The sequence below is a fragment of the Saccharothrix luteola genome, from assembly GCF_020859565.1.
Classification (GTDB): Bacteria; Actinomycetota; Actinomycetes; order Mycobacteriales; family Pseudonocardiaceae; genus Actinosynnema; species Actinosynnema luteola.
Genome location: NZ_JAJHUO010000031.1, coordinates 57,308 through 114,978, shown reverse-complemented (window position 1 = coordinate 114,978; position 57,671 = coordinate 57,308). Strand labels below are relative to the sequence as shown.

At 70.9% G+C, this 57,671-nt stretch carries 53 protein-coding genes, 2 pseudogenes and 1 other annotated feature (1 of these 56 cut by a window edge); of the genes and pseudogenes, 32 read left to right on the top strand and 23 right to left on the bottom strand.

All coding sequences use genetic code 11. From position 1 onward, the window contains the following. Positions 1-28 precede the first annotated feature (28 nt). Positions 29-673, top strand: coding sequence for an integrase core domain-containing protein (locus tag LNK82_RS36620; protein ID WP_230571521.1), 645 nt, complete (start codon positions 29-31; stop codon positions 671-673). A gap of 180 nt (positions 674-853) precedes the next feature. Here the strand turns inward: LNK82_RS36620 and LNK82_RS36615 are convergent, their stop codons facing one another. Both LNK82_RS36615 and LNK82_RS36610 read right to left on the bottom strand, forming a co-directional pair. Continuing rightward, the gene (locus LNK82_RS36615; protein ID WP_230571520.1) at positions 854-1,399 is read right to left on the bottom strand and encodes a DUF3558 domain-containing protein; all 546 of its coding nucleotides are present in this window, start codon (positions 1,397-1,399) and stop codon (positions 854-856) included. A 268-nt stretch (positions 1,400-1,667) separates the two neighbouring features. Next, the gene (locus LNK82_RS36610) at positions 1,668-2,579 is read right to left on the bottom strand and encodes a LysR family transcriptional regulator (protein ID WP_230571519.1); all 912 of its coding nucleotides are present in this window, start codon (positions 2,577-2,579) and stop codon (positions 1,668-1,670) included. 101 nt (positions 2,580-2,680) lie between these two features. Here LNK82_RS36610 and LNK82_RS36605 point away from each other — a divergent pair, with 101 nt between their 5' ends. The 6 genes from LNK82_RS36605 (at position 2,681) to LNK82_RS36580 (ending at position 9,587) form a co-directional block, all read left to right on the top strand. After that, complete coding sequence (locus LNK82_RS36605) at positions 2,681-3,442, top strand: SDR family NAD(P)-dependent oxidoreductase (RefSeq protein WP_230571518.1); 762 nt, start codon at positions 2,681-2,683, stop codon at positions 3,440-3,442. An 8-nt stretch (positions 3,443-3,450) separates the two neighbouring features. Then, positions 3,451-4,620, top strand: a complete 1,170-nt coding sequence (locus tag LNK82_RS36600) for an MFS transporter (RefSeq protein WP_230571517.1) — start codon at positions 3,451-3,453, stop codon at positions 4,618-4,620. Between the two features lie 61 nt (positions 4,621-4,681). Then, positions 4,682-6,352 carry an FAD-binding oxidoreductase gene (locus LNK82_RS36595; protein ID WP_230571516.1) on the top strand — a complete coding sequence of 557 codons (1,671 nt, stop codon included), beginning with the start codon at positions 4,682-4,684 and terminating at the stop codon, positions 6,350-6,352. A 99-nt stretch (positions 6,353-6,451) separates the two neighbouring features. After that, entirely contained in the window at positions 6,452-7,621 is a 1,170-nt protein-coding gene (gene wecB, locus LNK82_RS36590) for a non-hydrolyzing UDP-N-acetylglucosamine 2-epimerase (RefSeq protein ID WP_230571515.1), read from the top strand. Further along, complete coding sequence (locus LNK82_RS36585; RefSeq protein ID WP_230571514.1) at positions 7,618-8,337, top strand: hypothetical protein; 720 nt, start codon at positions 7,618-7,620, stop codon at positions 8,335-8,337. The genes wecB and LNK82_RS36585 overlap by 4 nt, the downstream gene beginning before the upstream one ends. 29 nt (positions 8,338-8,366) lie before the next feature. After that, entirely contained in the window at positions 8,367-9,587 is a 1,221-nt protein-coding gene (locus LNK82_RS36580; RefSeq protein WP_230571513.1) for an FG-GAP repeat domain-containing protein, read from the top strand. 820 nt (positions 9,588-10,407) lie between these two features. On the opposite strand, the gene LNK82_RS36575 is transcribed toward LNK82_RS36580, so the two are convergent. Beyond that, entirely contained in the window at positions 10,408-10,797 is a 390-nt protein-coding gene (locus LNK82_RS36575; RefSeq protein ID WP_230571512.1) for an HPF/RaiA family ribosome-associated protein, read from the bottom strand. A gap of 433 nt (positions 10,798-11,230) precedes the next feature. Between LNK82_RS36575 and LNK82_RS36570 the strand changes: the two genes are divergently transcribed. The 3 genes from LNK82_RS36570 (at position 11,231) to LNK82_RS47190 (ending at position 12,475) form a co-directional block, all read left to right on the top strand. Continuing rightward, positions 11,231-11,503 (top strand): GlsB/YeaQ/YmgE family stress response membrane protein, encoded by a 273-nt coding sequence (locus LNK82_RS36570; RefSeq protein ID WP_230571511.1) that lies wholly within the window; start codon positions 11,231-11,233, stop codon positions 11,501-11,503. Between the two features lie 245 nt (positions 11,504-11,748). Beyond that, a complete protein-coding gene (locus LNK82_RS36565; RefSeq protein WP_230571510.1) occupies positions 11,749-12,276 on the top strand; it encodes an ATP-binding protein in 528 nt (175 codons plus the stop codon). Between the two features lie 73 nt (positions 12,277-12,349). After that, positions 12,350-12,475: a hypothetical protein gene (locus tag LNK82_RS47190; RefSeq protein ID WP_268997677.1), complete on the top strand. Its 126-nt coding sequence runs from the start codon at positions 12,350-12,352 to the stop codon at positions 12,473-12,475. 272 nt (positions 12,476-12,747) lie between these two features. On the opposite strand, the gene LNK82_RS36560 is transcribed toward LNK82_RS47190, so the two are convergent. Further along, the gene (locus LNK82_RS36560; protein ID WP_230571509.1) at positions 12,748-13,482 is read right to left on the bottom strand and encodes an SDR family NAD(P)-dependent oxidoreductase; all 735 of its coding nucleotides are present in this window, start codon (positions 13,480-13,482) and stop codon (positions 12,748-12,750) included. Between LNK82_RS36560 and LNK82_RS36555 the strand changes: the two genes are divergently transcribed. The 9 genes from LNK82_RS36555 to LNK82_RS36515 all read left to right on the top strand — a co-directional run bounded on the left by LNK82_RS36555 (position 13,451) and on the right by LNK82_RS36515 (position 19,135). Further along, positions 13,451-13,768 carry a hypothetical protein gene (locus LNK82_RS36555; protein WP_230571508.1) on the top strand — a complete coding sequence of 106 codons (318 nt, stop codon included), beginning with the start codon at positions 13,451-13,453 and terminating at the stop codon, positions 13,766-13,768. The two genes, LNK82_RS36560 and LNK82_RS36555, sit on opposite strands and share 32 nt — an antisense overlap. 735 nt (positions 13,769-14,503) lie before the next feature. Further along, complete coding sequence (locus LNK82_RS36550) at positions 14,504-14,827, top strand: hypothetical protein (RefSeq protein WP_230571507.1); 324 nt, start codon at positions 14,504-14,506, stop codon at positions 14,825-14,827. A gap of 180 nt (positions 14,828-15,007) precedes the next feature. Next, positions 15,008-15,232, top strand: coding sequence for a hypothetical protein (locus LNK82_RS36545; protein WP_230571506.1), 225 nt, complete (start codon positions 15,008-15,010; stop codon positions 15,230-15,232). A gap of 143 nt (positions 15,233-15,375) precedes the next feature. Continuing rightward, entirely contained in the window at positions 15,376-15,762 is a 387-nt protein-coding gene (locus LNK82_RS36540; protein WP_230571505.1) for a cellulose binding domain-containing protein, read from the top strand. A 393-nt stretch (positions 15,763-16,155) separates the two neighbouring features. Next, a complete protein-coding gene (locus LNK82_RS36535) occupies positions 16,156-16,296 on the top strand; it encodes a hypothetical protein (protein ID WP_230571504.1) in 141 nt (46 codons plus the stop codon). A 33-nt stretch (positions 16,297-16,329) separates the two neighbouring features. Then, positions 16,330-17,322: a diacylglycerol/lipid kinase family protein gene (locus tag LNK82_RS36530; RefSeq protein ID WP_308257421.1), complete on the top strand. Its 993-nt coding sequence runs from the start codon at positions 16,330-16,332 to the stop codon at positions 17,320-17,322. A gap of 88 nt (positions 17,323-17,410) precedes the next feature. After that, on the top strand, positions 17,411-17,959 hold the full coding sequence (locus LNK82_RS36525) for a hypothetical protein (RefSeq protein ID WP_230571502.1): 549 nt from the start codon (positions 17,411-17,413) through the stop codon (positions 17,957-17,959). A 202-nt stretch (positions 17,960-18,161) separates the two neighbouring features. After that, positions 18,162-18,626, top strand: a complete 465-nt coding sequence (locus LNK82_RS36520) for an NUDIX hydrolase (RefSeq protein WP_230571501.1) — start codon at positions 18,162-18,164, stop codon at positions 18,624-18,626. A gap of 353 nt (positions 18,627-18,979) precedes the next feature. Then, positions 18,980-19,135, top strand: coding sequence for a hypothetical protein (locus LNK82_RS36515; RefSeq protein ID WP_230571500.1), 156 nt, complete (start codon positions 18,980-18,982; stop codon positions 19,133-19,135). 469 nt (positions 19,136-19,604) lie between these two features. Here LNK82_RS36515 and LNK82_RS36510 read toward each other — a convergent pair whose 3' ends face one another. Next, entirely contained in the window at positions 19,605-20,240 is a 636-nt protein-coding gene (locus LNK82_RS36510; RefSeq protein WP_230571499.1) for a TetR/AcrR family transcriptional regulator, read from the bottom strand. Between the two features lie 111 nt (positions 20,241-20,351). On the opposite strand from LNK82_RS36510, the gene LNK82_RS36505 reads away from it, so the two are divergent. The 7 genes from LNK82_RS36505 (at position 20,352) to LNK82_RS36475 (ending at position 27,116) form a co-directional block, all read left to right on the top strand. Continuing rightward, positions 20,352-21,134, top strand: a complete 783-nt coding sequence (locus LNK82_RS36505) for an SDR family NAD(P)-dependent oxidoreductase (protein ID WP_230571498.1) — start codon at positions 20,352-20,354, stop codon at positions 21,132-21,134. A 335-nt stretch (positions 21,135-21,469) separates the two neighbouring features. Continuing rightward, positions 21,470-23,029, top strand: a complete 1,560-nt coding sequence (locus LNK82_RS36500) for an ABC transporter substrate-binding protein (protein ID WP_230571497.1) — start codon at positions 21,470-21,472, stop codon at positions 23,027-23,029. 55 nt (positions 23,030-23,084) lie between these two features. Further along, positions 23,085-23,981, top strand: a complete 897-nt coding sequence (locus LNK82_RS36495) for an ABC transporter permease (protein WP_230571496.1) — start codon at positions 23,085-23,087, stop codon at positions 23,979-23,981. Beyond that, complete coding sequence (locus tag LNK82_RS36490; RefSeq protein WP_230571495.1) at positions 23,978-24,841, top strand: ABC transporter permease; 864 nt, start codon at positions 23,978-23,980, stop codon at positions 24,839-24,841. The genes LNK82_RS36495 and LNK82_RS36490 overlap by 4 nt, the downstream gene beginning before the upstream one ends. Continuing rightward, complete coding sequence (locus LNK82_RS36485; RefSeq protein WP_230571494.1) at positions 24,838-25,791, top strand: ABC transporter ATP-binding protein; 954 nt, start codon at positions 24,838-24,840, stop codon at positions 25,789-25,791. Before LNK82_RS36490 ends, LNK82_RS36485 begins: the two co-directional genes overlap by 4 nt. After that, positions 25,788-26,582 carry an ATP-binding cassette domain-containing protein gene (locus tag LNK82_RS36480; RefSeq protein ID WP_230571493.1) on the top strand — a complete coding sequence of 265 codons (795 nt, stop codon included), beginning with the start codon at positions 25,788-25,790 and terminating at the stop codon, positions 26,580-26,582. Before LNK82_RS36485 ends, LNK82_RS36480 begins: the two co-directional genes overlap by 4 nt. Before the next feature lie 111 nt (positions 26,583-26,693). Then, positions 26,694-27,116 carry a hypothetical protein gene (locus tag LNK82_RS36475; RefSeq protein WP_230571492.1) on the top strand — a complete coding sequence of 141 codons (423 nt, stop codon included), beginning with the start codon at positions 26,694-26,696 and terminating at the stop codon, positions 27,114-27,116. 77 nt (positions 27,117-27,193) lie between these two features. Here LNK82_RS36475 and LNK82_RS36470 read toward each other — a convergent pair whose 3' ends face one another. After that, positions 27,194-28,510, bottom strand: coding sequence for a sialidase/neuraminidase family protein (locus LNK82_RS36470; RefSeq protein ID WP_230571491.1), 1,317 nt, complete (start codon positions 28,508-28,510; stop codon positions 27,194-27,196). Between the two features lie 149 nt (positions 28,511-28,659). Between LNK82_RS36470 and LNK82_RS36465 the strand changes: the two genes are divergently transcribed. Together LNK82_RS36465 and LNK82_RS36460 are read left to right on the top strand one after the other, a co-directional pair. Next, positions 28,660-31,104, top strand: a complete 2,445-nt coding sequence (locus LNK82_RS36465; RefSeq protein ID WP_230571490.1) for a tetratricopeptide repeat protein — start codon at positions 28,660-28,662, stop codon at positions 31,102-31,104. 237 nt (positions 31,105-31,341) lie between these two features. Further along, the gene (locus LNK82_RS36460) at positions 31,342-31,479 is read left to right on the top strand and encodes a hypothetical protein (protein ID WP_230571489.1); all 138 of its coding nucleotides are present in this window, start codon (positions 31,342-31,344) and stop codon (positions 31,477-31,479) included. Between the two features lie 113 nt (positions 31,480-31,592). On the opposite strand, the gene LNK82_RS36455 is transcribed toward LNK82_RS36460, so the two are convergent. After that, on the bottom strand, positions 31,593-32,360 hold the full coding sequence (locus LNK82_RS36455; protein WP_230571488.1) for an alpha/beta fold hydrolase: 768 nt from the start codon (positions 32,358-32,360) through the stop codon (positions 31,593-31,595). Positions 32,361-32,561: 201 nt separating this feature from the next. Between LNK82_RS36455 and LNK82_RS36450 the strand changes: the two genes are divergently transcribed. Continuing rightward, positions 32,562-33,386: a GAF domain-containing protein gene (locus LNK82_RS36450; protein WP_230571487.1), complete on the top strand. Its 825-nt coding sequence runs from the start codon at positions 32,562-32,564 to the stop codon at positions 33,384-33,386. 35 nt (positions 33,387-33,421) lie between these two features. Here LNK82_RS36450 and LNK82_RS36445 read toward each other — a convergent pair whose 3' ends face one another. From LNK82_RS36445 to LNK82_RS36410, 8 genes are all read right to left on the bottom strand, one after another. Beyond that, positions 33,422-35,122, bottom strand: coding sequence for an IS1182 family transposase (locus LNK82_RS36445; RefSeq protein ID WP_230571486.1), 1,701 nt, complete (start codon positions 35,120-35,122; stop codon positions 33,422-33,424). A 131-nt stretch (positions 35,123-35,253) separates the two neighbouring features. Beyond that, positions 35,254-35,760, bottom strand: coding sequence for a transposase (locus LNK82_RS36440; RefSeq protein ID WP_230571485.1), 507 nt, complete (start codon positions 35,758-35,760; stop codon positions 35,254-35,256). A 632-nt stretch (positions 35,761-36,392) separates the two neighbouring features. After that, positions 36,393-38,180 (bottom strand): condensation domain-containing protein, encoded by a 1,788-nt coding sequence (locus LNK82_RS36435; RefSeq protein ID WP_230571484.1) that lies wholly within the window; start codon positions 38,178-38,180, stop codon positions 36,393-36,395. Between the two features lie 5 nt (positions 38,181-38,185). Beyond that, positions 38,186-38,332, bottom strand: a complete 147-nt coding sequence (locus LNK82_RS36430; protein WP_230571483.1) for a hypothetical protein — start codon at positions 38,330-38,332, stop codon at positions 38,186-38,188. A gap of 344 nt (positions 38,333-38,676) precedes the next feature. Next, positions 38,677-41,073: a VIT domain-containing protein gene (locus LNK82_RS36425; RefSeq protein ID WP_230571482.1), complete on the bottom strand. Its 2,397-nt coding sequence runs from the start codon at positions 41,071-41,073 to the stop codon at positions 38,677-38,679. Then, entirely contained in the window at positions 41,070-41,741 is a 672-nt protein-coding gene (locus LNK82_RS36420; protein WP_230571481.1) for a MerR family transcriptional regulator, read from the bottom strand. The genes LNK82_RS36425 and LNK82_RS36420 overlap by 4 nt, the downstream gene beginning before the upstream one ends. Before the next feature lie 22 nt (positions 41,742-41,763). Then, entirely contained in the window at positions 41,764-42,381 is a 618-nt protein-coding gene (locus tag LNK82_RS36415; protein WP_230571480.1) for an IS3 family transposase, read from the bottom strand. After that, positions 42,367-42,495: a sequence feature (AL1L pseudoknot), on the bottom strand. Its footprint overlaps the gene before it by 15 nt. Positions 42,496-43,853: 1,358 nt before the next feature. Continuing rightward, positions 43,854-44,858, bottom strand: a complete 1,005-nt coding sequence (locus tag LNK82_RS36410; RefSeq protein WP_230571479.1) for a TIGR02679 domain-containing protein — start codon at positions 44,856-44,858, stop codon at positions 43,854-43,856. Between the two features lie 212 nt (positions 44,859-45,070). Here LNK82_RS36410 and LNK82_RS36405 point away from each other — a divergent pair. Then, positions 45,071-45,586: pseudogene (locus LNK82_RS36405) on the top strand (non-reducing end alpha-L-arabinofuranosidase family hydrolase); the annotation flags it as partial. A 277-nt stretch (positions 45,587-45,863) separates the two neighbouring features. On the opposite strand, the gene LNK82_RS36400 reads toward LNK82_RS36405, so the two are convergent. After that, positions 45,864-46,610, bottom strand: coding sequence for a hypothetical protein (locus tag LNK82_RS36400; protein WP_230571478.1), 747 nt, complete (start codon positions 46,608-46,610; stop codon positions 45,864-45,866). Between the two features lie 232 nt (positions 46,611-46,842). On the opposite strand from LNK82_RS36400, the gene LNK82_RS36395 reads away from it, so the two are divergent. Next, positions 46,843-49,665: an AfsR/SARP family transcriptional regulator gene (locus LNK82_RS36395; protein ID WP_230571477.1), complete on the top strand. Its 2,823-nt coding sequence runs from the start codon at positions 46,843-46,845 to the stop codon at positions 49,663-49,665. Positions 49,666-49,829: 164 nt separating this feature from the next. On the opposite strand, the gene LNK82_RS36390 is transcribed toward LNK82_RS36395, so the two are convergent. The 7 genes from LNK82_RS36390 to LNK82_RS36360 all read right to left on the bottom strand — a co-directional run bounded on the left by LNK82_RS36390 (position 49,830) and on the right by LNK82_RS36360 (position 57,469). Next, complete coding sequence (locus tag LNK82_RS36390) at positions 49,830-50,129, bottom strand: PLD nuclease N-terminal domain-containing protein (protein WP_230571476.1); 300 nt, start codon at positions 50,127-50,129, stop codon at positions 49,830-49,832. 464 nt (positions 50,130-50,593) lie between these two features. After that, positions 50,594-51,601, bottom strand: coding sequence for a CU044_5270 family protein (locus LNK82_RS36385; protein WP_230571475.1), 1,008 nt, complete (start codon positions 51,599-51,601; stop codon positions 50,594-50,596). Next, positions 51,594-52,115 carry an RNA polymerase sigma factor gene (locus LNK82_RS36380; protein ID WP_230571474.1) on the bottom strand — a complete coding sequence of 174 codons (522 nt, stop codon included), beginning with the start codon at positions 52,113-52,115 and terminating at the stop codon, positions 51,594-51,596. Before LNK82_RS36380 ends, LNK82_RS36385 begins: the two co-directional genes overlap by 8 nt. A gap of 841 nt (positions 52,116-52,956) precedes the next feature. Continuing rightward, complete coding sequence (locus LNK82_RS36375) at positions 52,957-54,138, bottom strand: acyl-CoA dehydrogenase family protein (RefSeq protein WP_230571473.1); 1,182 nt, start codon at positions 54,136-54,138, stop codon at positions 52,957-52,959. Positions 54,139-54,492: 354 nt separating this feature from the next. Then, positions 54,493-55,035, bottom strand: a complete 543-nt coding sequence (locus LNK82_RS36370) for an EF-hand domain-containing protein (RefSeq protein WP_230571472.1) — start codon at positions 55,033-55,035, stop codon at positions 54,493-54,495. 627 nt (positions 55,036-55,662) lie between these two features. Continuing rightward, positions 55,663-56,337 carry a dienelactone hydrolase family protein gene (locus LNK82_RS36365; protein WP_230571471.1) on the bottom strand — a complete coding sequence of 225 codons (675 nt, stop codon included), beginning with the start codon at positions 56,335-56,337 and terminating at the stop codon, positions 55,663-55,665. 313 nt (positions 56,338-56,650) lie between these two features. After that, entirely contained in the window at positions 56,651-57,469 is an 819-nt protein-coding gene (locus tag LNK82_RS36360) for a hypothetical protein (protein ID WP_230571470.1), read from the bottom strand. Between the two features lie 81 nt (positions 57,470-57,550). On the opposite strand from LNK82_RS36360, the pseudogene LNK82_RS36355 reads away from it, so the two are divergent. Further along, a pseudogene (locus LNK82_RS36355) lies at positions 57,551-57,671 on the top strand (response regulator transcription factor); its annotated part runs 62 nt beyond the window's last position; the annotation flags it as partial.

The following is a 57,671-nucleotide window of genomic DNA, read 5'->3' as shown; positions in this document are numbered from 1 at the left end:
GGCGCCGGGTGCGACGACAGCGGTTCTGTTGCCGTTCGGGCTGAACGTCAACTGGTCGGCGTTGCCGGAGTCCCGGTCCGGCAACGGGAGCTCAGCGACGTTCTCGGCCCGGATCTCCCCCGGGTTGCGGCAGCACGACTGGATTGCCTCCATCCACATCGGACACGTGGAGTTCGCCCTCCGCTCTCGTGATCACCTTGTCGCCGTCGGGAGAGATGTCGAAGCTCTGGACGCCACCGAATTCGGCACCCACCTGACGAGGCGACCGCCGATCGGAGACGTCGGCACCGTCGGACGCGAAGTCACCGACCGACTGCTCATCATCAACGAACACCACCTGGAGGCGGTACTGAACCGCTACGCGATTCACTACGACCACCGCCGACCACACCGAGCACTCAATTCTCGCCACGACGACCAGACCGAACGATCGCAGAGCCGGACCGCATGTCGGTACGCCGCCGACCAGTTCTCGGCGGACTGCTTAACGAGTACGAACACTCAGCCACCTGACCGCGGGTCGGACCATGTGGCCGACTCCGGGCTCGGCCTGGCCATCGTGGCCGGCATCGCCGAAGCCCACGGCGGAACCACCTTCGCCGGGAACCGGGCCGGAGGCGGAGCGACACTCGGCTTCACCACCGCCACCAGCCGCCTCCTGCCCGTTCACTGACATCACCGGAACAACACCGATCACATCGGCCCATGATTCCCGGCGGACGCTTCACGCAGGCAGGCACCACCATTCGCTGAAGTTCGCCCTCTCCGAACGAGTCTGCGCCCTCCGCGCGTGTTCACCAACTGCGTCGAGGCAGCAGCGGCCAGGACGCGTCCTCGCGCGGACTGGCTCTGTTCAAGCGTTGGGGACCCGGCTCAAGGCGGTTTCCGCGAGCGTCTGCGTGGCGGGGCACGGGTCGACGGACTTGTCGGTGAGGTGCAGGCCCACCGTGAGTACCACCTTGTCGGTCGGGGCGTCCGGACGGCGCAATCCGACCTTGAGGGTGCAGAGTCCGTCCCCGACCTGCCTGCGGGTCGGGTACCCGCCGACGACGCCTTGTTCCTCGCCGAGCCACCCTCCCGGCAGCGCGGAGGTCAGCGTCAGCGTCTCGGTGGGAGTTCCGCGGTCGTCCACCGCGTCGCCGAGCTGCCACAGGCACAACGTGCCCGGCAGTGGCCGGCCCGTTCTCGCGAAGGGCGCGCCCGTGGCGGCCGTGATCTCCTGCTCGGTGAGCAACGCGCACACGTCGGCGTCCGCCGCGATCCGATTCGGCCGGTCGGTGGCCAACTCGTCGGGACGGACCGTCTCCGCCTGCTGGGTGACCGACACCCACGGGGCCGGACCCGAGGAGGACGACAGCGTGGCGGGCGACGCGGGCGGCGACGTCGTGCACGCCGACACCCACAGCAGCGGCAGGCAAAGCAGAGCGGCCGGCAGAAAGGAGCACGACGCGGAATCCTAAGCCGGCCGCCACCACGACCCGATCGAGTTGTGCCCGCCGCGCTGGTTCGCCGACTTCCCCGTCGGCTGCGCGAGCACCGGTTGGTGACACCGGGCTGGGGCTACCGCCGGATCCAAGGCGAGCTGCTCAAGCTCGGCCACCGGGTAGCCGACTCGACCGTACGGCGTGTGCTCAATCGCCTGCGACTTCTTCCACGCCCTCAATAGCTCAAAACCTCAGGGCCGCACGCAGGTGGTTGGGAATCAAGTCCACGGTACGGACCAGTGTCGAGATGAACGCGCCGACCACCGGCTCGTCGCCGTGCCGCGTGTACACCGACATCGTCCGGCGCACCGGCGGGTCCGGGCGGAGCAGGCGGCCGTCGAAGTTCAGCGGGATGATGTTGAGCGGGATGAGGGTCGGGCCCAGGCCGGCCGCGGCCAGGATCGGCGCGGCGGCCGTCTGCTCGGCCCGCACGGCCACCCTGGGCTGGAACCCCGCCCTCGCGCACACCTCGTCCAGCAGGGCGGCCAGGCCGTTGTCCGGGGCGAAGTGCACCCAGTTGCGATGCGCCAGCAGGGCCATGTCGACGGTGGTGTCGTCCGGCCCCACGTCCGGGTCGTCGAACGGCAGCACGATCACGAACTCCTCGTCACCCAGCGGCACCACCTGACCCGGCCAGTCCACCGGGACGGGGCCGATCGCCAGGTCGGCCTGGCCCGCCAGCATGGCGTTGCGCAGGTTGTCCGCGTGCCGGTGCTCGAACAGCCGGACCTGCGTGCTGCCGTGCTGCTGCCGCCACGCGCGCAGCACGGGTGGCAGCACGCCCAGGCTGATCGAGTAGACCGTCGCCACGCCCAATTCGGCGGCCTCCAGCTCGACCGCCTGCCGCGCCGCGCGGGAACCCCTGTCGACCGCCGCCAGCGCGGCACGGGCGTGGGGCAGGAACGCTCGGCCCGCCGTGGTCAGGCGGACCGAGCGGGGTAAGCGCTCCAACACCTGGATGCCGATAGCCCGTTCGAGTGAACGGATCTGGTGGGAAAGAGCGGGCTGCGTCACGCCGAGCGTGTCCGCCGCGGCCGTGAACGAGCCTTCGTCGACGATTGCGGTGAGGCTTTCCAGCTGACGGAGAGTAAACATAAGCGCATTTTATCCCAGCGAACAGCAACTCTACTTCGAATTCCGCGCGCCGATTCGCAATAGTGGGTGGCACACCGACTACTTGGGAGGAGGGGCTTGCCGTGGACCTGGAACTGACCGGCAAGGTCTTCGTGGTGACCGGCGCCTCCGCCGGTATCGGCGAGGCCGTGGTCCGACTGCTCACCGACGAGGGCGCGACCGCCGTCGGCGTGGCCCGCAAGCCGCTGGACAGCGGCGTCGCCGCCGACCTCACCGATCCCGACGCCGCGCGATCGGTCGTGGACACCGTGCTCGAACGACACGGCCGGCTCGACGGCCTGGTGAACAACGTGGGCGGTCTCGAGTCCCGCGACGGTTTCCTCGACTTCACCGACGAGCAGTGGCTGAGGACCTTCGAGCTCAACCTGTTCTCCGCCGTGCGGATGAGCCGCGTGGCCATTCCGGCGATGCTGGACGCGGGCGGCGGCAGCATCGTGCACGTCGCCAGCGAGGCGGCCCGCTTCCCGGACAAGTCGATCGTCGACTACGCCGCGTCGAAGACCGCGATGCTGACCGTGTCCAAGGTGATCGCCGGCGAATTCGGCGACCGGGGCGTGCGCTCCAACGTGGTGTCGCCCGGCCCCACCCGCACCCGGCTGTGGGACGAGCCGGGCGGGTTCGCCGAGCAGCTGTCGACGCAGTTCGACCTGCCCGTCGAGGAGGCGGTCGAGCACTTCGTGCGCGAGGTCCGCAACCTCCCCACCGGTCGGCTCGGCAAGCCCGACGACGTCGCCCGCGTCATCGCCTTCCTGCTCTCGCCCCTGGCGGGCCAGATCACCGGCGCCGAGTGGGCCGTCGACGGCGGCGCCCTGCGCCAGGTGTGAGGTCCACCATGCCGCTCGCACTGATCGCCCTCGCCGTCGGCGCGTTCGGGATCGGCACCACCGAGTTCGTCATCGTCGGGTTGCTCCCCGAGGTGGCCACCGACCTGGGTGTGTCGATCCCCTCCGCCGGGCTGCTCGTGTCCGGGTACGCGCTGAGCGTCGTGGTGGGCGCGCCGCTGGTCACCATGGCCGGCGCGCGACTGCCCCGCAAGGCCGTGCTGATGATCCTGATGGCGGTGTTCATCGCGGGCAACGCGCTGTGCGCGGTCGCGGACGACTACGCGCTGCTGATGGTCGGCCGGGCGGTCGCGGCGCTGTGCCACGGCGCGTTCTTCGGCATCGGGTCGGTGGTGGCCGCCGAACTCGTGGCGCCGCACCGCAAGGCCAGCGCCATCGCGATGATGTTCACCGGGTTGACCGTGTCCAACGTGCTGGGGGTCCCGCTGGGCACCGCGCTGGGCCAGGAGTGGGGTTGGCGCTCGACGTTCTGGGCGGTGACCGCGCTCGGCGTGCTGGGCCTGATCGGCATCGCCGCGCTGGTGCCCGCCACCCCTCGACCGGACACCGGCCTGCGCCGCGAGCTGGCGGCGTTCGCCCGGCCCCAGGTGTGGCTGGCGCTGGCGATGACCACGTTGGGCTTCGCGGGCGTGTTCGCGTCGTTCACCTACATAGCGCCGATGATGACGGAGGTCGCCGGGTTCTCCGCCGGCGCGGTGACCTGGTTGCTGATCCTGTTCGGCGCGGGGTTGTGCGTGGGCAACGTGGTGGGCGGACGGGCAGCCGACCGGAGCGTGATGCGCAGCCTGTTCGTGATCCTCTCGCTGCTCGCGGCGGTGCTGTTCGCGTTCGTGTTCACCGCGCACAGCCAGTGGCAGGCGGCCGTCACCATCCTGCTGTTCGGCGCGGCCGGTTTCGCCACCGTGCCACCGTTGCAGATGCGGGTCATGCAGCAGGCCGAGGGCGCGCCCGCGCTGGCGTCGGCGGCGAACATCGCCTCGTTCAACCTGGGCAACGCCCTGGGCGCGTGGCTCGGCGGCGTGGCCATCGACGGCGGGTTGGGCTACACCGCGCCGAACTGGGTCGGCGGGCTGCTCGCCCTGTCGGGGCTGGCGGTGGCCGTTGCCGCACACCGGCTCGACCGGCGCAGGGCCGCCACACCGGTGCCGGCGCACATCTGACCGCACCGCACATCCGACCGCACCGAAGACGAAGTCCTCCAGAAAGGAGAGTGGAGCAGACATGCGCGAGAACGGCTTGACGCGCCGATCCGTCTTATCCGGCGCCGCCGCGCTCTTGGGAGGCGCGGCGGCAGGGAGCACGATCCCGATGGCCACCGCCGAGCCGGGGACCGCGGCGGCCGTCCCTCCCGGCCCGGTCGTGCGACCGGGCGACCCCCGCTACCCCGACCTGATGACGGGCAACAACCAGCGGTTCGTCGCCCGTCCCGAGTACGTGAAGCTGATCACCTCGACGGCCGACGCGGAGAACGCCGTGCGCGACGCCGTCCGGGCGGGCAAGCGGGTGTCCGTCCGCGGTGGCGGCCACTGCTTCTCCGACTTCGTCTGCAACCCGGAGATCGAGGTCATCCTCGACGTCTCGGCGATGACGGACGTCTACTACGACGAGCGGATGCGCGCGTTCTGCGTGCAGTCCGGGGCGCGGCTCACCAACGTGTACGAGGCGCTGTACAAGGGATGGCACGTCACGATCCCCGGCGGTGTCTGCTGGAGCGTCGGCATCGCGGGCCACGTCGCGGGCGGCGGGTACGGGCTGCTCTCCCGGGCGCAGGGCCTGACCGTCGACCACCTCTACGCGGTGGAGGTCGTGACGGTCGACGCGCGCGGCGGCGTGCGGACCGTCGTGGCGACCCGTGAAGCCGACGACCCCAACCGCGACCTCTGGTGGGGCCACACCGGCGCGGGCGGCGGCAACTTCGGCGTGATCACCCGGTACTGGTTCCGCTCCCCGGACGCGCGCGGCACGGACCCCGCGGACCAACTCGTGTCCCCGCCCTCCACCGTGCTCGTCAGCGCGGTCGAGTTCGACTGGGACGAACTGGACCAGGCGTCGTTCACCCGGCTCGTGCGGAACTTCGGCACGTGGCACGAGCGCAACGCCGACCCCGGCTCCGCGACCACCGCGGTGTCCAGCCTGTTCAACGTCAGCCACCGCGCGCACGGCAGCATGGGCATGTTCACCCAGGTCGACGCGACCGCGCCGAACGCGCGCCGGATGCTCGACGACTACCTCGCCGCCATCACCGAGGGCGTGGCGGCACGACCGCGACCGGCGAAGGCCCCGATCGGCGAACTGGGCAGGCTCCCGATCGACCTGGGCGAGCCGCGCGAACTGCCGTGGTTGCAGGCCGCCCGACTGGTGGGCACCAACAACCCCACCATCACCGACCCCACCTCGCGCGGCGTGCACAAGTCCGCTTACCTGCGCAAGGCGTTCACCGACGAGCAGTGCGCGGCGCTGTACCGCGGCATGACCGGCGAGGACTTCACCAACCCGGACACCATGCTGGTGCTGCTGTCCTTCGGCGGCCGGGTGAACGCGCCCGAGCGCGGCGCGACGGCGCACGCCCAGCGCGACTCGGCGTTCAAGATGTGCCTCCAGACGTTCTGGAACTCCGCCGAGGACGACGACTTCCACATCGCGTGGGCCCGCGAGACCTACCGCGGCATGTTCGCCGCGACCGGCGGCGTCCCGGTGCCGGGCGAGCACGCCGACGGCTGCTACATCAACTACCCGGACAACGACGTCGCCGCGCCCGAGTTCAACCGCTCCGGCGTGCCCTGGCAGGCGTTGTACTACCGGGAGAACTACTCGCGCCTCCAGCAGGTCAAGAAGCGCTGGGACCCGGCCGACCACTTCCGGCACGCGCTGTCGATCGAACCCGCGCGCTGAGCGCGGAAGTTCCCCCTTGCCCGTCGCCTCCCCGCACGGGGACGGCCCGGCACGGGCTGACCGCACGCTCCCACCACGTCGAAGAGAGGTCTTCCTGCCATGCGATCGGTAGCCGTCATCCTTGGTACCCGTCCCGAAGCGATCAAGTTCGCGCCCGTGATCCGGGCGCTGAACGCCGACCCGCGCTTCCAGCCCGTGGTCGTGTCCACCGGCCAGCACCGGCAGATGCTGGACGACACCCTGGCCGCGTTCGACCTGCGGCCCGACATCGACCTGAAGGTCATGTCCGACAAGCAGACCCTCTCCCGGGTCACCCACAAGGTCATCGAAGGACTGGAGGAGGTCTTACCCGACTTGGGCTGCGACGCCGCCATGGTGCACGGCGACACCGCGACGACCCTCGCCGGCGCGATCGGCGCGTTCCACCAGCAGATCCCCGTGGTGCACGTCGAGGCCGGCCTGCGCAGCGGCGACCTGCACTCCCCGTTCCCCGAGGAGGCCAACCGCCGGCTCGTCGCGCAGATCTCCGACCTGCACCTGGCGCCGACACCGGTGAGCGGCGCGAACCTCATCCGCGAAGGCGTGTCGCCGCACCGGATCGTGGTCACCGGCAACACGGTGATCGACGCGCTCCAGTGGGCGGGCACGGTCGCGGCGGACTACGGCGCCGACGCGCTGGCCGACCTCGACGACGACCCCCGCCGGATCGTGCTGGCGTCCGCGCACCGCCGCGAGTCGTGGCGGATGCTGCCGCAGATCGGCGCGGCGCTGCGCCGGATCGCGCGGGAGCAGGACGTGCGGGTCGTCGTGCCGCTGCACCGCAACCCCGCCGTGCGCGAGGCGCTGCTACCGGAGATCGCCGATCAGCCCGGACTCACCATCGTGGACCCGTTGCCCTACCTGAACTTCGTCAAGCTCATGCGACGCGCGGACATCATCGTGTCCGACAGCAGCGGCGCGGAGGAGGAAGGGCCGGCGTTGGGCAAGCCGACCCTGGTGCTGCGGGAGATCACCGAACGGCCCGAGGCGGTCGCGGTCGGCACCGCGCAGCTCGTCGGCCGCACCACCGAGGGCGTGGCCGACTCGGTCATCGGGCTGCTGCGCGACCCGGTGCACTACGAGCGGATGGCCGGCGCCGCCAACCCGTACGGCGACGGGCACGCGAGCGTGCGCACCGTCGCGGCCCTGGCGCACTACTTCGGCGAGGGCCCGGCCGTGCAGCCGTTCGTGCCGGGCAGCACGCCCACGGCCGACCTGGTGGCGGTATGACCACCACCACCGCGCCCCTGACCGAGAACCGCTTCGTGAGCGGCGAGTACGTGCGCGCCGCCCGCGACCTCCCCGTCGAAGGCCGGGCGATCGTGGTCAACACCGGCACGAGGCCCGCGTGGACGTCGCTCGAACCGCGCCGGCCGCTACCGGCGTTCTCCTCGACGATCCTGGTCGACACCACCGTCTCGTGGGCGGAGTCGCTGGTGGTGCTCAAGGTCGACGACGAGGCAGGCCCGACCGCGGAGATCGTCGACGAGCCGGAGTGGGTGCGGCTGGGCGACGTCGTGGGCGAGCACATCGGCCCCGGCACGCCGTTCCCAGTCGACACGCCGCTCTGGAAGGGACCGCAGGACGTGCTCGACGTGGTCGAGTTCGACCCCGGCCAGGCCCTGGGCGGCGGGCCGTCCGGGCCACGCGCGTTCGAGCTGCGGGCCAACCTGTGGTTCGCGCCCGCCGGCACCGACTGCGGCATCCACGTGCTGCACGACTTCATCGAGGTCCACACGCAGGTGGTCGGCGTGGGCCGGATGCAGAAGTTCCGCGACCAGGACCACGCCACGCTGGTCGAGGACGTGGTGATGGGCGAGGGCTACACGACTCCCGTCCCGTTCTGCGGCCGGACCGACGAGGGCGGGTTCGTCTACCCGTGGCACCAGTACCGGGCCGACACCGACTGCGTGTGGCTCGCCCTGGAGTACCACCAGTTGCCCTGAACCGACCGACGCACCAGGAGGTGATCGACGTGCACGACCGCATCATCGCACCGCACTTCGAAGGCGAGATCGTCGCCGACCAGCTGCGCGACGGCTACTGGCTCGAAGCACCCGACATCGACGGCGACGGCAGGCCCGACCTGTTCGGCTACGGCCTGCGGCTGGGCGAGGTCTACTGGTACCAGAACGCGCCGGGCTGGCCGAAGCGGCTGATGGCCGACGGGTTCCGGATGCCCGTCGGCGCGGACTGGGCCGACGTCACCGGCGACGGCACGCCGGACGCCATCGTCTGCTACGAGCTGTACGGCCCGATCGGCACCATCGTCGACCCGGACGAGGCCGGCGGCAAGATCGACTGGATCGAGCACCCCGGCGCGGCGGACAAGCACGAGGGCCGCTGGCGCAGGCACTACGTCGGTCGCGCGACCGGCATGCACCGCTTGCGCGCCGGCCACTTCACCCGCACCGACCGCCTGGAGATCGTGGGCGTGCCGATCGTGGCGAAGGCCGACGTGCACGCGGTGCTCCCGGTGGTGCTGTTCACCGAACCGGATGACGTGCGCAACGCGACCGAGTGGCCGATGACCGTCATCGACGACAGCCACTTCCGGATGATCCACGGCGCCGAGAAGAAGAAGGGCCTGATCCCCGGCTCGGACCGCGACTCGCTGCTGTTCGCCTCCGACGAGGGCGTCACGTGGCTGCGCTACGACGACGAGGCGGGCGAGTGGAGGTCGACGCTGATCGGCGAGGGTGAGCGCACCCAGTTCGCGCGCACCGGCTTCCGCGGCTCGGGCGACCTGGACGCGGGCCGCCTGGGCGACGACCCGATGGCGTACGTCGCGGCGGTCGAACCCTTCCACGGCAACACGGTCGCCGTGTACACGAAGGGCGACTCGGGCTGGAACCGGACGCTGCTCGACGTCTTCGGCGACCCCAACGAGAACGGCGAGGGGCCGGGCCACCAGGTCGTGTGCGCCGACTTCGACGGTGACGGTGACGACGAGTTCCTGGTGGCGTTGCGCGGGCCGTGGCCGTGGCAGGGCGTGATGTACTACAAGGCGATCGACGCCGCGAACGGAGTGTGGGTCAAGTGGCGGGTGGCGGACGATTCGGTGGCGCGCATCGCGACGGGCGACTTCACCGGTGACGGCACGCTCGACTTCGCCACGATCGCCTACTCGGTGCAGAACTACTACGTGGCGGACGACGCGAAGATCGTCCTGCACCACAACCGGACGCTGCGCTGACCCTCAACCCTCTCGGGCACCCCGCTCGGCTGGAACTCCGATGCTCCGGGGGGGCGCGGGGGGGCCCCACGCCGGGGGGCCGTCCCGTCGTGGCCGCCCGCGCAGCGGGCGTGCCACAGCCACCGTTCCACGAGGTGTCGGGGCCGTGTCGTGCGACGTACCAGCGCTTGGTCCTGACGTCCCACTGCGCTTTCGCGGACTTCTGGGCCGTTTCCTTCTCCGCCTACGGCAGGTTCAGGTACAACCACCAGCGACTCCGGCGGGTTCGACACGATCGCGGCCGGCAAGGCGGACTTCCCCACCCACGGGCCGACCTGCCACCACGCGTACGGACGCCATCGTCCCGCAAGCAGAAGTCAGCCGACTCCGCCAACTCGCCGTCCCGGTCCAGCAGTCGACGTTCCCGCTTCACCCTCGCTGCCGCACAATCCGCCAACCGACCCGAACGGCAATCAACCGCACCCCGTGACCTCTTCGGCTTCACGGCGGCGACGTCCCCTGCGACCTGATCGAAGTCCCCTATGGTCAGCACGTCTTCGACGCCGCGCCCGGCGCGGTCGGCACCAGGTGTGGCGTCAGGCCACCCTGCGCTGGTTCGCGGATCACGCGCCGACTGGGAGCCCGCCGGCACCACGCGGTCCCGGAACCGGCGCGGCGGCGTACGGGCTGACACCCGCCGTCTCCGTGGGGTGACTTGCGCACACAGCCGCACGGTGTGCCTTCCGACAACTCCGTCCGCGAGGAAGACCGACCTCCGTCCCGGTGATGCCGTCCGACCGGAGGTTCGGCCGATGAGGCCCACAGCCCCATGTGGCCTTGATCAGCCCTGAGGATCGTCCTCGATCGCGCCGACCCGCTGCGGGTCTTCCGGAGGGGGCATGTGTCGGATGCTGTCGCTGCCCTTGTGGTCATGGGCGCGGGTGTATCGGGAATCCAACACCCTTCCCAACTTGTGCGCCGCCCCGGCGTACGCGTCGTCCACGGTGGTCGCGTGGTGGGTGACCGCGACCGGCTGTTTGCCCCCCGGCCGCGCCTCGATGACGCACTTCTTGTCTTCCGGCTTGCCGCCCGCGTCCTCACTGAGGTGCACTTCCACCCGGGTCAACCATCCGCTGAACCGGGACAGGCTGCTCTCCAGGTCGGTGGTCACATAGGTGGCCAGTCGTTCGCCACCGTGGATGTTGTGGTCGGTGTTGACCTGGATCTGCATGAGCACCTTCCGGAGCGGGACAGCGATGGTCCTGGTCAGTACCACGAGAGCGGCCGGCTCAAACGCGGCGGCGTTCAGCGTGATTCGCCGGTGGTGGATCGCATTCGCGGGCCTCACCACACCCGGTCGGCAGGCGCTTCGGAGTCCACCGGCCGGAACACTCGAAGTCGTGGACGTATCACCGGCCGTCCGATATCCACCTCCGCATCCCCCACCAAGCCACCCCGTCGGCGTCCACGAAGCCCGCCGTTTCATCACCGCACACGCCCACGCATCCGGTACGACGTCCGGGGGATGCGCCGGTGCGGACGCCGTCGACCCACGACAGCATCACCGTGACAGGTGTGAAGTCCGCGCGATGTGGGCAACCCGGTCCCCGTAACGATCACGCCGCGTCGCAGGAGTCGGCGTGGCACGAGGACAAGGAAGCGCTGTGGGCATCCTGGGTTGGATCGTTCTGGGCCTCATCGCGGGCGCCATCGCCAAGGCCGTCATGCCCGGCAAGGACCCGGGCGGCATCATCGTCACCATGCTGCTCGGCATCGTCGGGGCGATCATCGGCGGTTTCATCGGACGTGCCGTCTTCGGCTCCGACATCGGCAGCTTCTTCGACCTGAGCACCTGGCTGCTCGCCATCCTCGGCTCGGTCGTCGTGCTCGCCGTCTACCACTTCGCCACCAGCCGGGGTCACCGCGCCCACGGCTGACACACCACCACAGCGTCGGGGCCGGCCCGCCCCCCCCCCCCGGCCCCCCCCCCGGGCCCCCCCCCCCCCCGCCCCCCCCCCCCCCCCGGCGGGGCCCCCCCCCCCCCCCCCCCGGCCCCCCCGACGCTCGTGCCCCACCACGCACGTTCGGCATCTGTCCGGTCGATGACCGGGTGCACCTGATCTTCCTAGGCTGAATGGCTTAACGGTGCATGAGCCGATCAGCTTCCGGGCAACCCGATCTCGTGACCGACGCCCATGCCGACCCTGACCACCCCCGACACCGGCCTTTCCCGGACATCGACACCACGACCGGATCGCGTGAGACGAAGCCGGTCACGCAGGACGAGCGCGGCGCCGATGGCCACGCCGAAGAGGGGCGTGTAGCCGACCAGACGGAGTTCGAGGTCTCCCTGCCGTGCGACAACCTCGCCGCCGTGCGCCGGCACATCGGTGACGCGCTACGCCCTCACGACGACGACTTCGTCCACGACGTGCAGCTGGTGGCGACGGAACTGGCCTCCAACGCCTGCGACCACGCCGACGACCCCCGGCGTCTGCTGCTGCGCCGCGAGATCCACCCCGACCGCGGACCCGAACTCGTCGTCGAGGCCCACGACGCGACCCCAGACCGCACCCCCGTCGTCGGGTCCTCCAGCATCAGCCCGCACCGCGGCAACGGCATGAAGATAGTCCAAACGATCTGCAACGACTGGGGTGTACGCCAGGGAGACGCCGGCAAGGTCGTCTGGGGCCGCATACCGATGCCCTGATCGGGACCTGTGCCGCTCGGAAGATCATCGCCGCTGGTGGAGCGGGGTGTCGCCGCGTGGGGACCATGTCCGGGTGATCGTGTCCCTGCTGTTCAAGGTGGCCCGTAGGTTGTTGTCCGTCCCGTCGGTGCTGCTGCGCGGCGAGGCGGCGAAGGACGAACCCGCGGTGGTGCGGCGAGTCCGGCCGACGGAAGGGTGATCGCTGCAGCGGTGACGGAGTCCTGGGCCGGAAATGCATGACGGTTTCATCGCCCGTCGAGAAGCTTCCTCGCAGGACAAAAGCCGGCCCGCCCCGAGTGCTGTTCCGCATCCCTGCGGGCTTCACCTTCGATGCCGGGATGTCCGGGGCCGAGCGGCGGCACGTGCGGCTGGAGGCCAGGTCGGGGCTCGGTGGCGTCCTGGCGTCCCTGTCCGTGCCGTGGTGCGACCCCCCGACACCCATCAGCCGAGGTTCTCCAGGCTGGGCGAGCGCTAGACGATGGTGTACCCGCCGTCGGCCAGCAGGAGCGCGCCCGTGACGTAACTGGACCGCGGCGAGGCGAGGAAGAGGATCACCTCGGCGATCTCCCTCGGCTCGCTCATGCGCCGCAGTGCCGTGGTGGTGACGGCGTTGTCGTGGACCGCATCCCCGAACAGGTTCATCACGGTCTCGGTCGTCACCCCGCCCGGCGCGACGGAGTTGACCCGCACGCCACTCATACCGAACTCGACGGCCCAGTTGCGGGTCAGGGACTCCAGGGCGGCTTTGGTCGCGCCGTAGGCGGCGGCGTTGTGGACCGGTGACACGGCGGCCACCGTCGAGACGTTGACGATCGCGCCCGCGCCCTTGGCGACCATGGCGGGCGCCAGCGCCGCGGTGAGGTGGAACGGAGCGAGGACGTTGACCGCGAGTAACTCCTCGAAGCCCTCGCGCGTCTGGTCGGCGGTCGACGCGAACGGGTAGATGCCCGCGTTGTTCACCAGCACGTCCACCTCGCCCGCCGCCGAGGCGAGCTCCCGAACACCCTCCGCGGTGGACAGGTCGGCCCGGACGAACCGCGCGGTCCCGCCGTCCGCCTCGATCTCGGCGACCACGTCCGCGCCGCGCGCGGCGTCCCGGCCGTGGACGATCACTCTCGCGCCCTCGCGGGCGAACAACTTCGCGGTCTCGTGGCCGATCCCGGCGGTGGCGCCGGTGACGAGCGCGACCTGGTTGCGCAGTTCCACGGGTGTACTCCCTCGCAGTTCGACAAAAGACGAAGAAACTTATGCCGCGCCAAACCCCGTTCGCAAGCTCGGCGTACCAACCTGTGCGTCGGCGCTGTTCACGGCGCAGAAACCCGATGCCTGCGACAAGCGGCCCTGCGTGCTCTACCCGAAGGCCGCCCAACTGCCCGGCGGCAGTCTGGTCGCGTCCTTCGAGGACAGCCAGACCGCGGCGGTCGGGCAGACGCCGCCGGTCTACCGCAGCGACGATTCCGGCACGACCTGGCAGAAAACCTGGCCGACGTGAAGGCGCCCGCGTGCGCGTCGGCGGACAGTCGGCACGCCAGGTACACCAGCAATTGGATGATCCCCTGTTCGTACGTGCTCCCGCACGACGTCGGGGCGCTCCGAGCGGGAACCCTGCTGCTCGCAGGCAGCGCGGCGAACTGCTCCAGGCTCGCCGCGTCCGGCACGACGCGATACACCGGCTACTCGGCCCGCCCGGGAAGCCACCGCAGTGGAACTGCTTGAACGCCACTCACGACCGACGTGCCGGACAGGGAGCCACCGCAGACCGGCGATCCGTCGTCGAGTCCTGTCCAACCCGATGACACGGGCCGCGGTCGCAGCGGAAGCACAGCAAAGCTTCTGGTAGGCGACTTCTTGATCGAAGCAAGGCCATCGCCCAAGCCCTGCGCGCCTCTCCACCCATCCACGATCGACCTGTCCAGTTCACAGCTCCGGCTCCTCAGCCAAGAACTGTCCGCGCATCGGCACAGGATCGGCGGCGGGGGGCGAAGACCCAACCCCGAACACCAAGCGGCAGTCACCCAACTCATTGCTTGCCGACGGCGGCGACTGACCGGCATCCTCAACGAGTACAGACATACGCTTGACCAGCAGCGACGACTTTCGAGCGCCACAGCATCAGGTTCAGCGGTCAGAACTTTGTCCGCGCAGATCATCCGGCCGCCCGCCCCCACCCGCGCGTATGGTCGAAGCAAGGCAAAACGGGACCGTTACGTCAAGAAGATGATCAGTGATGGGACTTTTGAACAGGGCCAAGGAGCAGAGCGCTCTCGACCAAGCCAAGCACGCGATCGAAGCGGGCAGGCACATCCTGGTGTTCAAGTTCATCGAGGCACACACCAACAGCATCGCAACCGGCGCCATGACCGGAATAAACGACCAGATGGAGGCCATCGAATCGCTCGGCTGGCGACTCGACAAGATGTCCGCCTGCGAAGGCAACGTCGTTGGTGCGCTGGGCAGGAGCGAGCGTGTCGCCATCGTATGCCTATACCGAAGGACACCAGGCCCACCCCAGCAGGGCGATGAGACGATCTCGGTCAGCAGGCCCTACTAGGCCAGTGCTGCGTCTCGGAACGTTGACCCGCTGATCGGCGTGGTGAGCTGGCGGTCCAGGCTGGTCCTCCCCTGTCGAGCGGGAGGTGGTGGATCTGACCACCGGGAAGATCCACTACCGCATCCGCCGTCGCAAGCGGCACGAGGAGCTTCAGGAGCTGCTCAGAAGCCTGCGGACACGATGGCCGGGCCAACGCCTCCACCTGGTCATGGACAACTTCTCGCCCCACCGCCACCCCGACGCTACTTCGCCCTCAACGGCACCGACCACCACAGCCACGACGAGCAGAACACCGCGATCGCCGCCTACATCCGCTGGCGCAACACCCGAGCCCGACCCAAGACCGGCTTCGCCACCGACTCACCCATCCGCACCTGGACCCATTACGCGATCAAGGTTGCGTGACGCAGCACTAGTGCGACGAACGGACGTTGCGCGCGATCGCTCGCGGCCGTTAACGTATTGACAGGCATCGCTGCCTTTCGTCATGGGGGAGAAACATGCAGCTCCGACGTATCTTATCGGTCGTCCTGCCAAGCGTGTTCGGCGTGATCGCCCTGACCGCCGAGGCTGCTGCGGCGGCGAAGGTCGGATCCTCAACGGCACGGGCAGCGGTGGAATGCCATTACCAGCACACGGGTACGGACTTCGGGTTCGGCTACACGGCCGTACTCAAGGTGACGAACACGGGCTCGGATCCGGCGAACGGCTGGTGGGTCGAGTTCGACCTGCCGCCCGGCGTTGTCATCGAGACCACCCACAGCGCCCGCTTCTCCCCCTCTCGCAGCGGCCATATCCAGGCCAACGCCCCCGCCTGGCTCCCGAACCTGGCACCAGGGGGGTCGGCCAACGTCGGGTTCAACGGGAGCAAGCCCGTCGGGACCAGCCTCGTCGTCTCCAACGTCACCCTCAACGACGTGCCCTGCACCAGCTGAGCCGCCATTGGTGGTCGTGCCCTGACCACCGGCGTCGGCAGGCCGACGGAACGCGAGGCCCTCCTGCTCCCGGTCGCGACCGCGCGCTCGACCTGACCCTGCGCGACGCGATGCTGCCGGACCTCGACGGGTTCGAGGTCGCGAGCAGCTTCCGGGTCACCTCGTACAGCAGGGACACGATCACCCTGCCATGCTCTCAAGACGGTGGTACTCGCGCTTCACCATCGACGAGGACTTTTCGATCGGTACAAGGTCGGATGGTGCGGTGACACTCGTCGAGGGTGGCGACTTCCAGTTCCGTGACCGCGATGCCTGTGAGTGTCAGAACTCCGCACTGGGATGCTGAGCTGCGACGATCGCGCACGCTGGACCTCCAGGGCACGATCGTGAGGTGTGGCGTTACGACTGCTGTACCTGATCTTCGCCCGACTCCGTGACTGGCTGGTGCTCCTCGGCCGGTCCTCCGCGGCCAAGGACATGGACACCCCTGTGGCACCTGCCGCATCCGCGCCGGCGACGCGGGCGTGGCTCTGATCGGCTCGGCCGGGTCTGCAGCGCTTGCGTGTCGTGACCCACGTGTACGTTCGCCTGTCGCAGGGCATCCGGTCCGGAGTCGACCTCGTGAAGGCGGTTCGGGTGGATCCATGGCGTGACGGGCTTCGTGTGGCGGTGGTCGTTCACCCGGTCGCCGTAGTGGATCACTCCGGATTTCGGAACCTGGTATCCCGTACCGCCCGGGACCGCAACTGGTGCGAGCCGCAGTGGTTCGAGACCACCCGGGACGATGCCGGGACGGGGGTGACGGCACTCGCCCTGCGCGACCACCCGCACCTGGTCCTGGCGTGTGGCGGGGACGGCACGGTCAACGCGGTGGCCGCCGGGTTGGCGCACACCGGGGTGGCGATGGGCATCGTGCCAATCGGCACGGGCAACCTGGTGGCCCGGAACCTGGGGATCGGCAGCGCGGTGGAAGACGCCGTCGCGTCGGCGTTCGACGGGGTGGACCGCCGCGTCGACATGGGTCTGCTGGACGGACGCCCTTTCGTCGGCATGGGCGGGCTCGGTCTGGACGCGGAGATGGTCCGCGACACCTCGCCCAGGATGAAGCGCCTCCTGGGATGGCCCGCATACGTACCGGCGGTCCTCAAGGGTCTGAGGTCGGGAGCCGTTCGGGTGGCTGTCCGGTTGGACGACGGCCCGTGGCTGACCCGCCGCGTCCTGGGAGCGGTCGTCGGCAACGTCGGCGCTTTGCAGGGCGGGGTTTCCCTCCTGCCGGAGGCGGATCCCGCCGATGGGCTCCTGGACCTGGCGTTGCTGCGCGACGTGCACACCAGGGGGTGGCTCGTCACGGCGGGGCGCCTGATCGGTTCCCGCCGGGTGGACGGGCCGGCGGTGGAGCGGTTCCGGTTCCGACGCCTGGAGTTGCGCAGCAGTCGCACCAAGCCGTTCGAGGTCGACGGAGAAGTCTGCGGGACAACCAGGACGCTGAAGGTCGAGGTGGACCCCGGAGCGCTCGTCGTCAAGGTTGGGCCTGCCGACAACTCCACCCACGCAGGTTGAAGCTGTGCGTAGGGTGAGGGATCGAAGGGCTCGTGGGTGCGGCCGCAGGTCCGCACCGCCCTCGCCTGACGCGGCATGATGACCGGCCGTGCTGCTCCGACTGGCCTACCTCGGCATGACCAACGCCTTCGCACTGCTGCGCCTGCTGCCCATGAGCGGTCGGGACAAGAACGTGGAGATCTTGGCGCTACGGCACCAGATCACCATCCTGGAACGGCAACCGGGAGACGCCCGTCCACCGTTCTCCCCCGGCGACCGGGCCTTGCTCGCGGCCCTGCTGCACCGACTCCCGGTGCAAGCGCTTCGTCGACTCCGACTGCTGGTACGCCCAGAGACAGTCTTGTGCCGGCACCGAGACCTCGTCGCCCGCCGCCACGCAGCCGAATCCCGCCCCGAGCGGGCCGGCCGGCCGACCGACCACGGACCATCCGCTCTGTTCGGCTCCTGGTGCTACGTCTGGCGCGCGAGACCCTGCCTGGGGCTACCGCCATTCGTCCTTGCGGTGATCGAGCACGCCAGCCGCGGGATCCGCGTCCTCGACGCCACCCCACACCCGACCGCACATCCTGGGTTACCCAAGCCGCCAGAAACCTCATCATGGACCTCGAAGACGACGGCCGACACGCGCGGTTCCTGATCCGCGACCGTGACAGCAAGTTCCGGCACTGTTCGACGCCGTCCTCACCGGTGTCCGGATCCCGCAGATGACGCGGTCATGGAACGCTGGATCCGAAGCTGCCGACGGGAACTGCTCAACCGAACGCTGATCTGGGCCGAAGGAAGTTGTCGTGATCACCAAGTCGGCGGCCGGGTGAGGGCAGGACCCGTAGCCTACGGGCATGGGGAGATCACGGCGGTTGCCGCTGACCAAGGACGAATTCGACAGCATCTACGCGAAGGTCACCCGGCTCACCGTCGAGGTGCTCATCAGGACGGAGGACGGTGTCCTGCTGACCCGGCGCGGAATCGAGCCGTGCTTGGGGCAGTGGCACCTGCCCGGCGGCACGGTCTTGTTCGGTGAGAGCCTGGTCGACGCGGTACGACGGGTGGCGCGCGACGAGTTGGACGTCGAGGTCGCGGTGGGAGAGCAGCTCGGGGTCATCGAGTACCCGAACCTGCTCGCATCCGGCTACCCAGGTTGGCCGTTGGGCCTGGTCTTCGACACCCGCATCGTCGCGGGAGTGCCCGCGCGCACCGAGCAGAGCGAGCACATAGCCTACTTCCGGACCCTGCCGCACGACGTCATGCACGACCAGGCTGTGTTCATCACCGGTCTTGGCCTGGCCACGCCCGCCAGGACTTGATCGTCGCCCGTTCGACGCGGTCCCGTCGTTTCGTGTCGCCCCGGGAGGACCTCAGGCCAACGGCTGCGGTGCCAGTGAGGGGCAGTGGTCAGACGGGGACCGGGACGGCGGTCGGTCGACGGAGTCCTCGCGCACCAGAGGGGCCAGTGCCGCACCCAGCGGCCTGTGGGGTTCCAGATCTCTGCACTGAGGCGCTGAGCTGCGGTGATCGTGCACCATGCGCCGTAGGAGCATTATCGTGAGTCGTGGCGCTACGACACTCTGCAGGCGGCGGGCCAGGCTGTAGCCGAGGGAGCCGGTCTGCGCTCCGGGAACTCCAGGTCCTCGTCGGTCACCGGGCCCGGGTGACCCGCGTGGTGGAGCAGCGCGTGAAGGTCGTCGAGGATCTCGTTGCGGCGCCGCTCGGCGCGGTCACCGGGTCGTCGTCGACCACGGTCCAGGTGCGGACGGGTGTGTCGGTGGCGAAGCCGGTCTTGGGTCGGGCTCGTGCGTTGCGCCAGCGGATGTAGGCGGCGATGGCGGCGTTGTGTTCGACGTTGTACCTGCCGATACTCCATCCATGCAGGTTGAAGCCGTGCGTGGCGCGAGGGGGCCGAGTGCTCGTGAGCGCGACTGCAGGTCCGCAGCGTCCTCGGCTGACGCGGCATGATGACCGGCTGTGCTGCTCCGACTGGCCTACCTGGGCGTCATCAACGCCTCTGCGCTACTGCACCTGTTGCCCATGAGTGATGGGGACAAGGACACGGAACCTTGGCGTCAAGGCACCAGATCACCATCCCGGAACGCCAAGCGGGCAACGCCCGTCCACGGTTCTCCCCCGGCGGTCCGGCCGTCCACGGACCATCCGCCCGATCCGACTCCTGCTCGAATACGTACTGGTCGGCCGTACTCGGATTCTTGGGTTCCGATCACCTCGGAACCCTCACGACGCAGTGTGTACCGGCCCGCTGACAACCTTCACGCACCACGCCTGCAGCTTCAGTTGGTGGTGTTCGCGACGCCGTATCTGGCTTCCATCATCAATACGGCCTCGTCCACGACGTGTGCCATCGATGCGTCGTCGGGAGACCAGTTCATGAGCAGCATCCGGGGCCAGAAGACGTAGTTGGAGATCATCCCGAGGAACTGGGTCGCTGCCAGCTCCGTGTCGTCCAGCTTGGCCGTTCCCAGGGCGTTCTCGGCGTCGAGATAGCGGCGTACCGAGTCGAAGTAGGGCATCTTGCCGCGCTCGAAGTGGGCCTCACCCAACTCGGGGAAGCGCGGCAGTTCGGCGATGACGATGCGGAAGAGGGCTGCCATGCCGGGGCGGGCGAGGAGGGCGACGTACCGGCGGCCGATCGCCATCAGACCCGCCCGGAGATTGCCCGTCGGCGGGCGGAGGTCGCCTTCGTCCTCGATCTTCCAGGACTCCGTCACGATCGCGTCGAACAGCACCGCCTTGGTCGGGAACTGCTTGAACAGGGTCGCCTTCGACACCCCGGCCGCCTCGGCGACCTTGGCCAGTGACGTACCGGCGTACCCGGCGTCGAGGAACAGTCGGGTGGCCGCCTCGATGATGGCCGCCCGCTTCTGCTCGGCGACGCGCCGGTGGTAGGTCGAAGGCTCCGCCGTCATGGACGTCATCCTACACGAGACGAGTCACTTGACTCACCACCTGTCGCGGACGTAGCTTGGCGGCGAGGTGAGTCACTCGACTCACCAATTTCCCCCAGGGAGGACCCCATCATGGGACGCTTCGACAGGCAGACCGTTCTCGTCACCGGCGGTACCGGTGGGCAGGGCGCCAGCCACGTCCGGGCCTACCACCACGAGGGGGCGAACGTCGTCATCGCCGCGCTCTCCGAAAGGCCGGGCGAGGAACTCGCCGCCGAACTCGGCGAGCGGGCTTTGTTCGTCCGCCTGGATGTCACCGATGAGGACGCCTGGGCCGCGACCGTCGCCGAGACCGAACGCCATTTCGGGCCGATCGCGGTGCTGGTGAACAACGCCGGCGTCCAGAACCTCGCGGTGCCGATCGAGGCCGTCGAACGGCGGGTCTGGGATCGCGTTCTCGACGTCAACCTCACCGGCACGTTCCTCGGCATCAAGGTCGTGACCCCGTCACTGCGCCGCAACGGCGGCGGAGTGATCGTCAACATCGCCTCCACGATGGCCCACGTCGGCACCTCGCTCTACGCGCCCTACGCCGCCAGCAAATGGGCGCTGCGCGGGCTCACCAGGACCGCGGCGCTGGAACTGGGCCGGGACGGCATCCGGGTCAACTCCATCCACCCCGGCGTCATCTCCACGCCGTTGATCAACGAGCCGATCGCGGGCCAGCCGCCCATCGCGGACTTCTACTCGCCCGAGCCGTACGCCATCCAGCGAGTGGGGACCCCGGCCGACATCACCGCTCTGCTCCTCTACGTCACCTCGGCCGACGCCTCGTTCATCACGGGCTCGGAGTTCGTCGCGGACGGCGGACTCCTGCTCGGCCCCGCCCTGCGGCCCGACACGACGGCGGCGTGACCGAACCGTTGGGGCTGATCTCGACCGAGATCCGGTCGACCCCGACGCTCACGTAGGTCGGCCACGGGTCGGCCGTCGCCGCGGCGGGCGCCGACGCGATCAGGCCCGCGGTCAGCAGGACACCGATCACGGCTGATCCCCGGGTGGTTCTCCGGGTCGGCCCTGCATGGCGCACTACCCCCGTCTGTGGAAGGACCTGGCCCGGCGACGCCGCCGCCTGCCGTCCGCCTGGGGCGCAGGCCGTCGACATCCGGTCCTACCGACACCGGCTACGCTGACGCACGCCGCATGACCCCATATCCGCCGTTCGGGGGAAGGCCCGAGGGAGGTCGAGGGTGCGAGTGCTGCTCTGGGCCGCTGTCCTGGCAGCCGCGGCGTGCACGCCACCGCAGGCCCCTGGTGTGGTGGTCACCTACGCGGCCACCGCCAAACCGGTCCACCTCAGCCCCCTTGCGCCGTACCGGGCGGGTGACACCACCGTGCTCACCCTTCTTCAGGACACCTTGCTGGTGGCCGACCAGTCCGGCGGGTACATCCCCCGGCTCGCCGAGTCGTGGGCCGTGTCGGACGACGGCACGACGTACACGTTCACCCTGCGGCGGGGGCAGCGGTGGTCGGACGGCGAGCCGTTCACGGCCCAGGACGTGGTGTTCACGTTCAACCTGTTCGCCGACCCGGTGGTCCGCAGCCCACAGGCCTCCCGGTTGTCGGGCGTGCTGGGTTACCAGGAGTTCCGGCGCGGCACGGCGGACGCGCTGGCCGGGGTCACCGCCGTCGGCGCGGACCGGGTCGTGGTCGTGCTCGCCGAGCCCGACGCGGGTTTCCTCGCCGTCATCGGGGCGAGCATGCTCCTGTTCATCCTGCCGAAGCACGTCTTGGAGCGGATCGACCCGGCCGCCGTCGCGCACGACCCGTGGTGGCTGCGCCAGGACGTGGGCATGGGCCCCTTCGTCCTGGCGGAGTTCGAGCCCGACCAGCGGCTGGTGGCGCGGCGCAACCCGCACTTCCGCACCCCGGTGTCCTTCGACCGGATGCACCTCGCCTTCGTCACCCCCGAGGTCGCGGCCGGTCAGCTCGGCACCGGCGAGGTGGACGTCGCCCCGCTGAGCCCGTTGGACGCCCGGTACGTCGAAGAGCTTCCGGGGGTCCGGGTGGAGCGGGCGGACGCGCCGGGGTTCAATCGGATCGCGGTGAACCTGCGCAAGCCCTACCTGACCGACGTCCGGGTGCGCCGCGCGATGATCCACGCCATGGACCGCTCGGGGATGCTCAAGGCGGCGCTCGACGGGCACGGGAGCGTCCGGAACAGCGCGTTCATGACCGACTGGGCCGTCCCCGACGGCTTGAACGCCTACCCCCACGACCCCGCCGAGGCACGGCGGCTGCTCGCGGAGGCGGGCTGGGACCCTTCCCGGGAACTGCTGGTCCCGTACGACCCCGCGCAGGCCGAACGCGTCGTCGTGCTCGACATCCTCGGCGAGAACCTCCGGCAGGTCGGGATCAGGACCAAGCGGGTGCCCGACCCGAAACCCGACGCGCTGCGCACCGGCGAGTGGGATCTGTTCCTCTTCGGCGGCGGCGCGTACTCGATCGACCCGGCGACCGCGGGCCCGATCCTGACCTGCGACCAGAGCTACCCCCGTGGCGGCAACATCGCGGGCTTCTGCGACCCGCGGTTCGACGCGTTGATGCGGCAGGGCGCCGCGACCGACGTGCGGGAGGAGCGGGCGGGGGCGTACCGGGCCGCCGCGCTGATCGAGAACGCCGAGGTGCCCTACCTGTGGACGGCGCGCCCGCGCGTCCTGGTGGGTGTGGGCGAACGCGTCCGCGGCTTCGTGCCGCGGGGCGACCTCTCGCTCAGCCTGCTCGACGTCGCCCAGTGGAACGTGTCCTGATCGGCGATGGTCGGCTACCTGGCGACCAGGCTCGGGTCGATGCTGCTCACGCTGGGTGGCCGCGAGCATCGGCCTGTTCGCCCTGATCCACGCCGCGCCGGGAGATCCGGTCACCGCCATGCTCTCGCCCGACGAGCTGGGCAACTCCGAGGCCTACGTCCGCGCCCGCAAGCGCGAACTCGGCCTCGACCGGTCGGTGGTCGAGCAGTACCTGCTCTGGGCGGGTCGCGCGGTGCGCGGTGACCTGGGCACGTCGTTCCGCAACGGCACGCCGGTGGCGGACCTGCTCCTGGCTCGCCTCGGGCCGACGGTCGCCCTCGTGGGTGTGGTCGTCGTCGGCAGTGCGGTGTTCGCGCTGGTGCTCGGTTTCCTCGCCGCGCCGCGCAAGGGCACCGCGGTCGACCACATGATCGGCACGGCGTCGCTGGTGGTCATGAGCGTGCCCGCGTTCTTCGTGGGGATGCTCGCCATGCACGTGTTCGCGTTCGGGCTGCGCTGGCTGCCGTCGACCGGCACCGGCGACGGCGGCGCGGTCGACCTGGCGCGCCACCTCGTCATGCCCGCCGCCGTGCTCGGCCTCGCCGAGACCGCCCGGCTGACCAGGTTCGTCCGGGCGGGCCTGCTGGAGGAACTGGCCGCGGACTACGTGCGAACGGCGTTGGCCAAGGGCGCGTCGCCGACCAGGGCGCGGGTGCACGCGTTGCGCAACAGCCTGCTGCCCCTGATCACCCTGCTGGTGGTCGGTGTGCCGGAGCTGCTGGGCAGCACCGTGGTGGTCGAGATCCTCTTCTCCTGGCCCGGGGTGGGGCAGCTGACCGTCGACGCGATCACCTACCGCGACTACCCGGTGATCATCGGGTTCGGCGTGGTCGTCACCGTGGTCGTGCTGCTGGGCAACTTCCTGGGCGACTTCCTCTACCGGCTGGCCGACCCGCGGGTGCGGGTCCGGTGAGGGAGGCGGTCCGACGGGGTACGGGCGCGACGGCCTGGAGGCGGTTCCGGGGCAACGTCGGCGCGGTGGTCGGCCTGGTGCTGTTGGGCTCCGTGGTGGCCGTCGTGCTGATCGGCCCGCTGGTCCTCCCGCACGGGCCCACCGCCATCGACCTGGACCGCGTCCGCGAGCCACCGTCCGCCACGCACTGGCTCGGCACCGACGACACGGGCCGTGACCTGCTCGCCCGCCTGCTCTCCGGGGGCCGGGTGTCGCTGCTCGTCGGGTTCTCGGCCGCGTCCTCCGCGCTGCTGCTCGGCACCGTGCTCGGCGTCCTGTCGGGCTGGGCGGGCGGTCCGGTCGACCTGGCCGTCACCCGGGTCACCGAGCTGTTCATGGCCGTTCCCAGCGTGCTCGTGGTCATCGTGCTGGCGGGGGTGCTCGGTCCGAGCGTCGGCCTGCTGATCACGCTCATCGCGCTGCTCTCGTGGCCCCAGTGCTGCCGGATCGCCCGAAGCGTGGTGCTCAAGGTCCGCGAACTGGAGTTCGTCCACGCGGCCCGCGCCTCGGGCACCAGGTCGTGGCGGATCCTGCTCAGGCACGTGCTGCCCAACGTGCTGCCGCAGGTCGGGGTCGCCGGCACCACGCTGGTCGCGGTCTCGATCCTGTCCGAGGCGAGCCTGTCGTTCCTCGGTCTCGGTGTGACGCCACCACAGGCGAGCTGGGGGACTTTGCTGCTGGAGGTGCGATCGTTCGCCAAGCTGGCGGGCATGCCGTGGCTGTGGGTGCCACCGGGCCTGGCGATCTCGCTGACCGGGCTGTCGGTCGTGCTCGTCGGCGACGGGTTGCGTGACGCCCTCGACCCGGAGGCTGCCGGGTGAGCTTGTTGTCGGTCCGCCACCTCACGGTGTCGTTCGGCGCGGTGGACGCCGTCGCGGGCATCTCCTTCGACCTCGATCGGGGCCGCGTCCTGTGCGTCGTCGGGGAGAGCGGGTCGGGCAAGACGGTCGCGGCGTTGGCCGTGCCGCGGCTGCTGCCGGCGCCGGCGCGGATCACCGGGCGGGTCCTGTTCGACGGCGAGGACCTGACCGCCGCGGCGGAACGACGGCTGCGCGACATCCGGGGCAGGCGGATCGGCGTGGTGTTCCAGGACCCCGCGTCCGCGCTGAACCCGGTGTTGCGGATCGGCGACCAGGTCGATGAGGCGCTGCGGCTGCACGACCGCGCAACGACCCGGCGGCAGGCCCGGAGCCGGACGCTCGCGCTGCTGGAACTGGTGGGCGTGACGGATCCCCAGCGCCGTGCCGAGCAGTACCCGCACCAGTGGTCCGGCGGCATGCGGCAGCGCGCCCTGATCGCCATCGCGCTGGCCAACGACCCGGACCTGGTCATCGCGGACGAGCCGACGGCGGCGCTGGACGCGACCGTGCAGGCGCAGGTGCTGCGGGTGCTCGCCGACGCCCGTGCCGACCGGGGTTGCGCCGTCCTGCTGATCACGCACGACCTGGGCGTCGTCGCGGACCTGGCCGACGACGTCGTGGTGATGTACGCGGGGCGCATCGTCGAGGCGCGTCCGGCGAGCGCGCTGTTCACCGACCGGCAACACCCGTACACGCGCACGTTGCTGGACAGCAGGCCGGTGTGGGCGGAGCGGGTCGAACGGCTGCGCTCCACCCCGGGCAGCCTCCCGGATCCGCGACACCCGCCGGCGGGGTGCGCGTTCCACCCGCGGTGCGTCGAGGCGGACGCCCGGTGCGCGGCCGAACGGCCCGTGCTGCTCGAAGTGGCCGCCGGCCACCGCACCGCCTGCCACCACCGGGGTGACCGGTGACGCCGCTGCTGTCCGTGCGGGACCTCGTGGTACGCTACCCGGTCCGGACGGGGTGGCGCACCGGGTGGACCCGCGCGGTGGACGGCGTGTCGTTCGACGTCGCCCACGGCGAGACCCTCAGCTTGGTCGGCAGGTCCGGTTGCGGCAAGACCGGCACCGCGCGGGCCGTGACGCGCCTGCTCGAACCGGCTGCCGGCAGCGTGCACCTCGACGGCGAGGACGTCACGCACGCCAAGGGCCGCCGGCTGCGGGAGTTCCGCTCCAGGGTGCAGATCGTGTTCCAGGACCCGTACGGGTCGCTCAACCCGCGGCTGACCGTCACCGAGATCATCGCCGAGCCCCTGATCGCGCACGGTCGGTGGCGGCATGGCGGACGTGCCCGGGTGGCGGAGCTGCTGGACCTGGTCGGGCTGCGGGCCCGTGACGCCGACGCCCACCCGCACGAGTTCTCCGGTGGCCAGCGCCAGCGCATCGCGACCGCGCGGGCGCTGGCGCTGGACCCGGCGCTGCTGGTGCTGGACGAACCCGTGTCCGCGCTGGATGTCTCGGTGCGGGCGCAGATCGTCAACCTCTTCACCGACCTGCGGGCCACTTCGGGCATGAGCATGCTGTTCATCAGCCACGACCTGCCGGTGGTCCGGCACATCAGCGACCGCGTGCTGGTGATGGACCGCGGCCGGATCGTCGAGCACGGCCCGACGCGCGCGGTCCTCGACTCGCCCGCGCACCCCGCCACCCGCGCGCTGGTGTCCGCCGTGCCGGGACGCCGCGGCTCGGCGACCTCCAACTGACCTCCAGCTCACCTCCGGCACGGCTCCGGACTACTGGCCCACCGGGCTCCCTGCGGACAAGCTGATGAGGCCGCGGCGTGGAACGCGGCACAGTCCAAAGGGGAGAAGAACTTGCTACGGAAGAAGATCGCAGTGCTCGTCGCCGGTCTCGGCATCATGGGCTCGGTGCTGGTTGGCGGCTCCGCGACAGCCGCCTCGTCGGCCGACCAGAACCAATCCGTTGGAGCGGACGGGTGGTTGCTGGTCCAGTTGGCGGGCTCCGGCGGGAACGCGCCCCCGGAGAACTGCCGTGCGCTGACGTCACCCGGCGGTGCCAGGCTGTCGCTGTGCTCGGCGTACGGGCCGAACGGCGACGGCACCGTCTCGGGCTACTACCGCCTCACCGTGTCCGGCGAGACCTTCGCACAGATCCGCGTGAACGGCGGGGTCGTGCGGAGCATCATCACCAGGCCCGACGCCCGGGGCATCTTCGACAGCGTCACCAGCGTGTCGATCCGGGCGTGCAACAGCGTCGACTGCGGCGCGTGGGGCTGAGTTCGGTGCGGGGGCAGTGACGTGGGGGGGGGGGGGCCCGGCCCCCCGGCCCCCCCCCCCCCCACCCGCGGGTGTCCTCAAACGAGCTCGACGATCCTGATCCAGAGCTTGCTCTCGGTGCCTTGCGGGTAGCTGTACTGGATCGGGCCGTCCACACCCTCCCGCTCGTCGCAGCCCCAGTTCGTGTGGCAGTTGTCCCCCATGACGTACGCGGCCGTCGGACTGGTCACGGCCACGCCCATGTAGCCGCTGGACCCGAACGACGAGCACGGCATGTGGTACTCGGAGGGGCACCCGTTGGTCGGGAGGTTGTCATAGGCGTTGAAGGACGTGGCCCAGGTCTTCCCGCCATCGTGGCTGAACGTGATCTTGTTGCGCGGCCTGCCGAAGTTGAGCATGAGCACGCCCTGGTCCATCGTGTGCAGCACCGGCCCGACGCCCTGCACCGGGTTCGGGTAGTCGGCGGCGCCCGGCACGACGACGTCCGTCCAGGCGCCCCACGTGGTGCCCCTCAGGTCGGCGGCCGTGTCGACCGGGAGGTCGGTCGTCCGCGAAGCGAGCTTGGCGTAGCGCAGACCGCCGCTGGTGTAGTCGTACCTCGCGATCATGAACAGCCGGCCGTCGGCCAACCGGGTCACGGTGGCCTCGGTGTAGGAGTTGCGGTCCGACTTGAACGGTGTGGCCACCCGCTTCCACTGCGACCCCTCCTGCGCAGTGGACCCGGCCGGCGGCCTCTCGCTGACCAGCAGGTGCGACGCCCACCGGTAGTCCTTCTCCGTGCCCTCGACCTTCTGGTGCGCCGCGTAGAGCGGCATCACCAGCGCCCCGTCGCCGGGCAGCCGGATCACGCCCTGGAACGCCCGCGCGTTCGGGCTGACGATGGTGCCGCCCGCCATGTCGACGGTCGCCGGTGTCGACTGCCAGGTGACGCCGCCGTCGGCGGACTCCCGCCTGGTGAACCCGAGGTCGGTGACCCTCTCGTCCAGCACGACGGTGGCGCCGCCGGTTTCCCGGAAGACGTTGTTGACCTTGGCCGACCCGGTGATCTCGCGCAGCTCCCGGTCCGAGCCCGCGACCTTCGCCTGCCGCCAGTTCGCGGTGACGTTGAGGCTCGCGCCGTCACCGACGTGGTACTGGATCTGCGTCAGCAGGCTGCCGTTGTCACCGCTGACCTGGTAGCTGCGGATGAACCGCTGCCTGGTCTGCCCGCCCTCGGTCCAGGTGACGCGGTGCAGCGCGGGCATCGACCGGTAGTGGAAGCTCAGGTCCTCCGGCTCCTCCAACAGGGCGCTGTACTGCGGTGTGAGCGCCGCGGTGCTCGCACTCGCGGGTACCGCGATCGCCGTGAAGGCGATCACCACGGCGACGATCGCCATCGACTTCTTGCTCGACATCTGCTCCCCCTGAAGACTCGCCCACATCGACGCGGGCTCGCCCAGCTTCGGGCCTGGCGCCGCCCGCGGGCCAATAGGTTGGAGCTGAGCTGGAGCTGAGCTGGAACGGATCACCAGCCGCTAACGTGGGAGCAAGTGGGGGGTGGCCGGTGTACGGGGACAGAGGCGCACGCGAGCGCTTCACACAGGTGTTCAACGACCTGCTGGACCGGTCGTCGCTGTCGTCCGGTGAGATCACCGCCGCGGCCAAGCGGCACCGGATCGGCTACTCCACCGTCCAGAGCTGGCGGACCGGCGAGCACCTGCCCAGGGTCCCCAACGACAACCCCGACTTCACCGCGTTCCTGCGCGAGGTGGCAGGGTCCGGCGCCGACCTGGCGGCTGCCGCGGCGGCGGCGAACGAGGCGTGGCGCGAGTCCGTCAAGGCCAAGAAGCACAGGTCCGGCCGGCCGGAGTTCGTCGGCCGCACCGGCCACCTGGCCGTGCTGGCCACCCACGTCAGGTCACCCGACAAGCTGGTCGTGATCTCCGGGCCCGCGGGCATGGGCAAGACGGCGCTCGCACACCGGCTCGTGCGGGAAGCGGGCGGCCGGGCGGCGGACAACGTTCTCACGGTCGACCTGCGCGGCTCCGACGCCGAACCGCTCACCGTCGACCAGGCGCTCACCCACCTGCTCGCGTCGATCGCGTCCGGGATCAGCGGGAGCGCCGACGTGCTGCGGACCACGTACCAGCACCTGCTGTCGTCTCGACGGATGTTCCTCGTGCTCGACGACGCCGCGGACGTCGACCAGGTGGTGCCGCTGCTGCCCGCGTCGCGCGACTGCGTCGCGGTCGTCACCAGCCGGGCGCCGCTGGAGCGGTTGGAGACCCGGCACCGCGCGTTGCGGATCCACCTCGGCCCGCTGCGCCCGGAGGAGTCGGTGGAACTGCTCGGCCGCGCGGTGCGAGCGGATGCCGACCGGCTGGCCGAACTGGCCGAGTTGTGCGGGCACGTGCCGCTCGCGCTGCGCGTCGCGGTGGGACAGCTCACCACGCCCGGCGCACCCACGCTCGACGGCTACCTCGCCACCGTGCGCGAGCAGCGACGCGGGCTCGACGCCCAAGTCGGCTTGGCCTACCGGAAACTGGCCCCGGACGCGCGGGAGCTGTTCCGCCGGATCGGGCAGAGCCCTTGCCAGGACGTCACCGCCGACGCCGCGCGCGCGTTGCTCGGCAAGCCGCGCGCGGACTGCGCCGCACTGCTCGAAGGCCTGGCGGACGCGAACCTCGTGGAACGGCGGGCGCCGGGCCGGTTCGGGCTGCACGACACGTTGCGGCTGCTCGCCACCGAACACGCCGCGGCGGAGGACACCGAATCGGTCCGCACGAACGCGGTGCTCGAACTGGCCCGGTTCTACGGCGCCGGCACGAACGCCGCGGCCCGTTGGATCTTCCCCGAGGCGCCCCGGCTGGTGGACCCGCCCGACGCGCCACCGGTGGAGTTCACCTCCGACCACCAGGCGTCCGCCTGGCTGTCCGCCGAGCAGTTCGACATCATCGCCTCGGTGTCGGCCGTTGCCGGCCACGACCCGGTCCTGGACTGGGCGTTGGCGGACGCGTTGCGCACCTACCAGCAGGTGCGGCCACACGGCATGGACTGGACGCCGGTCGCCGAGAGCGCGTTGCGGTCCGCCGAGCACGAGGGCGACCGGAAGGCCACGGCCGCCATGCACCTGGCGGTGGGCATGGCGAACTGGGGCATCGGCAAGCTCGACGTCACGACCGCCCACCTCACCTCCGCGGTGCTGCTGTTCCGCGAGCTGAGGATGCCGCGGGAACGGGCGTTCGCGTTGAACGCGCTGGGTGCCGCCGAGCACGCGCTCGGCCGGTTGCAGGACGCACAGGCGCACTGCGCCGAGTCGCTGCGGCTGCGACGCCGGTTCGACGAGCGACGCGGCCAGTCGAGCACGCTCATCGTGCTCAGCGGGATCTGCGCCGACCTCGGCCTGCTCCCCAAGTCGGCGAAGTACGCGTCCGAAGCGCTCGCGCTGGCCACGGGCACCGGTTACGCGGCGGGCGTCGTCGGCGCGCTCGGCACGTTGGGACACGTCTCGGTCCAGCTGGGGCAGCACGACGAGGCCCGCGGCCACTTCGAGCGCCAGCTGACCATGACCGAGGACCTGGCCTTCCGGTCCCGCAAGGCGATCGCACTCGTCGGCCTCGCCACGGTCGCCCTCGCCAACCGTTGGTACGAGGAGGCCATCGACACCGCGACCCGCGCCGCGGCCACCGCCCGCGACGGCGGCAACCTGACCGCGGAGGTCGACGCGCTGACCGTCACCGGGTCGGCCCACCTGGGCCGGGACCGGTTCACCGAAGCGTTCTCGCACTTCCGCCAAGCCCACGAGACAGCGGCCCTGGCGGGCTATCTGCGAGGCCGGGTGCAGGCGCTCATCGGCCTGTCCGCCGCCACCCGCAAACACGCGCCCGACCAGTCCCGGACCCACGCCCGGCACGCCGTCGACCTCGCCCGGCAGTCGGACCTCCGCCTTGTCCAAGCCTCGGCCGAGCAGGCCCTGCACAGCCTCGGTGATGCCGTCCCGGGTCCGTGATCGACGAGGCCATCGCCGCCTGCGGCACGCCCTGACGACCCTCCCTCGGGACGAACACCTGCGACTCGTGCACGCGGGCCATTGTGCGACTGGACTCGGCGGGCGCGTTCAACGACGTGTCCCCCGGCACGTCACCGCTCATCTGACCCCAGTTCCGCCTTACGACTGCTGTACCTGATCTTCGTCCGACTCGGTGACTGGCTGGTCCTGCTCGGCCGGTCCTCCGCGGCCAAGGACGTGGAGTTGCTGGTACTGCGGCACGAGGTCGCCGTGCTGCCCCGGACCAACCCCACCCACGGTTGGACTGGGCCGACCGCGTTGTGCTCGCCGCGCTGCTGCGCCGACTACCCGGCGCGGAACCGGGTCTCCGGGTGAAGCCCGTGAGACCGGGCTCCGCACCACAGGTGAACAGTTCGCCGCACGACATGTCCGGATGATCGTGCCGCTGCCGTGCGAGATCACCCGGAAGGTGCTGTGCTCGGCGGCGGTCATCGCCCCCTTGGCTCGGAGAGGAACTCCTCGACCGTCGAGACGAGCGCGATCGGGGTCTCGTCGACCGCGTAGTGGCCCGCCTGCTCGAACACCACCACCTCGCAGTTCGGGTAGCACTTGCCGAAGGTCGCACGCATGGTGTCCGGGCCGAGCGCCGGGTCGTGCGCGCCGGCCACGACCCGGACCGGCACGGGGTTGCCGTCCACTTGGGCTTGGAAGTCGGTTCGCGCCCACGCCCGGAGGTACGCCCCGAAGGCGACCGGGTCGGCCGTCTCCAACGAGTGCCGGACCATCGCGTCGAGCCAGGTGCCGCTGAGCCGGTTGCCGGTGGTGAAGTCGATGATCGCGCGGCGGTTGCCCGCCTCCCGCTCGGCGCCGGCGAACAGCTCCCAGGTCTGCTCGTCGAACGGGACGCCGCTCGCCGGCACCGGGGAGATCCCGACCAGCGCGCGCACCCGCGAGGGCGCGTCCGCCAACACGCGCTGCATCACGCTGCCGCCCATCGAGTGGCCGATCAACGAGAACGCCTCAAGACCCAGGTCGTCGGCGAAGGTCAGGACGTCCGCGGCGGCCTCGGCGATCGAGTACTCCCCCGGCACGTCCATGCGCGCGCCGTATCCGCGGTAATCGGGGAAGAAGTAGCTGAACGCAGCGCCGTCCAGGTAGGGGGTGATCGGCTGCCACGCGGTCGCCGAGCCGAACCAGCCGTGCAGTGCGATGACCGCGTGGTCACCCTCACCGACCTTGTAGACGTCGTTGTCCATGTCTTCTCCAGGCGCCGAACTCGGTCGTGCGTGCGGGAATCGCACATCGCCACATCGTACAAACGCCACCCGGCCGTCCGACAACACGCGTTAAGCCCACCCGCTTACCCGCTGTTGCAGGTGGCCAAACGTGGCACGCAGCACGGTCACAAGATTGTTCGCGGTCCGGACCTGCGGTGATCCTCGGTTACCGTTGCCGGTGTGCCCACCCACACCGATCCAGAGCGTCTGTCGGCGGTCCATCGCTACCACATTCTGGACGCGCCCGCCGACGGTAGTTTCGACAGCGTCGCCCGCGTGGCCGCGCAGGTCTTCGGTACACCGATCGCGACCGTGACGATCGTGGACGTCGACCGCGTGTGGTTCGCGGCCTGCCACGGTCTGTCGGGCGTCACCCAGATCGGCACCGAGCCCGGCCTGTGCGCCTCGGCCGTGTTGCAGGACGAGGCGTACGTGGTGAACGACGGTGCGGTCGACCCCCGCACCCTGGACCACCCGCTGGTGCGCGGCGAGCTGGGCCTGCGCTTCTACGCCGCCGCGCCGATCATCACCGGCGACGGGCACCGGCTGGGCACGGTCAACGTGATCGACCGCGAACCCCGCGAGGTCACCGACACCCAGGTCGCGACGCTCACCGCGCTTGCCGGGATCGTCGCCGACCAGCTGGAGTTGCGCCTGGCCGCCATCCAGGCGGTGCGCGCCGAACGCGGCCTGGACGAGGCTTCCGGAGCGCACGCCACCGCGTCGGCGAAGCTGGCGGGCCAGTTGCGCCACCTCGCGGCCGACCACCTTGACGCCGAGCACCCCCGGACGTGCCAGCTCGGCTTGTCGAGCCCCTGCGACAACCCCGTCGAGGTCAAGGTCGCCGATCCGTGGGGCGACTCAGCATGGGGCTGCATCCGGCACGCCGAAGACGTCATCATCAACGAGAGGTCGACGTTCATCGCCGACCAGAAGCTCAACGGACTGGAGCGCTACCTTCGACCCGCGAAGCGTCGCACCGCCGAAACGGCGCGCACGCCCTAAGCTTGACTCTGTCGGTGATCTTGGTCGCTGCTGTGTCAGCTGACGGCTCGCCAGGAACGCAGGCGCGGGATGTCCTGCTGATCGAGGTAGTCCTGGAAGGCCGTCGGTGGTCGTGCGGGCGCGCTTGTGCCGGGAGGTTGCCGGCTGAGGCGTTCGATGTTGACCGCTATAGCGGTGAGCACATGCTGTAGGTGGGTTTTGCGCTGTCCTCGGTAGCGGCAGCGGCGCATGCCATGACCGTGGGTGAAGTCGAAAATGGTTCCCTCGATGCCGGAACGCACCGCGTAGCGCTTGTGCCAGGCCGGTTCCTGTCGTTCGGCGCGGTTGCGCAGCTGCAGTTCGAGCAACTCCTTCGGAGGGAAGCCCACGCTGCGCGCGGAATCACGGGAGGTGGTGCACTGGGCTCGGACCGGGCAGGGTTGGCACTGACTCTTGGTGAAGCGGGCCACGATCAGCGGGGCCGCGGTCGGCGAAGATGTCGGGTAGGGGCCGTGCCAGCCCTTGCTGATCCGGCCTTGTGGGCAGGTGACCTGGCGGCGGTCAAAGTCGATGCGGAAGTCGTCGCGGGCGAAACCTTCGCCCTTCCGGTGCTGGTGGGTGGGGTTTCCCGGGAGTGGTCCGATGACGGTGATCCCGTGTTCGCGTTCGGCCCGCTCCAAGTGGACCAGGGATGTGTAGCCGCCGTCGACCAGATGCCGGTCCGGCCGCAGGCCGCGGTGTTGCAGTCTGGTGTGGATGCCGGGCAGGACCCCGGCGTCGGAGCTGGTGGCAGGCATGGTGGCCACGTCGGTGATCACGTTCGGGCTGTCGCCGGAGCAGGTCTCGGTCACGTGCGCGAGGAACCCCTGCCAGCGGGTGACCTGCCCACGACGCGCGTAGCGCACCGTCGGGTCGTAAGGCGAGACGATCCGATTCGCAGACGGCGGCAGACCGCTGCCCTCCTCATCCTCACGCCACCGCAGGCGGCCCATGTCATCCCAGTGGTACTGCTGAACCAGCACCTGCCGCAGAGCCTGGACCTGGAAGATGTCCAGCAGGCCGGGATGGTTGCGGCTGAGGTGTTCGAGCAGGTGGCGGGCGTCCGCCCCGGTGGCGTTGATCCTGGTCTTGGGCCGGGTCGGGTTCTTGCCCAAACGTACGGGGCGGCCGTAGCGGCGGCCCCAGTGTTCGTCGACCAGGCCGTGCAGCGCATGATCGGCGACGCGGGCGAGTTCCTCCAGGGCCGCACGCACCGCCTCTGTCACCAATTCGAGGCGGGTCAGGTCGCGCACGGCGGCCAGGACGTGGGTGGAGTCGGTGCGCTGGGTGGTGCGCTCGCGGACCAGTCCGGCGTCTTTCAGACGGGCCAGGGCGACATCGAGGAGGTGGTCCGCCCGGCCGGCCCGCAGCAGGCGGTCGCGGAAGTCGCCGAGCACGCTGTGGTGGAAGCCGGGGTCGTCGAGTTCCAGACCGAGCGCGTACTTGAAGTCGATGCGGCAGCGCACGGCCTCGGCGGCGCCGCGATCGGACAGGCCCAGCAGGAACTGCAGCACGCTCACCGTGGCCAACTGGGCCGGGGAGAGGCCAGGGCGCCCGTTACGCGAGTAGCAGTCGGCGAAGTCCTCGTCCCTCCACAGGCCGTCGAGGCGGTCACGTACCCACATCGCCGTCGTACCACCGGGATTACTGGCTCGCGCCATCCGCGCGGTGAGCTCCGGGACCTCCACCGCGGACCGGGAACCAACCGGTAACGACATCTGACCACCTCAGGGAGCATTGCGACTTCACCGACCCCCGGAAGCCTCACTGTTACCTACCGGTCACCCTCCACGACACACCGACCGTTCCAAGATCACCGATAGAGTCAAGCTAAGTAGCTGTTTCCGAGCTATCGGGGTTGGGTGAGTAGGCGGCTGGTGATGCGGATCATGGCCCAGCGGACCATGGCTTCGTGGTGGCGGGGTAGGCGTTCGTAGTCACGGACGCAGCGGCGATGGCCCGTGATCCACGCCAGGGTGCGTTCCACCACCCACCTTCGGGGCAGCACCGTGAAGTATGGCAGTTGCGGGCGTTGGACGATCTCGATCACCACGCGAAGCGTTCTTCGTGCCCAGTCGGCCATAGGGCCGGTGTAGGCGCCGTCGGCCCACACCAACCACACCCGCACGCCCGCGGTGGCGCGCATCCGGCGCAGCAGGTTGCGGGCGGCGACCCGGTCCTGCGTCGAGGCCGGGGGCACCAGTACCGCCGACAACAATCCCAGGGTGTCTACCACGATGTGGCGCTTGCGACCCGCGACCTTCTTCCCGCCGTTCCAGCCGCGGGTGGCCCGGCCGACGGTGGCGGCGGCGCGCACCGACCGCGAGTCCACGACCACCGCCGACGGCGCCGCCACCCGGCCCTCGATCAGGCGGACCGGTCGCGCAGCCGCTGCGTGACACCGACCTTCTCCCCTGTGGGTTTCATAACTCGGCGTTCGGACGCTGAGCTGCAGCGATCGCGCATCATGGGCGGCAGGGGCACGATCCCAGGGCATGGCGTTACGACTACTGTACCTGATCTTCGTCCGGGTCGTTGGCCGGCTGGTTCTGCTCGGCCGGTCATCGGCGGCCAAAGACGCCGAACTGCTGGTGCCACGCACGAAATCGCCGTGCTGGGTCGAGCCGACCTGTGCCGCTCGAAGAATCATCGTCGCTGGTAGAGCGCGGTGTCGCCGCGTTGGGGCCCTGTCAGGGTGATCGTCGTGCCCTGCTGTGCGGGGTGACCCGGAGGTTGCTGTCGATCTCGTCGGTGCTGCTGCCCGGCGAGGCGGTGAGGCGGCCAAACTGCTCGTGCTACGGCACGAGAACGCGGTTCTGAGCAGGCATCTCGCGGGTCCGGTCCGCCACGAACCCTGTACCTGCCGATAACTCCATCCATGCAGGTTGAAGCCGTACGTAGCGTGAGGGGCCGAGGTGCTCGTGAGCGGGACCGGCGGACCCAGGCAGTTGACCGCCGCGACCGCCTGCGGCCACCCGAGCCCAGCGTTCAGAGCTCGACCGGCGGTGCGGGTGCGCGTCCCGTGCCGGTGTGGCGGGGGGCGGGCCAGGAGGCGAGGTCCGCCGGGTCGGTCGGGGCGGCGGGGCACAGGACGTAGTGGCGTGGGGTGAGGACCGCCGGGTGGTCGGGAAGTGCGGCCATGCAGCGGGCGTGGGCCTGTTCAGGGGTGCTGGCGTGGTCCGTGATGGTCACGTAGGCCACCAAGGGGTGACCGTTGGCTTCGGCGAAGACCCGGGTGACGGCCGGGGCCAGGGCGTCGTCCAAGAGGGCCTGGACCTGGCGCAGGTCGACCCGGCACGAGTCGAGCAGCAGCCAGTTCGCCGAGCGCTCGGCCGTCGGCAGCCCGATGAGGTCGTGCATCCGCGCGGTGGTCAGGTCTTCGTGTGCCGCGGCCACCAGGACGCGTTCGAACGCCAGCAGCAGTGACTCCGCTTCCTGACGCGGGACCACGCCGTCGTCCTCGACCCACAGGTCGAGCACCAGCCGCTCGTCGAGTTGGTTGAGGTTGAAGCGCACCGGTTTCGCGTTGCGCTGCACCGGACGCCAGCGCAGTTCGGTGTGGGCGAGCGCGGCCCGGAGTTCGTCGGTGCCGGGCAAGGCGCCGGGCGAGGTACCGGGACCGGGCTCGGGGGCGAGGTTGTTGAACAGCGGTTCGTAGCGGAACAGCAGGCCGCGTTCGTGGGCTATCCGCTCGTCCAGCCGGGCTCGTTCGGCCGCGTCGTACCGGGCGTGCCTGCTGGCCTCCAGGACCGTGGTCCACGTGTGCGCGACCAGCGCGTCGAAGTCGCGCCCGGCGACGCCGACGGAGGCGATCGTGCCCTGGGCCAGCGAGCCGACGTAGTCGAGCAGGTGGCGGTCGAAGCGGTTGCCCGACATCAGGGGCAGCACGATCTCCTCGTCGCCGGTGCGGTGGGCCAGCACAGCGCAGATCGCGGCCAGCACGACGCTCTGCCGGCTGGCGCGGGTGCGGGTCGCCACCCGGCGCACCGCCATGGCGGCGGCCGGTGAGGACAGCTCCACGGCCAGCGGATCACCGCCGGGGCTGGTGTCGGGCATGTGGTAGAGCAGGCGGGGGATCTTCGAGGTCTGGCGCTGGAGGTAGACCTGCGCCGCCCGCGCCCGGCGCCGCTCGGCGGGGGTCGCCTCCAGTCGCGCCTGGTCCAGTGGCTGGTGGCGGGGTGTGCCGACGTGCCGGCGGGAGGTGTCGCCGACCAGTTCGGCGAACTCGCGCCGCAGGACCTCGATCGCGCCGTGGTCGACCGCCATGTGCGAGAACGCGCCCGCGCACGCGATGACCCTGCCGTCCTCGTCGGGAGAGACCGCGACCACGACCCGCATCGCCGGCCGATCCGGGTCGGGGTTGTCGCGCAGCAGGCGGAGGAGCGTCCCGGCCACCGACGTGCGGTCGCGCGGACCCCACCGGCCCTGACCGAGCACGCAGACCTCGAGCGGGAGCGTGCCGGAGGCCGCGACCAGCTGCCGCTTCTCCTCGCCGAGGTCGTAGGAGGTGCGCAGCGCCTCGTGCCGCGCGCCCAGCACGGCGATGGTCTCGACCACGTCGTCCACCGAGGCGACGGCCGGCACCGGGAGCTCGACGCAGAGCACCGAGTAGAAGTGGTCGGAGACCTGGCTCAGCCACTGCGCGATGTTGACCTGACCGAGGGTGAGCGGCCCCTCGGCCTCCCGCGAGCCGGTGACGGGTACCTGGATCGTGCGCTGCGGTGTCAGCCGCACCCGCTGCCGGCGGTGCTGCCCCGGGTCCGCCACGACGGTCACGGTTCTCACCCCACCCGGTCGCGGAAGGCGGCGGCGAGGCGCGTGACCGATCCGACCCGGGAGGACGGGAGGGCGTGATCACCCGAGTGGACGGCGAGGTGGTGCCACGACGCTTCGTCGTGCACCACGAGGTCGGGCGTCGGCGGTGGCATGCGCCCCATCCTCCGTGCCGCCATGGCCGCAGTCCATAGGGCGTGGCGAAGGAACGCGCCGGCCGGGAGCAACTCCGGCCGCGCCCATGGGTACGGTCACCTTGGCGTTCTGGCAGGCGTCGGTGAAGGCCCGGTAGCTGTACTGCCGCACTTGGACGAGGGGCGCTCGCCGGTTCGGGTGATCGGCTGGTGTCCCCGATCTACGGCGCGACTTCGCGGCCGATGCCCTCGGGCGCCCGACCGCGATGACGGGTCGGTACCGCGCCGCGACAACAGGCAGCGTCGTCGTCTGCGGCGGACCGTTCCCGGGGCGGGGAGGCGGGCTCCGCCCCGGGAACGGGAGGTCACCGCTTCCAGAACGGCTTGCGCCGGCGGGGCTCGGCCGGCCGGGATTGGCCTGACGGGGGTTCGGCCAGGGTCTCCAGCGTCGCGATCGCGTGCCGCAGGCGGCGGTCGACCTCGGCGGGATCGGTGGTGGGCACGGCGAGTTCCGCGGCCAGGTCCGCCAGCGTCCGCAGCGCCTCGGCGGGCGCGCCCGCGGCCCGCCACGACGGGAGGTGGCGGCCGATGGCCTGGTGCAGGCGCTCGAGCAGGGCAGCGGCCGGCTCTCGCGCTTCGCGCAGCCCGGTCAACGCCTCCGCGGCGAACTCCGCCGGCGCGGGGACGGGCGGCGCGGGTGCGACGGGCTTAGGTGCTGCCAGGTCCGCGCTGCTCGCCACGGCCGCTTCGAGATCGGCACGGGCCCGCGTCTTCCGCGCGCGAGGTGCCGCCGGGGCCGGGGCGGGGACGAACGGCATGGCCGCCATCGGCGCCCCGGCCACCGGCATCCCGGCCGGAGCCGCGCCGTAGCCGCCTCCGCCGGCGAACGCGGGGACGGATGACCAGCCGTCGGGCAGTTCGACCGGCTGCGTCACCCGCCTCACCCGACCGCCCTCGTTGACGACCCGTTCATCCACTGCGACGAACGCGGTGAACCGGGACAGCACGCCGTGCTCCAGCGATGTTCTCACGACCTGCCGCTCCAGGGCGTCGAGGTCGCCCGCGCCCACGACGTAGCGGTCCTCCAGGTCGCGCACCCGAGCCCTGGCCCACAGCGCGGCCAGCCCGGCGTTGTCGCTCGCCACCGCCGCCACCCGCTGCCGCCACCCACCCGAGCCGGTGACCTCCACCGCGCCCGACGGCTCGCCCGCGTACCTGCCGGTGACCACGACCGGGACGCCGGGGAACAGGTCGGGCAGCGGCGCGGGGGCCAGCGACCCCTCCTCCACGGCCAGGCCGTCGGCCCGCACCGCCAGGCCGGTCAGCACGGGCGCGCCGATGCGGTGGTGGATGTCGCGCATGGCCTCGTCCAGCCGGTCCTCCGACTCGACCAGCTCGCAGCGGCCGGTCGAGCCCGCGAGTCGTTGCAGGAACGCCGCGTTGACCGCGCGGTCGATGCCGACGGTGTGCACCCGCACGCCCGCCAGGCTCGTGGCGACCTCGCGCAGCAACCGGTCCTCGTCGCCCACCTGGCCGTCGGTCACCAGCACCAGCACGCGTTCCCGATCGCCCTCCGCGCCGAGCAGCCCGGCCGCGCGCTGGAGGGGGTTCAGCATCTCGGTGCCGCCCCGGGCCTCCAGGCCGGCCAGGAACTCCACCGCGCGGTAGCGGTTGCGGTCGGTCGCCGCGACCAGGCCGGCGGGCAGCTCGTCCGGGCTGTCCAGCCGGTCGTCGAACGCCAGCACGGCGAACCGGTCGTCCGCGCGCAGCGAGTCGACCACGCGGCTCGCGGCCCGGCGCGCCGCGACCACCTTCCAACCGTGCATCGAGCCCGACCGGTCCAGCACGAGCACCACGTCCCGGCTCGGCAGCCGGCCGCCGGCGGCCGGGGGCAGCACGGTCAGCGCGAACGTGCCGCCCTCGCCGCCCTCGTCCGGGCGCACGGCCAACGAGGTGCGGACCACGTCGGCGTCGGCGAAGCGCAAGCGCAGCAGGAAGTCGCGGTCTACGCGCGCACCCGGCTCGACCCGGACGCCGAACCCGCCGGCGGTCTCCTCGGTGACGGTGGCGTGCAGGCTGGCCGAGGGTTCCGCGGGTGGCAGCCCGGCCAGGTCGACGTCCACCACCAGGGACAGGCGGACCGGGTTCGGGAAACCGGGCAGCAGCACCGGAGGGCTGATGCGGGAGGCGTCGGGCACCGCGTCGGTGTCACGGGCCACGCCGTCGCCGACCTGGTCGCCGGGCAGCGGGGTGCCGGGGACGTAGCGGGGTGCGACGACCAGCGGCAGGCGGTACTCGGCGGTGTCGTCCTCGTAGGCGAGCACCCCCACGATCGTGAGGCGCACGGTGATCCGCTCGCCGGGCACGATGTTGCCGACGCGCGTGGTGAACACGCCCGGCCGCTCCTCCTCGGCGATGGCGGCGCGCTTGCCGTCGGAGACGGCCTGGTCGTAGTCGGCCCGCGCGGCCGCGCGTTCCTTGAGCATGCCCTCCACCACGCGGCCGTCGGCCTCCACGCGCAGCGCGGTCACCGCGGCACGGGCGGGCAGCGGGAAGACGTAGGTCGCTTCGAGGGGGTCGGGGTGCGGGTTGTGGAAGGTCTGCGTGATGGTGGTGCGCGAGGCCAGCCCGGTGATGGTCGCGTGGACGTCGACGGCTTCCAGCGGGAGGTTGCCACGCTCGGTGCGCAGGCAGCCCAGGCCGTCGTCCTCGGTGGGCCGGGTGGCCTCGACGTCTCCCACGACTGCGATGCGGGTGCTCATCCGTTGTCCTCTCCAGTGGTCGGGGCCAGACCCGTGCGGGCGAGCAGGTCGAGCAGGGGTGCCGCGGCGGTTTCGATGGCGGCGAGTTCGGTCGCGTCGGGGACGCGGTCGGCGGCGTGGAGCACGAGGGTGACGCCGGGTCCCAGGCGCAGACCGGGCACGACCCGGGTGCCGCCGGCGGCCGGGGGTGCGGAGGCCACCGGTGCGGGAGCGGCCGGCGGCATCGCTGCGGGTGGCGCGGGTGGCGACGACGCGGGCCGGTCGCGCCAGAAGGCCCCGCTGCGGGACGCCGCGGCACCGTCGTCCGACCGTCCCGCGGGTTCGGCTCGTCCAGCCGGCTCGACCTGCCGGGTCACCCCGGCCAACTCGGCGAGCCTGCCGCCGTCCGCGCCCACCACTACCGCCTGGATCTCCGCCAGCGTGTGCCCCGCCGCCTGCAACTTCTTGACCGCGACCACCTGGAGCAGGTGCCGCCGCCCGTACAGCGCGGTGCGTCCCCGGTATGCCACCGGCCGATCCACCAACCCGATGGTCGTGTACCACCGGATGGCGCGCCCGTTCGGCAACTCCCGCACCCGGCCGCTCCGCTGGCCCTCGTAGTCGTCGGCGAGCAGCGCGGCGACCCGGTCCGGCAGCTGCCCGATCGTCCACAGCTCCTCGTCGCTCACGACACGACTATAACCGACACTGTCAATATGACAGTGTCAGCTTCACCTCCCAGTTCGGTTGGCCGCGACGACGTCCCTGCTGTCGGCGAGTGCCGGCTTCTGCTTCTCTCAGCGAGAGACCCGCGTCCGAGTGGTGGATCAACCCCGCCGTGATCGGGTGGCCTGTGTGCCCGCGGGTCCACAACGCCATCTCCAGCGCGGTGCGCATGGAGGTGTCGGCCTTCCAGCCCACGATCCGGCGGGAGAAGACGTCGATGACGAACGCGACGTGGACGGTGCCCGACCGGGTAGGCACGTAGGTGAAATCCGCCACCCACAACGCGTCCGGCCGTCCCGCAGTGAAGTCCCGGTCGACCAGGTCGCGGGCGCGGCACCCGTCCCTGGCCGGGATCGTGGTGCGGCGGGGACGGCCGCGCATCACACCGCTGAGGCCCAGCTCGCGCATCAACTGCTCGACCGTGCACCGGGCGACCGTGATCCCCCTCTGGCGCAACGTGATCCAGATCTTCCCTGCTCCGCAGACCTGGCGGTTCTCCCGCCACACGGACAGAACCTCCTCGCGCGTCTCCTCGTCGCGGACGGTACGCGCCGAGGCGGTACGGGCCATGGCGGCGTAGTAGGTGGACGGGGCGATCGCCACGCCTGCCCCGACGCAGGACACGACAGATCGGCTCGACCCCGAACCGGTCCCTGTGCTCGTCGACATAGGTGATCACCGCCGGGAGGGCGGTCGAGCTCCGCCGCGAAGAAGGTCGCCGATCGCAGGATCTCGTTGACACGCTTTGGTTCCACCACCTCACGGTTGAGGCGCTTGAGTTCCGCGGACTCCTCCGTCGTGGTCCCGGGACCACGACGGGTATTCCTCCCGGTGCTCCTCGACCAGCCGCACCGCCCGCTGACGTCCCTCGGCCGAGTGCCGTGACGTTGTGCATGCCGATAACCTCATCCACGCAGGTAAAAGGCCTACGCAGCCCAAGCGTCCGAAGCGCTCACGGGCCACGGTTGCCATCCGCGTGATGTCGTCCAGCACGGCATGATGACCGGCTGTGCTGCTCCGACTGGCCTACCTCAGGGTGACCAACGCCTTCGTTTTGCTGCTTCTGCTGCCATGAGCGACCGGGACAAGGACACGGAAATCCTGGCGTCACGGCACCAGATCACCGTCTTGGAACGCCAAGCTGGGCAACGCCCGTCGACGGTTCTCCCCCGCCGACCGAGCGTTCCTCGCGGCACTGCCGCACCGACTCCCGATGCAAGCGCTTCGTCGACTCCGACCACTGGTACGCCCGGAGACGATCCTGCGGTGAGACCGAGACCTCCTCGCCCACCGCCACGCAGCCAGATCCCGCCCCAACAGTCCCGGCCGACCACGGACCACCCGCTCGATCCGACTCCTGGAGCTGCGCCTGGCACGAGAGAATCCCACCTGGGGCCACCGCCGCATCCACGGCCAACTCCTCGTCCTCGGCATCAAGGTCGCGGCCTCCACGGTCTGGCAGATCCTCCAGGACGCCGGGGCCGACCCGACACCCGAGCGCACCACGACCACCTGGTCGGCCTTCCTCCACTCCCAAGCCGACGCCCTACTGGCCTACGACTTCGTCGAGACCCACACGTAAAGCGAAGCCCACCTGTACGTGCTCACGGCCATCGAACACGCCAACCGCCGGATCCACGTCCTCAACACCACCGCACACCCCACCGCTCCCGCGTCGCCCAAGCCACCAGGAACCTCGTCATGGACCTCGAAGACGAAGGCCGACACACACGGATCCCGATCCGCGACCACGACCGCAAGCACCCCGCCCAATTCGACGACACCCTCGCCGACACGGGCACTAGGGTCGTCCTCAGCGGAATCCACATCCCGCACATCTCCACGCACTACGCCAGTACGAGCACTCCTACACCACCCACCGACCCCACCAAGGCATCACCAACACCCGACCGCTACAACCACTGCCACAACCGACCACCGATCAAACAGCGGTCACCCGACTCGACATCCGCCGACGGCAACGACTCGGCGACATCCCCAACGAGCACCACCACCCCGCCTGACCTGCACGGACGACATTCGCGGCAGGTGGCGGGACGTGAAGCGGTTCGCCGTCAGAGGAGTGACGGCAGCACGTGCTCCTCGGTGACCATCAGGCCCGTGGTGGTCATGGTCTTGGCCAGGTCGGGATCCCAGGTGGCCTCCGCAGGGCCGTTGTTCAACGTCGGCAGTTCGACGCCGCGGGCGATCAGGGTGGTGACGGCCTCGCGGTAGTCGGTCGCCGACATGCGCCACGCCGTGCCGTCGGTCCAGGCGAGGATGTCGTTGGTCGCGCGGATGCCGTCCGGTGTGAAGTCGTTGTGGCAGCGGACCACCTTGCCGATGAGGTGGTGCTTGGCCTGTGCGGTCAGGCCGTTCGGGAGCACCATCAACGGGCCGGGCACGCCGGATTCGAGCAGGCGTGGGCTCCGGACAACGGTGATCTCCGGGGTCTCGAGGATGTCGTTCAGCGTCAGGTAGCCCTGGGAGGTCAGCACCGGGTCGCTATAGGCGTCCTTGAGGATTCCAGCCTGCTCCCAGGTCGTGCCCATGAGTTCGAGCGCCTTGCCCACGATCCGGGCGAGCGGCCGTCCCTCGTCGAGGTCGTTGCCGGCCAGGGCGAACCGGGTCGTGGTCGGCCCGAGCCTGCCGAGTACCCAGGCCGCCTGGTTGGCGAGCATCGGCAACGCCGGTTGTGGGATCTTGCCGTACCGGCGCACGTGCGCGATCCACGGTGCGGCCCACGGTTCGTGCAGCAGGTTGTGCTGACGCAGTGCGAACTTCAGCACGGCGTCGGCTGTCGAGGCCTCCTCGGCGGTGGACATGCCGATCGGCCTGCCGTGCAACGCTTCGAGCACCTCGGCCAGCGTGCTGCCGTGCGATCGGACGTGCTCGTCCAGACGCGCCAGGGAGATCTGCCGGCGGGCCGGGTGCGCGACCGGCTTGCGCAGCAGTTCGGTGAGCGCCGCGGCGGTCTTCTCGTCCTCGACGCGAATGCTGAACGCAGACCGGCCGCCACCCTCCAGGGTCTCGCGGGCCAGCCGCCACAGCTCGGCGAGTTCAGGTTGGTCCAGGTGCACCGTCCGAGCATAGTTTCGCGATCCGGAGCGCGCGCCCGCCCTGATTACCCTTCGTAGCTGGAGAGGGTGGGCACGGCCCATGTGTTGAACCTGTGCAGTCACGATCCTGCTGAAAGATATTCATGACCGGCAGGCCGAGCTCGAGCCTCCGCAGACCGCCGGTCCACACGTCGACACGCCACCGGACCACACGCGGCGACCTGATAGGCACCGGCCCCATCGACCAGACGATCATCGGGGACAGCCAGAACATGCACCTGTTCTTCGCCGGTGACAACGGCAAGATCTACCGCCAGGTCATGCCGGTCGGCAACTTCCCGGGCAGCTTCGGCTCGTCCTACACCACGATCATGAGCGACACGACGAACAACCTGTTCGAAGCGGTCGAGGTCTACAAGGTCCAGGGCCAGAACCAGTACCTCATGATCGTCGAGGCGATCGGCGCCAACGGCCGCTACTTCCGCTCGTTCACGTCCAGCAGCCTGGGCGGTTCGTGGACCCCGCAGGCCGCCACCGAGAGCAACCCCTTCGCGGGCAAGGCCAACAGCGGCGCCACCTGGACCAACGACATCAGCCACGGCGACCTGATCCGGACCAACCCCGACCAGGCCAAGACCATCGACTCCCGCAACCTCCAGTTGCTCTACCAGGGCCGCGACCCCCGCTCCAACGGAGTGGAGTACGGCCTGCTGCCCTACCGACCGGGCGTCCTGACGCTGCAGCGCTGATCGCCTGACACATCTCGACTCCGACCGGGCCGGCATCTCCACCCTCACCGGGGTGGGGCTGCCGGCCCGCCGGGTGCGACGGGCCGCTCACCTGGGCGACGGCCGGCGGGTCGTCTGACCGTGTGCCGCGCGTCGACGCTGTGCCTGCCGACCACCTCGCGGCACGCGGTCACCGTGCTGCGCCGGCCCACGTGACCGACTCTCGCGCACCACCCCGGGAAAAGCCCCCGCCCGCGGCCCGTCGGGGGGAAGGCCGCGGGCGGGAACACCCCTCGGGTCAGGACAGCAGGACTGTCCGCGACGTCTTGGCGACCGGGCGGCTGGTGTTCGCGGTGGCCCGGTCCGCGGCGATCTGCACGGACGTGTCGTGCTGTCCCTTGTCGCCGTTGTACGCGGTGCAGCCGTACCACTCGAGCATGCCCTCGCGGTACACGCCCTTGCAGGTCGGCGAGAGCTTGGAGATCACCGTCGTGTTGCCGTGCACGAGGGTGTCCGCCAGGCCCTGCGTGGTCAGGCCGGCGCGCCCGCGGGCGATCAGCGCCACCGGGCCGACCGCGTCGAGCGCGAACCCGAGCTGGTCGATCGCGCCGGGGTCGACCACGGCGTCGAGCAGGCTGTCGATGTAGGTGACGCAGGCGGTGGCGTCGCGGGCGAATGCCTGGAGCGTGTCCGGCGTGAACCGCTCGATGTCCGCGAAGTCGATGATCGCGGCCCGCGCGCACGCCTTGGCCTGGGCGGTGGCGATGAGGTCGATGTGGGAGATGATCTCGTTCTTGGCCGAGTTGATCGCGCTGAGGATCTGCCTGGTCGCCTCCTCCACCGACATGCCCGCCTTCGCGAACTGCTTGTACGCCGAGTAGGCCGCCTGGGCCGCCGCGACGATCACCTGCACCGAGCTCGCCGACACCTCACCGGACCGCGGCGCCGCGGCGGGGGCGGCCTGCGCGCCGGGAGCCGCCACCGGCAGGACCATCGCCGTGGCCAACACCGCTGCCGTCGTCCCGCGCAGCAGTCGCGATCGCATGCCGCTCCTCGGTGGCCGCGCGACTGTTCGTTGCCGTAACCGCATGAAGTCCTCCGTGACCGTGGTGGGGGTGCGGCGAGGACCGGTGTGTCGTGCGCTCCTGCCGTTCCGGTCCGCCACGTCCGCCACCTTGCTCGACCGAACGAACGAAAACCTGCGGGAAACCTGCAACCGCGCGAAGCCCCTGCTAGACCGGGATCACGGGGGCCGGTCGGCGAAGGGGAGTTGCGCGGTGACGGTGGAGTTCCGCGTGTTGGGCCCGGTGCAGGCGTGGATCGGCGGGCGGCCGGTGGACCTCGGTCACGCCCGGCAGCGGTGCGTGCTGGCCGTGCTGCTGGTCGAGGCCAACCAGTGGCTGTCGGCCGACCAGCTGCTCGACCGGGCCTGGGGTGACCGGGTCCCGCCCGGCGGCCGGAGCACCCTCTACGGCTACCTGTCACGCCTGCGCCGGGCCCTGCGCGCCACCGAACGGGCCGCCATCGTGCACCGGGCCGGCGGGTACGAGCTGGTCGTCGACGAGGAAGCGGTGGACGTGCACCGGTTCCGCCGGCTGGTCGCGCGGGCACGCGCCGAGACGGACCAAGCCCGCGCGCTGGAGCTGGCCGAGGGCGCCGCCGGGCTCTGGCGGGGCGAGGCGCTGCTCGGGTTGGACACACCGTGGATCACCTCGGTGCGCCACGGGCTGGAGCAGGAGCGGTTCGCCGCCGACACCGACCGGTTGGACCTGGCGCTGCGGCTCGGGCGGCACGCCGCGCTGCTGCCCGAGCTGACCGACCGCGCCGCCGAACACCCGCTGAACGAGCACGTGGCCGCCCAGCTCATGCTCGCCCTCTTCCGCGCCGGTCGCCAGGCCGACGCGCTGGACCGGTACCGACGGCTGCGCACCCGACTGGCCGACGAACTCGGCACCGAGCCCGGACCAGGCCTTCGGCAGCTGCACCACCGGATCCTGGCCGCGGACCCCGACCTGGCCTCGCCCGCGGCGGACCGGTCACCGGTGGTGCCCCGCCAACTGCCCGCGGCGCCGCCGGCGTTCACCGGCCGCGTGCCCGAGCTGGCCGAGCTCGACCGCGCCCTGGTCGCGGCGTCGGGCGACCAGGGGACGGGGACGGCTGCGATCTCGGCGGTCGGCGGGGTGGGCGGGGTCGGCAAGACCTGGCTCGCGCTGGCCTGGGCGCACCGCAACCTGCACCGGTTCCCCGACGGGCAGCTGTTCGTGGACCTGCACGGGTTCAGCCCCACCGGGGAGCCGACCGACCCGGCCGACGCGCTGCGCGGCTTCCTCACCGCCCTGGGCGCCACCACCGACGGCGCCCAGGCGGACCCGGGCACCCTGTACCGCAACCTGATGGCCGGGCGGCGTGCGCTGGTGCTGCTGGACAACGCCGCGTCCGCGGACCAGGTCGTGCCGCTGCTCCCGGGCAACCCCACCTGCACCGTGCTGGTCACCAGCCGCACCAGCCTGCCGTCGCTGATCGACCGGCACGGCGCGCACCACCTGCCCCTGGGCGTGCTCACGCCCGCGGAGTCCCGCGCCCTGCTGGCCGCACGCCTCGGCCAGAACCGCACCGACGCCGAACCCGACGCCGTCGACGAGCTGGTCGGGCTGTGCGGTCGGCACCCCCTGGCCCTGGCCATCACCGCGCGGCACGCCGCCACCCGTCCCCGACTGCCGTTGGCCGAGTTGGCCGCGGAACTGCGCGAGGCGGGCCTGGAGATGCTCGACCACGACACCGACCTCACCGCCAGCCTGCCCGCGGTGCTGTCGTGGTCGCTGCGCCACCTCACCGCGCGGCAGCGGATGGTGTTCGCGCTGCTCGGGATCGCGCCCGGACCGGACATCGACCTGCCCGCCGCCGCCTCCCTCACCGACCTGCCCCCGACCGAGGCGCGCAAGGCCCTGCGCGTGCTGGAGGACCACTCGCTGCTGGACCGGCACCCACACGGTCGCTACGCGATGCACGACCTGGTCCGCGCCTACGCCACGACCGCGGACGGACACCTGCCGGAACCGGCGCGGGAAGCCGCGCTGGAACGGGTGGCGGACTTCTACCTGCACACCGCCCACACCGCCGACCACCTGCTGAACCCCTACCGCCCACCGATCCGGCTCGGCCCGCCCGCGCCCGGCGCCCGGCCCCACCCGCTGCCCGACCGCGCGACCGCCCTGGCCTGGATGGACGCCCACCACCCGCACCTCCTGGCCGTCCACCAGGACGCGGTCGCCCGGCGCCACCACCGGGTGGTGTGGCAGATCGCCTGGACCCTGGGCACGTTCCACCGCCTGCGCGGGCGCATCCACGACGATCTCGCGGTGTGGCAGGCCGCGACCGAGGCCGCCACCCACCTGCCCGACCCCGGCACGCGCATCCTCGCCCACCGGCTCCTGGGCCACGCCCACGCCGAACTGGAGCGGCACGAGCGGGCCATCGACCACCTCCACCAGGCCCTCGCACTGGCCCGGCAGCACCACGACCTCGCGCAGCAGGCCCACACCCACCACGCCCTCACGTGGGCCTGGGAGCAACGCGGCAACGACCGCAAGGCCCTCGACCACGCCCGGCACGCCCTGGACCTCTTCCGCGCCCTCGGCTCCCCGGTGTGGGAGGCCACCGCGCTCAACATGGTGGGCTGGCACGCCGCCCGCCTGGGTGAGTACGAAGTCGCCCGCGAGCACTGCCAAGCCGCCCTCGACCTGTACCGCCGCCACGACGACCTCGACGGCGAGGCGGACACCTTGGACAGCTTCGGCTGGATCGAGCACCACACCGGCCACCACCACCGGGCCGTCGACCACTACCGGCAGGCGCTGGACCTCTACCACGCCGTCGGCAACACCGCCGAGGCCGCCGACACCCTGGACAACCTCGCCCACCCCCACCTCGCACTCGGCGACCGCGCCCAGGCTCGCGCGGCCTGGAGGGAAGCCCTGGACCTCTACCGCCAACAGGGCCGCGACACCGACGCCGAGCGCGTCCGCCGACGACTGGCCGACCTGGAGCCGGCGTCGATCAGGACCGGGGATGCGGGCAACGAAGGTCCGGCGCCGTCCTGAGCGAGGTCGGCCTCAAAGCTGTGACTTGAGCACGTCGACGTCGCAGCCCGGCGAGAACGGGTCGAAGCCGCACTCGACCAGCCGGCGGCATGCCTGTCGGATCAGGTCGAGTGCCCTCGACCGGCTCCGAGAGCAGAGCTTCGGACGATCCCGTCCGAAGGCGTCTACCGCGCGTCCGGGAACGGGGCCGCCGGACCGGCGTCGCGGATGAGCCGCGCATCGCGCCCGCCGGCGAACCAGCCGATGCTGCCGAGGAACGGGAAGGCGAGCACGACCGCGATCCACAGGAGCTTCCCGCCGCCGGTCAGCCTCCGGCTGCGCAGTACCGAGACGATCGCGGCGACCCACAGCACGAACACCGCGATCCCGATGGCGATCAGCAGGACGATCACCGCGATCTCCGCACCACCGACGCCGTCGTCCTCCTGCGCGAACGGGCTGACGGCGGCGAGGGGTGTGGTCATGGCCATCATGGCGGTTCCTCTCTGCGCAGTCGGTGAGGGCCGATCTCCACCGTCCCCGGTGGACTGTCGCACGAGGACTCGACGTGATGCCGGGCGGGAAGCCTCCAGACCGCTGTTTCACCCGTTCGTGGAACGGAAGTACACCTGCACGTGCCGGTTGAGTTTCCGTCCCACGATCAGGCGTCGGCGTATGGCCGCTTCCCGAGCGGGTTCACTGTGCGGCCGGCACCGCCACGCAGGGCCGGTGATGATCATCGCCCGCGTCCGGGCGGGTCGTGGGCGAGTTCGTTCTTGCAGGTGAACCAGCACGACGCACCTCGGCGACCTGGTCCACCCCGGAACGCGCCCGTCGGACATCACCCAGCGGTAGGGGACGACGCGGACCGAGGGGGTGCGACCACCGGCCACACCCCCTCGACCTTCCCACCGGACCGCAAGCGGTCCGAACTTCAGCAGGTCCGGGCTCAGGGGCGGACACCGATCCCGTCGACCACGGCCGTCGTCACCGAACCGGACTGCACGACCGTCCCGGCCGGCAGGGACCCGTCCGACTCGGTCAGCACGCGGCGGTCGCCGATGAACTCGCCGGTGGCCGGGTCGACGATGACTTCCTGGCGGTCGTCGCCGTCGGTCACGGCCAGCGCGACGCCCCGCCTGCCGTCGAGGTTGGCCGACTGGTCGACCACCTCCAGGCCGGGCAGCAGCGCCAGCGCCCGGAACACCGCGGCCCGCAGGTCCGCGGGCACCTTGCCGCTGCGCAGCAGGTCGGAAGCGAGGACCAGCGCCTCCTGGTGGTCGCTGGACCCGCGTCCTCGACCGTCAGCGAGCAAGCGCTCCAGCAGCGCCTCCGGCGCGCGGGGCAGGCCGGCCAGGAACCGGGCGTTGGGCTGCTGCCACGCCCCCGGGTCCTCCTGGCACGGCCGGTCACACCGGCCGCGGATCTCGTTCTGCTGCGCGGGCCGCAGGTCCAACCCGGCGCTGCGCGCCTGCTCCTCGGTGCCGACCAACCAGTCCCGCCGACCGGTGTCCCGGGGGCGGACCAGGTACTCCTCCCCCTCGACCGCGGGCAGCCACACCTCCAGGACCTCCTCGCCCAGCCACCGGAAGTCCTGCCCGCCCTGCGAGGCCCGCACCGCGGACCGGCCGCGGCTGATCGCGTACCGGTACTGGCCGGGGCCCAGCACCGGGTCCGTTGTCGTGATCGCGTCCGCGGCCCTGGTCAACGCCTGCGCCGCCTCGGCGGTCGCGGGCGTCGGACCACCCAGCACCACCTGGGCCAGCACCCCGCCCGCGGCCAGCACGGCGACGCCCGCGGCGACACCCCACCAGCGCCGCGTCGGCCTGCCCGCCGGCCGTCCGGCCGCGGCGAGCGCGAGCACCTTCTCCCGGTTGGCGGTGAAGCTCTCGCCGGTCATCGGCGCCGTGTCGCCGCGCACGTCCCGCACGACCTGGTCCACCTCGTCCTCACGCATCACGCGCCTCCTCGGTCCTCAGCTTCGTCCTGGCCCTGTGCAGGCGCGTCCGCACCGTCTGCTCCTTGATCCCGAGCACCTCCGCGATCTCCGCCGCGGTCAGCTCACCCCACGCCACGAGCAGCAGCACGTCGCGCTCCTCGGCACGCAGCCCCGCGATGGCCTCGGCCATCCGCCGAGCGCGCACGTCCGCGTCCACGCTGTCCGCGACCCGGTGGTCGACCTCGTCCTGAGTGGACCGGCGGCCACCGTCCCGCGCCCAGGCCCGCAGCCGGGTCTCCTCGGAGCGGTGGTGTCGCCGCAGCAGGTTGGTGGCTATCCCGTACAGCCACGCCTTGGGCCCGGCGCGGGTCGGATCGAAGCTCGCCCGCTGCTCCCAGGCGACCAGGAACACGTCGGCCACGAGGTCGTCGGCCACCGCCGTCCCGGCCCGCCGGGCCAGGTAGTGGTGGAGCGGGCGGGCGTGGGCGTCGTACCAGGCGGCCAGCGCTTCCGGCCCGTCCAGCCGCTCCACCGGGGGACTCCTCCTGCGCGTCACTGGGACGCTGTCGGTTCGCACGGAACTGATTGCCACCCGCCGCCGCGGGCGTTCCCGCGCTGCCGTCCTCGGTACCTGTATCAGATCTTGGTGGGACGGAGAGGCATCGGTGCTGTGCTGCGCGGTTCTCTCCCGGCGACCGAGCATCCTCGCGGCACTGCTGCACCGACTTCCCATCGACGCGCTTCGCCTGGCTCTTCCGCTACATCGACGGATTCTGCGACACCGATTGCATCCAGAAGGAGCTCGCCCGGCTCAGCCCGGGCGAGTACGAAACCGCCTGGCACACCGTCCGAGCCGAACCGACCGCCATCCCGGCATCACCCCCTGACCCCGGCAACAACCGCCTCGGGTCGCCGGGGAACCTCAGTTCCCGACCAACTTGGTCGCACCCTGATGATCAGTGATCCGGTTGCCCTGCGAGCGCCCGGGCTGCGCCTTGGTGCCGGGCGTACTCGCATCACGGGTGTCGCCCCCGTGCCGGTCGCCGACCTCATTCGCCAGATCCAGCACGCCCGGCCCGTTCCTGTCACCGCCCTGCGCAACACCCCCTGGCATTCGGCCCTGGACCGAGCGCTTCAGGGTCCGCACGCAGGGCATCGACCGGGCGGCGTCCTCAGGCAACGGCGTGCTCTCGCACGACGAGGTGTGCCGGGCCTCCGAGGACTTCGTCATGAGCGACGACCCCCACGCCCGGCGAGTGGTTCCTCGGCCCTCTCACCTGACCACACCCATAGGCACGAAGGTGCCGGCGGCCGATGACTTCCGTCGAGTCACTGCGGCGCGAACGCCCGGAAGCGAGGTGTCGGCCAGCGGTTCAGATGTAGAGGGTGTTGGGGTCCTGGCCGCACAGGATCCGGCCGTAGAGCTCCATGTTGGTGTTCGGGTGCATCAGGGCGTGCAGATTCACCGCCTGCACGTCGCGCGCGATCCGCTGGATCGGGACCGAACGGTGGATCGAGGATCCGCCGCCGGCGGTGTTGAGGACGTCGACGGCCTGCTTGGCCAACTGGCACACCCGGCCCATGTCGGCACGGGCCCGCACGCGTTCCGCGAGCGTCCAGGCGGAGCCGTCGATTCCCTTGCCGTCCACCTGGGACGCCAGCCGACGGGCGTGGAACTCCGCCTCGTCGATCAGCAACGCCGCCTCGGCGACCTGGAAGTGGGTGACCGGGGCCTCGGCCTGGCTGGCGTAGCCGGTGTAGGTGATCCCGCGACCGGGCAGGCGTTCGAGGAAGGCATCCATCGCGGCCTTGGCCATGCCCACCACCGCGCCGACCGACGACGCGGCGGCGGTCGGCAGCAGCGGCGTGCGGTAGACCGGGCTGTCCGCGTGGTGCGCTGAACCGTACTGCCCGGCCAGCACCGCGCCCATCGACAACACGCGCTCGGCCGGGAGGAACACGTCCCGCGCCACGGTGGTCACGCTGCCGGTTCCGCTGAGCCCACTGGTGTGCCAGTCGTCGACGATCTGCAACTCCGACATCGGCACCATGCCCAGGATCGGCTGGTGCCCGCCGTCGACGGGTGTCACGGCGACCACGACCTGCCATTGGCTGTGCCAGGCGCCGGTGATGAATCCCCACTTGCCGTTGAGCACCAGGCCGCCGTCGGTCGGGATGGCCATGCCCGATGGGCTCAGCGTCCCGCACACCCGGACGTCGGGGGTGCTGAAGACCTCGTCCTGCACCTCGTCGGGGAACATGCAGGCCATCCAGCCCGCGATCCCGTACACCGACGCCGTCCACGCCGTCGAACCGTCGCCCCGCGCGAGTTCCGCGGCCACCTCGACCAGCGTTCGGGTATCGCGCTCATAGCCACCGTAACGCCGGGGCAGCCGCAACTTGAAGACACCGGCCGCGGTCAGCGCCTCGACCGACTCCTCGTGCAGCCGCCGGTTCTCCTCCGTCCACGTGGCGTGTGACCGCAGCACGGGCACCAACTCCGACGCACGCCGCACCAACTCCACTTGGCCCGGGATCTGGGAGTCAAGCACCATGTCCTCCTCCAAGCCCCGCCGTGCGGGGCTGCTGAACGGCGTCCTGATCGATCGCCCGGACTGTTCCGGTAGCAGGCTCTGGTAGGCGGCCGGGCATCAGCGCCGGAACACCGGATCCGGGCCCGCACCGCAGCGGCTTTCCGGGTCCCCGACCGCTCCGTCGATCTCCGCACCCGACGATGTGCCTTGAAGTTCCAGGCCGAACGGGACGACGTTCCGATTCGCATGATCGACGCGGACGGACCAGCGGACGATTCGAGGTACGTCCAGGCTGATGGGCCGGTGCGAGCCCAGCACACCGCGCCCGAGCCGTGGCGCGCCCCGGAAAGCGGGGCGCACCACCTCGTGCCGAGATCAGTGACCGAGCAGTGGAACGTCCAGCGTGCCGAAGAGGTAGGCGCGGACGGCGTTCACCACTTCGGCCACGGTCAACTTGCCGTTGCCGCTGGTGTCGATCAGCTGGAACGACTCCGTCGCCGACGAGGCGTCGACGCCGATGGCCTCCAGCCACTTGCGGAACTCGCCGGGGCTCAACTCGCCGTCCCCGTCGGTGTCGCACAGCCCTACCATGGCCGCGACCGTCGGCCGGATCACGCGGTTGAAGCCGGCATCGCCCTCGGCGTGCACTGCCGCCTCGAAGACACCCACGAACTGCTCCTCGGTCATCGCGCCGTCGGCGCCCACACCGGTCTTGCTCGCGAAGAAGTCGAACATCGCGAGGTACGCGTCGATCAGAGCACGCGCCTGTGGCGACGTCGCGTCCTCGCCGAACGCCTCGATGATGCGCTCGGCCTCGGCCCGGAAATCGGACTTCTCAACGGTGCCGTTCGCGTTGACGTCCCACTTCTGGAAGCGCTTCTTGAGCCGATCGTTGTTGACCGCAGTGGGCATGACCATTCCGAACGCTCCCTTGAATCGTTGCGCTGCTGCACGTGACACTGTCCGGACATCCGGAGGCACAGACGGGACGGCCCGGAGAACAGGCGGACCCGGTTACCCATGACGGTTGACAACCCACAGGACTGCGGCCCGGAAGCCCCCGCCGGTCGGTCGAGGCCTGCGCGCAGGGCTGGACACGGCCTTCGGAACGGCCACCGAGCGCGTGCCGAGGCACACGCCGGACGCCTGCTCCTCCATCACCACACGCCCACCGGTCTGTCACCGTCCGGAAGCTAACAGTCACCCTGAGCACGGGGCACTGGCCAAACCAACGATCACCCGACGGTGTCGCGGCAGACCCCCGTCTTCACCCAGATTGGTGACCAAGCACCTCGTGGTTGAGCCACGGTCGTGGTGCCGACCAACTGCGAGGGTGTCCACCGGAGACAGTGCTGCGCCGGCACCGAAATCTCCTCGCACGCCGCCAGATCACGTTCCGAGTGACCTCACCTGGTTGTGCGGAGTCGGGTTGCCGGATGATCACTCATCCCGGTGCGTCTGCTCAGGGAGAGCAGCACCCCCAAACCGACCTGCACGGACGACGTTCTCGGCAGGCACAGGGTGCCCGAGTCCGGCCTGACCAGATCACTCCGCCACAGGCAGGCATTCGGCGAGCAGGTCGACGACGTCATTCCAGGCGCGCTGCGCGTGCCGTGGGTGATAGCCGACGCCGGGGAGCACGGGGTGGTCGACCGGCGGGTGGTGGAAGGCGTGCAAGGCGCCGCCGTAGACCACGAGGCGCCAGTCGACGCCGGCGGCCTGCATCTCGGCGGTGAACGCGTCCCGTTGCGCGGGCGGCATGATCGGGTCTTCCGACCCGACCCCGGCCCACACCGGGCAGCGAATGCGCGCCGCCTCGCCCGGTCGGCCCGTGGTCAGTGCGTTGACTGTCCCGATCGCGCGCAGGTTGACGCCATCGCGCCCGAGTTCCAGCCCGATGGCGCCCCCGGTGCCGTAGCCGACGGCGGCGACCCGGTCCGGGTCGGTCCGCGGTTCGGCACGCAACACGTCGAGCGCCGCGTGACCGATGCCCCGCATACGGTCGGGGTCGGCGAGCAGTGGCAAGCAGCGGGCCAGCATCTCCTCGGGGTCGCCCAGGTAGCGCCCGCCGTGGAGGTCGAAGGCCAGCGCTACGTATCCCAGCTCGGCGAGCGCATCGGCCCGGCGGCGCTCCACGTCGCTGAGCCCCACGCCCTCTGGCCCGAGCAGCACCGCGGGCCGGCGGTCGACACCGGCCGGGAGCGCGAGGTGCCCGACCATCGTCAGACCGTCGGCCGGGTACTCGACCGTGCGCGTTGAAATCGTCATCATGAGGCTGGACCGTAGTGACCGACGAGCACTGGCGGGCCGGGTTCACCGCCGGCAGAACAGCGTGGGTGTCCCTGAACCTCGACCGGGACGGCGAGTTCCCCGCCCTGTTCGCCTCCGCCCTCGCCGACGCGGGCATCCAGGTCGTCCTCAGCGGAGTCCGCCTCCCGCGCACAACCACTACGCGCCCTGCCACCAGCCCACACCGACCAAGCGACCGTCGCCCGCCTCGACATCCGCCGACGGCAACGACTGGGCGGCATCCTCAACGAGTACCACCCTGCCGGCCGACCTGCACGAACGACATTCTCGGCAAGCAGCGGGTGTCGGTCGCCTCCACATCGGGATCCAGGAAGTAGCCCACTCCCTCCGCTTCCACGAACGCCTCCGGGACCGTCGAACCCAGCCCTGCGCTCAACCTGAGGTAGTCCACCTGCGGCAGCGGTCGTGGCCGGAGGAAGAGCACGATGCTCGACGACGACCCGACCGACGAGGCAACCGACTCGACAAGCTCGCCCGGGGTCGTGGTGGTCACCTCCAAGCCGGGGTAGACCAACACCTGCGCGCCGGCTCGGAGTCCGGACACCACGTCCTCGAGATCCTCCGCACCGACCAGGAACCAATCCTCCCCGTAAGACCCGCGGGCCCGCCGCTCCACCAGCAGCACCGGCTCGGCCGACGCCTCGACCGCAGCACGGACCGACGCCCAGAAGTCGTGCCCCGCCGGAGGCGGGACCTCCTCGTCATCCGGATCGTCCTCTTCCTCGAAGTGGTCGACGTAGAGGCCGCACTCACCGGCGACTTCGGCGAACGCCGACAGATCGCTCGGCGCGTACCCGTGAAGGCAGAAGTCGAAGCCGGCCTGTACGCCCACTCCGCCGCCCAGGTCGCGGTGGGCGTGGTAATCCGCCCCCTGAGCGTGGTTCGGTTCAGGACCTCGACCTCCGTCGTCCGCCGACGTGAGGCTCCGGCCAGGCTTGAGGTCGCCGATGTTGACGAAGCGTCCCTCCGCAGCCGACCAGACGGGGTGCCAGGAGGTGGTGCCGGTGGTGCCGTCGTCGGCGGTGACGGTGAGGCGGGTCATGTCAGCTTCGTCGATGTGGACGACGGTGGCGACGACGTCGCGGCCGGTGGTGAGGTCGGTGGCTTTGACCTTGTCGCCGGTCTCGACCTCTTGGAGCTGATCGCCCGCGGCTCGACGAACCGCGAGGCGGCCAAGCGGCTGTTCATCAGCGAGACGACGGTCAAGACCCACCTGCCGCACGTGTACGCCAAGCTGGGCGTCA

Excerpts from the sequence above, each read along its gene's own strand:
- LNK82_RS36610 (WP_230571519.1), bottom strand. The coding sequence starts at position 2,579 with ATGTTTACTCTCCGTCAGCTGGAAAGCCTCACCGCAATCGTCGACGAA.
- LNK82_RS36600 (WP_230571517.1), top strand. The coding sequence starts at position 3,451 with ATGCCGCTCGCACTGATCGCCCTCGCCGTCGGCGCGTTCGGGATCGGC.
- LNK82_RS36595 (WP_230571516.1), top strand. The coding sequence starts at position 4,682 with ATGCGCGAGAACGGCTTGACGCGCCGATCCGTCTTATCCGGCGCCGCC.
- wecB (WP_230571515.1), top strand. The coding sequence starts at position 6,452 with ATGCGATCGGTAGCCGTCATCCTTGGTACCCGTCCCGAAGCGATCAAG.
- LNK82_RS36585 (WP_230571514.1), top strand. The coding sequence starts at position 7,618 with ATGACCACCACCACCGCGCCCCTGACCGAGAACCGCTTCGTGAGCGGC.
- LNK82_RS36575 (WP_230571512.1), bottom strand. The coding sequence starts at position 10,797 with ATGCAGATCCAGGTCAACACCGACCACAACATCCACGGTGGCGAACGA.
- LNK82_RS36550 (WP_230571507.1), top strand. The coding sequence starts at position 14,504 with ATGGGACTTTTGAACAGGGCCAAGGAGCAGAGCGCTCTCGACCAAGCC.
- LNK82_RS36545 (WP_230571506.1), top strand. The coding sequence starts at position 15,008 with ATGGCCGGGCCAACGCCTCCACCTGGTCATGGACAACTTCTCGCCCCA.
- LNK82_RS36520 (WP_230571501.1), top strand. The coding sequence starts at position 18,162 with ATGGGGAGATCACGGCGGTTGCCGCTGACCAAGGACGAATTCGACAGC.
- LNK82_RS36510 (WP_230571499.1), bottom strand. The coding sequence starts at position 20,240 with ATGACGGCGGAGCCTTCGACCTACCACCGGCGCGTCGCCGAGCAGAAG.
- LNK82_RS36505 (WP_230571498.1), top strand. The coding sequence starts at position 20,352 with ATGGGACGCTTCGACAGGCAGACCGTTCTCGTCACCGGCGGTACCGGT.
- LNK82_RS36470 (WP_230571491.1), bottom strand. The coding sequence starts at position 28,510 with ATGTCGAGCAAGAAGTCGATGGCGATCGTCGCCGTGGTGATCGCCTTC.
- LNK82_RS36455 (WP_230571488.1), bottom strand. The coding sequence starts at position 32,360 with ATGGACAACGACGTCTACAAGGTCGGTGAGGGTGACCACGCGGTCATC.
- LNK82_RS36445 (WP_230571486.1), bottom strand. The coding sequence starts at position 35,122 with ATGTCGTTACCGGTTGGTTCCCGGTCCGCGGTGGAGGTCCCGGAGCTC.
- LNK82_RS36430 (WP_230571483.1), bottom strand. The coding sequence starts at position 38,332 with ATGCCACCGCCGACGCCCGACCTCGTGGTGCACGACGAAGCGTCGTGG.
- LNK82_RS36425 (WP_230571482.1), bottom strand. The coding sequence starts at position 41,073 with ATGAGCACCCGCATCGCAGTCGTGGGAGACGTCGAGGCCACCCGGCCC.
- LNK82_RS36400 (WP_230571478.1), bottom strand. The coding sequence starts at position 46,610 with ATGCGATCGCGACTGCTGCGCGGGACGACGGCAGCGGTGTTGGCCACG.
- LNK82_RS36390 (WP_230571476.1), bottom strand. The coding sequence starts at position 50,129 with ATGACCACACCCCTCGCCGCCGTCAGCCCGTTCGCGCAGGAGGACGAC.
- LNK82_RS36385 (WP_230571475.1), bottom strand. The coding sequence starts at position 51,601 with ATGCGTGAGGACGAGGTGGACCAGGTCGTGCGGGACGTGCGCGGCGAC.
- LNK82_RS36375 (WP_230571473.1), bottom strand. The coding sequence starts at position 54,138 with ATGGTGCTTGACTCCCAGATCCCGGGCCAAGTGGAGTTGGTGCGGCGT.
- LNK82_RS36370 (WP_230571472.1), bottom strand. The coding sequence starts at position 55,035 with ATGGTCATGCCCACTGCGGTCAACAACGATCGGCTCAAGAAGCGCTTC.
- LNK82_RS36365 (WP_230571471.1), bottom strand. The coding sequence starts at position 56,337 with ATGGTCGGGCACCTCGCGCTCCCGGCCGGTGTCGACCGCCGGCCCGCG.
- LNK82_RS36360 (WP_230571470.1), bottom strand. The coding sequence starts at position 57,469 with ATGACCCGCCTCACCGTCACCGCCGACGACGGCACCACCGGCACCACC.